43 protein-coding genes and 6 pseudogenes (1 of these 49 only partly in view) are annotated in these 57,233 nt (G+C 71.3%); 19 read left to right on the plus strand and 30 right to left on the minus strand.

Features of this window, described 5'->3' with window-relative positions; genetic code table 11:
- Window positions 1-306: 306 nt before the first annotated feature.
- Window positions 307-518 (plus strand): annotated as a pseudogene (locus tag ACWD5D_RS16785) (IS982 family transposase); the annotation flags it as partial.
- 70 nt (window positions 519-588) lie between these two features.
- Complete coding sequence (locus ACWD5D_RS16790) at window positions 589-1,143, plus strand: hypothetical protein (RefSeq protein ID WP_451373566.1); 555 nt, start codon at window positions 589-591, stop codon at window positions 1,141-1,143.
- Window positions 1,144-1,147: 4 nt separating this feature from the next.
- Here the strand turns inward: ACWD5D_RS16790 and ACWD5D_RS16795 are convergent.
- Window positions 1,148-1,344, minus strand: a pseudogene (locus tag ACWD5D_RS16795) (IS3 family transposase); the annotation flags it as partial.
- A gap of 530 nt (window positions 1,345-1,874) precedes the next feature.
- Here ACWD5D_RS16795 and ACWD5D_RS16800 point away from each other — a divergent pair.
- Window positions 1,875-2,129 carry a hypothetical protein gene (locus tag ACWD5D_RS16800; RefSeq protein ID WP_451373444.1) on the plus strand — a complete coding sequence of 85 codons (255 nt, stop codon included), beginning with the start codon at window positions 1,875-1,877 and terminating at the stop codon, window positions 2,127-2,129.
- A gap of 52 nt (window positions 2,130-2,181) precedes the next feature.
- On the opposite strand, the gene ACWD5D_RS16805 is transcribed toward ACWD5D_RS16800, so the two are convergent.
- Window positions 2,182-2,436, minus strand: a complete 255-nt coding sequence (locus tag ACWD5D_RS16805) for a response regulator transcription factor (protein WP_451373445.1) — start codon at window positions 2,434-2,436, stop codon at window positions 2,182-2,184.
- Between the two features lie 373 nt (window positions 2,437-2,809).
- On the opposite strand from ACWD5D_RS16805, the gene ACWD5D_RS16810 reads away from it, so the two are divergent.
- Window positions 2,810-5,353, plus strand: a complete 2,544-nt coding sequence (locus ACWD5D_RS16810) for a SpoIIE family protein phosphatase (protein WP_451373446.1) — start codon at window positions 2,810-2,812, stop codon at window positions 5,351-5,353.
- Between the two features lie 223 nt (window positions 5,354-5,576).
- On the opposite strand, the gene ACWD5D_RS16815 is transcribed toward ACWD5D_RS16810, so the two are convergent.
- The 3 genes and pseudogenes from ACWD5D_RS16815 to ACWD5D_RS16825 form a co-directional block, all read right to left on the minus strand.
- Window positions 5,577-5,741: a hypothetical protein gene (locus ACWD5D_RS16815; RefSeq protein WP_451373567.1), complete on the minus strand. Its 165-nt coding sequence runs from the start codon at window positions 5,739-5,741 to the stop codon at window positions 5,577-5,579.
- A gap of 107 nt (window positions 5,742-5,848) precedes the next feature.
- A pseudogene (locus ACWD5D_RS16820) lies at window positions 5,849-6,049 on the minus strand (BTAD domain-containing putative transcriptional regulator); the annotation flags it as partial.
- 306 nt (window positions 6,050-6,355) lie between these two features.
- The gene (locus ACWD5D_RS16825) at window positions 6,356-6,622 is read right to left on the minus strand and encodes a sulfurtransferase TusA family protein (protein ID WP_451373447.1); all 267 of its coding nucleotides are present in this window, start codon (window positions 6,620-6,622) and stop codon (window positions 6,356-6,358) included.
- A gap of 195 nt (window positions 6,623-6,817) precedes the next feature.
- Here ACWD5D_RS16825 and ACWD5D_RS16830 point away from each other — a divergent pair, with 195 nt between their 5' ends.
- The 6 genes from ACWD5D_RS16830 (at window position 6,818) to ACWD5D_RS16855 (ending at window position 20,831) form a co-directional block, all read left to right on the plus strand.
- Window positions 6,818-9,397, plus strand: a complete 2,580-nt coding sequence (locus tag ACWD5D_RS16830) for a S8 family serine peptidase (RefSeq protein WP_451373448.1) — start codon at window positions 6,818-6,820, stop codon at window positions 9,395-9,397.
- The gene (locus tag ACWD5D_RS16835) at window positions 9,397-12,318 is read left to right on the plus strand and encodes an FG-GAP repeat domain-containing protein (protein WP_451373449.1); all 2,922 of its coding nucleotides are present in this window, start codon (window positions 9,397-9,399) and stop codon (window positions 12,316-12,318) included. Before ACWD5D_RS16830 ends, ACWD5D_RS16835 begins: the two co-directional genes overlap by 1 nt.
- Window positions 12,319-12,408: 90 nt before the next feature.
- Complete coding sequence (locus ACWD5D_RS16840; protein WP_451373450.1) at window positions 12,409-15,834, plus strand: ATP-binding protein; 3,426 nt, start codon at window positions 12,409-12,411, stop codon at window positions 15,832-15,834.
- A 467-nt stretch (window positions 15,835-16,301) separates the two neighbouring features.
- Window positions 16,302-16,811, plus strand: coding sequence for a nuclear transport factor 2 family protein (locus ACWD5D_RS16845; protein ID WP_451373451.1), 510 nt, complete (start codon window positions 16,302-16,304; stop codon window positions 16,809-16,811).
- Window positions 16,812-17,094: 283 nt separating this feature from the next.
- Window positions 17,095-19,140 carry a hydantoinase/oxoprolinase family protein gene (locus tag ACWD5D_RS16850; protein WP_451373452.1) on the plus strand — a complete coding sequence of 682 codons (2,046 nt, stop codon included), beginning with the start codon at window positions 17,095-17,097 and terminating at the stop codon, window positions 19,138-19,140.
- The gene (locus ACWD5D_RS16855; RefSeq protein WP_451373453.1) at window positions 19,137-20,831 is read left to right on the plus strand and encodes a hydantoinase B/oxoprolinase family protein; all 1,695 of its coding nucleotides are present in this window, start codon (window positions 19,137-19,139) and stop codon (window positions 20,829-20,831) included. Before ACWD5D_RS16850 ends, ACWD5D_RS16855 begins: the two co-directional genes overlap by 4 nt.
- Window positions 20,832-20,907: 76 nt before the next feature.
- On the opposite strand, the gene ACWD5D_RS16860 is transcribed toward ACWD5D_RS16855, so the two are convergent.
- The 4 genes from ACWD5D_RS16860 to ACWD5D_RS16875 are packed head-to-tail and all read right to left on the minus strand — an operon-like array spanning window position 20,908 to window position 26,101.
- On the minus strand, window positions 20,908-22,410 hold the full coding sequence (locus tag ACWD5D_RS16860) for a PucR family transcriptional regulator (protein ID WP_451373454.1): 1,503 nt from the start codon (window positions 22,408-22,410) through the stop codon (window positions 20,908-20,910).
- Window positions 22,407-23,468: a DUF917 domain-containing protein gene (locus tag ACWD5D_RS16865; protein WP_451373455.1), complete on the minus strand. Its 1,062-nt coding sequence runs from the start codon at window positions 23,466-23,468 to the stop codon at window positions 22,407-22,409. The genes ACWD5D_RS16860 and ACWD5D_RS16865 overlap by 4 nt, the downstream gene beginning before the upstream one ends.
- Window positions 23,465-24,784, minus strand: coding sequence for a hydantoinase/oxoprolinase family protein (locus ACWD5D_RS16870; RefSeq protein ID WP_451373456.1), 1,320 nt, complete (start codon window positions 24,782-24,784; stop codon window positions 23,465-23,467). Before ACWD5D_RS16870 ends, ACWD5D_RS16865 begins: the two co-directional genes overlap by 4 nt.
- Window positions 24,785-24,832: 48 nt before the next feature.
- Window positions 24,833-26,101, minus strand: a complete 1,269-nt coding sequence (locus ACWD5D_RS16875; protein WP_451373457.1) for an MFS transporter — start codon at window positions 26,099-26,101, stop codon at window positions 24,833-24,835.
- A 209-nt stretch (window positions 26,102-26,310) separates the two neighbouring features.
- On the opposite strand from ACWD5D_RS16875, the gene ACWD5D_RS16880 reads away from it, so the two are divergent.
- The gene (locus tag ACWD5D_RS16880; protein ID WP_451373458.1) at window positions 26,311-26,724 is read left to right on the plus strand and encodes a transposase; all 414 of its coding nucleotides are present in this window, start codon (window positions 26,311-26,313) and stop codon (window positions 26,722-26,724) included.
- A 128-nt stretch (window positions 26,725-26,852) separates the two neighbouring features.
- Here ACWD5D_RS16880 and ACWD5D_RS16885 read toward each other — a convergent pair whose 3' ends face one another.
- The 4 genes and pseudogenes from ACWD5D_RS16885 to ACWD5D_RS16900 all read right to left on the minus strand — a co-directional run bounded on the left by ACWD5D_RS16885 (window position 26,853) and on the right by ACWD5D_RS16900 (window position 30,457).
- Window positions 26,853-27,617 carry a GNAT family N-acetyltransferase gene (locus tag ACWD5D_RS16885; protein ID WP_451373561.1) on the minus strand — a complete coding sequence of 255 codons (765 nt, stop codon included), beginning with the start codon at window positions 27,615-27,617 and terminating at the stop codon, window positions 26,853-26,855.
- A 135-nt stretch (window positions 27,618-27,752) separates the two neighbouring features.
- A pseudogene (locus ACWD5D_RS16890) lies at window positions 27,753-28,019 on the minus strand (NF041680 family putative transposase); the annotation flags it as partial.
- A gap of 103 nt (window positions 28,020-28,122) precedes the next feature.
- Window positions 28,123-29,481 carry an APC family permease gene (locus ACWD5D_RS16895; protein ID WP_451373459.1) on the minus strand — a complete coding sequence of 453 codons (1,359 nt, stop codon included), beginning with the start codon at window positions 29,479-29,481 and terminating at the stop codon, window positions 28,123-28,125.
- Between the two features lie 94 nt (window positions 29,482-29,575).
- A complete protein-coding gene (locus ACWD5D_RS16900) occupies window positions 29,576-30,457 on the minus strand; it encodes a carbon-nitrogen hydrolase family protein (protein WP_451373460.1) in 882 nt (293 codons plus the stop codon).
- Window positions 30,458-30,540: 83 nt separating this feature from the next.
- Between ACWD5D_RS16900 and ACWD5D_RS16905 the strand changes: the two genes are divergently transcribed.
- Window positions 30,541-31,335 (plus strand): FadR/GntR family transcriptional regulator, encoded by a 795-nt coding sequence (locus ACWD5D_RS16905; RefSeq protein ID WP_451373461.1) that lies wholly within the window; start codon window positions 30,541-30,543, stop codon window positions 31,333-31,335.
- Between the two features lie 221 nt (window positions 31,336-31,556).
- Window positions 31,557-32,909 (plus strand): glutamine synthetase, encoded by a 1,353-nt coding sequence (locus tag ACWD5D_RS16910; RefSeq protein WP_451373462.1) that lies wholly within the window; start codon window positions 31,557-31,559, stop codon window positions 32,907-32,909.
- 788 nt (window positions 32,910-33,697) lie between these two features.
- On the opposite strand, the gene ACWD5D_RS16915 is transcribed toward ACWD5D_RS16910, so the two are convergent.
- On the minus strand, window positions 33,698-34,237 hold the full coding sequence (locus ACWD5D_RS16915) for a hypothetical protein (RefSeq protein ID WP_451373463.1): 540 nt from the start codon (window positions 34,235-34,237) through the stop codon (window positions 33,698-33,700).
- 48 nt (window positions 34,238-34,285) lie between these two features.
- Here ACWD5D_RS16915 and ACWD5D_RS16920 point away from each other — a divergent pair.
- Window positions 34,286-34,441 (plus strand): annotated as a pseudogene (locus ACWD5D_RS16920) (SDR family oxidoreductase); the annotation flags it as partial.
- An 80-nt stretch (window positions 34,442-34,521) separates the two neighbouring features.
- On the opposite strand, the pseudogene ACWD5D_RS16925 reads toward ACWD5D_RS16920, so the two are convergent.
- A pseudogene (locus tag ACWD5D_RS16925) lies at window positions 34,522-34,799 on the minus strand (helix-turn-helix domain-containing protein); the annotation flags it as partial.
- Window positions 34,800-35,172: 373 nt separating this feature from the next.
- On the opposite strand from ACWD5D_RS16925, the gene ACWD5D_RS16930 reads away from it, so the two are divergent.
- Complete coding sequence (locus tag ACWD5D_RS16930; protein ID WP_451373464.1) at window positions 35,173-35,805, plus strand: hypothetical protein; 633 nt, start codon at window positions 35,173-35,175, stop codon at window positions 35,803-35,805.
- A gap of 40 nt (window positions 35,806-35,845) precedes the next feature.
- On the opposite strand, the gene ACWD5D_RS16935 is transcribed toward ACWD5D_RS16930, so the two are convergent.
- The 8 genes from ACWD5D_RS16935 to ACWD5D_RS16970 form a co-directional block, all read right to left on the minus strand.
- A complete protein-coding gene (locus ACWD5D_RS16935; RefSeq protein WP_451373465.1) occupies window positions 35,846-36,847 on the minus strand; it encodes a proline racemase family protein in 1,002 nt (333 codons plus the stop codon).
- Window positions 36,844-37,779: a dihydrodipicolinate synthase family protein gene (locus ACWD5D_RS16940; protein ID WP_451373466.1), complete on the minus strand. Its 936-nt coding sequence runs from the start codon at window positions 37,777-37,779 to the stop codon at window positions 36,844-36,846. The genes ACWD5D_RS16935 and ACWD5D_RS16940 overlap by 4 nt, the downstream gene beginning before the upstream one ends.
- 49 nt (window positions 37,780-37,828) lie before the next feature.
- A complete protein-coding gene (locus tag ACWD5D_RS16945; RefSeq protein WP_451373467.1) occupies window positions 37,829-39,310 on the minus strand; it encodes an FAD-dependent oxidoreductase in 1,482 nt (493 codons plus the stop codon).
- Window positions 39,307-39,684 (minus strand): (2Fe-2S)-binding protein, encoded by a 378-nt coding sequence (locus tag ACWD5D_RS16950; RefSeq protein ID WP_451373468.1) that lies wholly within the window; start codon window positions 39,682-39,684, stop codon window positions 39,307-39,309. The genes ACWD5D_RS16945 and ACWD5D_RS16950 overlap by 4 nt, the downstream gene beginning before the upstream one ends.
- The gene (locus ACWD5D_RS16955) at window positions 39,681-40,898 is read right to left on the minus strand and encodes an NAD(P)/FAD-dependent oxidoreductase (RefSeq protein ID WP_451373469.1); all 1,218 of its coding nucleotides are present in this window, start codon (window positions 40,896-40,898) and stop codon (window positions 39,681-39,683) included. The genes ACWD5D_RS16950 and ACWD5D_RS16955 overlap by 4 nt, the downstream gene beginning before the upstream one ends.
- A gap of 107 nt (window positions 40,899-41,005) precedes the next feature.
- Entirely contained in the window at window positions 41,006-41,644 is a 639-nt protein-coding gene (locus ACWD5D_RS16960; RefSeq protein ID WP_451373470.1) for a helix-turn-helix domain-containing protein, read from the minus strand.
- Window positions 41,645-41,772: 128 nt separating this feature from the next.
- Window positions 41,773-41,916 (minus strand): hypothetical protein, encoded by a 144-nt coding sequence (locus tag ACWD5D_RS16965; RefSeq protein WP_451373471.1) that lies wholly within the window; start codon window positions 41,914-41,916, stop codon window positions 41,773-41,775.
- A 450-nt stretch (window positions 41,917-42,366) separates the two neighbouring features.
- A complete protein-coding gene (locus ACWD5D_RS16970; RefSeq protein ID WP_451373472.1) occupies window positions 42,367-43,383 on the minus strand; it encodes an Lrp/AsnC family transcriptional regulator in 1,017 nt (338 codons plus the stop codon).
- Between the two features lie 125 nt (window positions 43,384-43,508).
- Here ACWD5D_RS16970 and ACWD5D_RS16975 point away from each other — a divergent pair, with 125 nt between their 5' ends.
- Window positions 43,509-44,825, plus strand: a complete 1,317-nt coding sequence (locus ACWD5D_RS16975) for an MFS transporter (RefSeq protein WP_451373473.1) — start codon at window positions 43,509-43,511, stop codon at window positions 44,823-44,825.
- A gap of 44 nt (window positions 44,826-44,869) precedes the next feature.
- Window positions 44,870-46,069 carry a M20 metallopeptidase family protein gene (locus tag ACWD5D_RS16980; RefSeq protein ID WP_451373474.1) on the plus strand — a complete coding sequence of 400 codons (1,200 nt, stop codon included), beginning with the start codon at window positions 44,870-44,872 and terminating at the stop codon, window positions 46,067-46,069.
- A 265-nt stretch (window positions 46,070-46,334) separates the two neighbouring features.
- Here the strand turns inward: ACWD5D_RS16980 and ACWD5D_RS16985 are convergent, their stop codons facing one another.
- Together ACWD5D_RS16985 and ACWD5D_RS16990 are read right to left on the minus strand one after the other, a co-directional pair.
- Window positions 46,335-47,561, minus strand: coding sequence for a PP2C family protein-serine/threonine phosphatase (locus ACWD5D_RS16985; RefSeq protein WP_451373562.1), 1,227 nt, complete (start codon window positions 47,559-47,561; stop codon window positions 46,335-46,337).
- A 475-nt stretch (window positions 47,562-48,036) separates the two neighbouring features.
- The gene (locus ACWD5D_RS16990; protein ID WP_451373475.1) at window positions 48,037-50,829 is read right to left on the minus strand and encodes an outer membrane protein assembly factor BamB family protein; all 2,793 of its coding nucleotides are present in this window, start codon (window positions 50,827-50,829) and stop codon (window positions 48,037-48,039) included.
- 561 nt (window positions 50,830-51,390) lie between these two features.
- On the opposite strand from ACWD5D_RS16990, the gene argG reads away from it, so the two are divergent.
- Window positions 51,391-52,833, plus strand: coding sequence for an argininosuccinate synthase (gene argG, locus ACWD5D_RS16995; RefSeq protein WP_451373476.1), 1,443 nt, complete (start codon window positions 51,391-51,393; stop codon window positions 52,831-52,833).
- 622 nt (window positions 52,834-53,455) lie between these two features.
- Here the strand turns inward: argG and ACWD5D_RS17000 are convergent.
- Entirely contained in the window at window positions 53,456-54,100 is a 645-nt protein-coding gene (locus ACWD5D_RS17000) for a hypothetical protein (protein WP_451373477.1), read from the minus strand.
- A gap of 284 nt (window positions 54,101-54,384) precedes the next feature.
- On the opposite strand from ACWD5D_RS17000, the gene ACWD5D_RS17005 reads away from it, so the two are divergent.
- Window positions 54,385-55,608 carry a PP2C family protein-serine/threonine phosphatase gene (locus ACWD5D_RS17005; RefSeq protein WP_451373478.1) on the plus strand — a complete coding sequence of 408 codons (1,224 nt, stop codon included), beginning with the start codon at window positions 54,385-54,387 and terminating at the stop codon, window positions 55,606-55,608.
- A gap of 258 nt (window positions 55,609-55,866) precedes the next feature.
- Here the strand turns inward: ACWD5D_RS17005 and ACWD5D_RS17010 are convergent, their stop codons facing one another.
- The 4 genes from ACWD5D_RS17010 to ACWD5D_RS17025 all read right to left on the minus strand — a co-directional run.
- The gene (locus ACWD5D_RS17010) at window positions 55,867-56,040 is read right to left on the minus strand and encodes a CsbD family protein (protein ID WP_451373479.1); all 174 of its coding nucleotides are present in this window, start codon (window positions 56,038-56,040) and stop codon (window positions 55,867-55,869) included.
- A 138-nt stretch (window positions 56,041-56,178) separates the two neighbouring features.
- A complete protein-coding gene (locus tag ACWD5D_RS17015) occupies window positions 56,179-56,595 on the minus strand; it encodes a gas vesicle protein K (RefSeq protein WP_451373480.1) in 417 nt (138 codons plus the stop codon).
- On the minus strand, window positions 56,592-56,825 hold the full coding sequence (locus ACWD5D_RS17020; RefSeq protein WP_451373481.1) for a gas vesicle protein: 234 nt from the start codon (window positions 56,823-56,825) through the stop codon (window positions 56,592-56,594). The genes ACWD5D_RS17015 and ACWD5D_RS17020 overlap by 4 nt, the downstream gene beginning before the upstream one ends.
- Window positions 56,822-57,233, minus strand: partial view of a GvpL/GvpF family gas vesicle protein gene (locus tag ACWD5D_RS17025; protein ID WP_451373482.1) — the 3' end only. 413 nt of this gene lie beyond the right edge of the window; 412 of the gene's 825 nt are visible here — the last part of the coding sequence; its start codon lies off the right edge, out of view — the gene reads right to left on this strand; it ends in the stop codon at window positions 56,822-56,824. The genes ACWD5D_RS17020 and ACWD5D_RS17025 overlap by 4 nt, the downstream gene beginning before the upstream one ends.

Genomic DNA, 57,233 nt, shown 5'->3' on the forward strand with positions numbered 1-57,233 from the left:
GTTTCGACACATTCCTTTCCCATCATTTTTTACCAAGGAGATTGATCATGGCCCGCACACCTCGTACACAGCGTCTGCCGATCCTCACCGCTTCTGCTGTCCTCGCCGTGGGAGGGCGCGCTGATCCCCACCGCCGCGTTCGCCGCTCCGGCCCCGGCCCCGACCAGTGCCGTGGCCACGCAAGCGCCCCAGGCCAAGACCGTCAGCGGTTACGCCAAAGATATTGAGTACTGATCGGACTCGTCGGGCTCGGTTACTCCGAACTCCAGCTACTACTCGTCCTCGTCGGGTGTTCAGGATCGGTTTGTGACAACTGACCTGAACACCATCGTGACCGCCCTGCACACGAAGATCGACGATGAGTGGGCGGGGATCGCGCGTCTGCCTGGCGGCCCCTGAAGCTCAGTCACTCGGAGTTGCTGTGCCTGGCGGTGATGCAGGCGATGCTCGGTTGCCACTGCGAGGCCCGCTGGATGCGGCACGGGCGCAAGCACGACCGGGACATGTTCCCGTATGTATGCCGTCTCATCCCGTCTCCTTCCTCACGTTTCTCACGTTCCTCACGCCACCACATGGGGGTACCCGCGCATGTCCACGCCTTCTCGGGGCCAGCAGCCCGGCCAGCCGCAGCAGCCGTTCCAGCCGCAGGCCCCGGAACCTCACAAGAAGAAGGGCAAGGGAAAGACCTGTGCCGGAGTCGGCTGCCTGGGTGTCGTCGGCATCCTGGTCATCGCCGGCGCGATCTACGCTGCTACCGGCGGCAAGTCCAGCAGCGGTACTGACAAGAGCCCGGCCGCCGAACTCTCGGACGCCGGCAACGGCTCCAAGGCCTCCGCCTCGCAGTCTGCCACCCAGAAGGAGGTGCCGCAGACCGTCACTTACGTCGTCACCGGCACCAGCGGCGCCGACGTGCAGTACGGCCCGGTCGGGTCCGCCGCCCAGGGCAAGGTGCCGATGAGCGTGACCAGGCCGCTTAAGAACGGGCAGCATTACGCGATCACCGCGCAGCTTCAGGGGGGCGGCCATGTCACCTGCCAGTTGAAGGTCAACGGCAGGGTCATCTCGCAGTCCACCGCGTCGGGCGACTACAACATCGCCTCCTGCGAGACCAGCAAGGACACCTTCAGCGAGAAGTGGCCCTGATGTTGAAGTGGCTCTCGTTGTAGGGATTGTCGTGGCTGGCTTGGGTCGTGAGTGGCTCCTGGTCATGCCGAGGTCGATCAGAAACTGGGAGACCTACTTGCCCGTCATCGATGTGCCGCGGTCGGCGTGCACGGCCTCGGGCACGATGCCGTTGCGGTCGATGGTCTCGCGGATCAACTCCTCGGTGCGGTCGGCTGATTCGACCAGTTCCACCGTGTGGCTGACCTCAACTGAAGGATCTCGGCGCGTTCTTCGGGGGAAAGCTCCGAGGCCGGTCTTGGGCGCGGCTTGCGCTCCTTCGGCGGCTTGGGGTGCAGGTGACGGTAGTGAGTGGCCCGCGAGCGCCCGGTCAGCCGGCAGGCTGTGACGATGCCGAGGGGTACTGCCAACTCATCAACTACGGTGGGCAGATGCTCATCGAGCACATGCTTCAGTCCGCGCTCGCTCTCGGAGACCGATTCCAAGAGTGCGACAGTCGAGACGTGAATCCGGAATCCTGAGGCATCGCCGCCGGTGGCGGGTGCGCCCGGGGTTATCGGGGGACGGGGTTCAGGTCGTCGCTGGGTCCTGTTCGAGGGTGACCCGGTAGCCGAGGGCTTTCAGCCGGGCGGTAAGCCGCTTGGCCCGGTGCTCGGGGCTGAAGCGGCGTGCTGCTCAGTCCTCGCTCAGGTACCGGCAGGAAGGACAAGGACCTCCCGCCGGGCCGAGACCGGCGGATCAACCCCCACGGCGTGGAAGCCCGCTGCGGCGGCAAACGCGGCATGGTCTTGGACGGCTACAAGGTCTACTCCAGCGAGACCTGCGAGGACGACCTGCCCCACCTGGTGGTGAACGTGGCCACCACTTACGCCGCGGTGGATGACTCCTGCCCGATCGACAGCGTCCGCGAGGACCTGGAGCGGTGCGGGACGAAGCCCGGCGAGCATCTGGCCGGCGCAGGCTGTATGTCCGCCGCGATCATCCTCACCGCTCGTGCCAACTCGTGAAGCGCGTGTAGAACGAGCAGTTCACGACCCCCGCCCGGTCCGAAACGCGGCGTCACAGGCCAAGGGAGACGGCCAGGCGCGTGAGCTCGGCGGTGCTGCTGATGCCGAGCTTGGCCCGGACCCGGCGCAGATACGCATCGACGGTGTGTCTTGAGAGCCCCATGCGCCGGGCCGTCTGCACGTAGGTGTGCCCGGCGGCGATGTGCTGCAGCGCCTCCCGCTCACGCGGGGCCAGCGCAGCCGGGCCGCACGCGAAGGCAGAGGCGGGGGTGGGGGCTTTGGCATACAGGGCGGGTGCAAGGCTCATGGCGGCTTTCCTTCGGCGCATCGGTCCGGTCGTCTCGGCTCACATCGTCGGAGCAGTACACGAATGCTGAAATATATGCATTTGTCCCTAAATGACACGGGTAGGTTCAAGTCGGTTCCACGCCGTCGTATATTTCTTGAAATTTTCGTTATCTGCCCATGTCGGTGCCGTGCAGAACCACCCTCGGAACCCGGCCCCGCACACAGCGCACCGCCCACCGCGGGCGGTCCGCGCCCCGCCTGGCCCGGGCACCTCACCGAGCACTGTGTTGGTGCTTCCTGCCCAGCAGGATCATGCTTGTCGGTAGGGCCCTGGCCGCGGAGGTTCCCCTGGGAACAGTGGTCGAGGAACGAGCGAGGCGAGATGAGCGCCGATGGAGCACCTTCCCACTCCTCCTGGTGAACGGCCGGGCGAGGCAAACGATCCGCTCGAGCCGCCCCGCACCGCCACCGTCACGGCCACGGCCACCGTCGACGAACGCGGCATCGTGACGGGGTGGAGCGAGGGCGCCCGGCGCCTGCTCGGCTACGAGCCCTCACAGATCATCGGCCGCCCTGCTGCCCGCCTGCTCGCTGATGACACCGGCGAGGCCGCCCGCCGGGCGGCCGGGCACCAGGCGGCCGGCGAAGACCGGTGGAACGGCACCGTGGTGCTGCGCCACCAGGACGGCCGCCGCCTCGAAAAGCACCTGCTTGCCCACTGCCGCACCCCCACCGGCGGTGCGGCCACCGAGTGGCTCCTTCTCTGCGCCGTGACCAGCCCGCCGCAGCACCCCGAAAACCGCCCGCAAGGCACACCGGGCGTACCGGGCGAGCGGGGGAAGGAGGAGGGGCCGGGCGGGCTGAGGGAGCTGAAGGAGTGGGCGTTCGCCCAGTCCCCCTGCATCCTGGCCGTCTTCGGCACGGATCTCCGGCTCATCGTGGCGAACACGGGCATGGAGCGCGCCCTCTCGCTCACCGAGGCCGAGATGCGCGGGCTGCGCCTGGTGGACATCGCGCCGCATCCCGTGGGCGAGGAGATCCAGGAACGGATGCGCCGGGTGCTTCAGGACGGCGAGCCGCAGTGGACCGCGGCCTTCCTCCCCGCCGCCCCCGCCGGATGCGCTGACGGCCCAGAAAGTGGCCGGCCGGTGTCGCTCACGGCGCTGCGCGACGGAGCGGACCGGCTGCTGGGCGTGTGCCTGACCGCGTACCAGGGGCACGAGGAGCACACGGAGAGGGAGCGGATGCTGCTGAGCGAGGCCGGCGCTCGTATCGGCACCACCCTGGACATCGCCCGTACAGCCCAGGAACTCACCGACGTCGCCGTCCCCCGCCTCGCGGACTTCGCCGCCGTCGACCTGCTCCCGGCGCGCGGTGAGGAGGCGGGCGCCACCGCTTTGGCCGGGCCGGTCACCATGCGCCGTGCCGCCGTGCGCTCGGTCCTGGAAGGAAGCCCCGAGTCCCCGGTCGCCGTCGGCGAGGCCAGCACCTACCCGGCGCTGTCCCCGGTGGCCGAATGCCTGGCAAAGGACCGCGGGGGGCTCTACGAGATGACCGGCGCCACCCTTGCCCGGTGGGCCGGCGAGGACCCAGGAGCGGCCTGGATCCGCGAATGGGGCACACACTCGCTCATGGTGGTGCCGCTGCGCGCCCGAGGCGCCACCCTGGGCGCCGCCCTCTTCAGCCGCCACCACAACCCCGCCCCCTTCACCCCCCAGGACCTGCAGCTGGCCGAGGAGCTCACCGCCCGGGCCGCCCTCAGCATCCACAACGCCCGGCGCCACACCCGCGAACGCACCACCGCCATGACCCTGCAGCGCAGCCTGCTCCCGCGGACCCTGCCCGAGCAGGCCGCCCTCGAGATCGCCTCCCGCTACCTGCCCGCCGACCCCCTGGCCGGCGTCGGCGGCGACTGGTTCGACGTGATCCCGCTGTCAGGCGCACGCGTCGCCCTCGTCGTCGGGGACGTCGTCGGCCACGGCATCCGCGCCTCGGCCACCATGGGCCGGCTGCGCACCGCGGTAAGCACCCTGGCCGACGTCGACCTGCCGCCCGACGAACTGCTCACCCACCTCGACGACCTCGTCATCCGCCTCTCCGCCGACGAAGCCACCCCCGAAGGCGCCCCCGAGGGCGCCGGTGGCATCGGCGTCACTTGCCTCTACGCCGTCTACGACCCCGTCACCCGCCGCTGCACCCTCGCCCGGGCCGGCCACCCCCCGCCCGCCGTCGTCACTCCCGACGCCGCCGCCTACCTCCTCGACGTCCCCGCCGGCCCCCCGCTCGGCCTGGGCGGCCTGCCGTTCGAGGCCACCGAGACCGAACTACCCGAAGGCAGCCTGCTCGCTCTCTACACCGACGGCCTCCTCGAACCCCGAGATCACGACATCGACGAATCCCTCGACAAAATGTTCGCCGCCCTCGTCCGCCCAGCCCACACCCTTGACACCGTCTGCGACCACGTCCTCACCGCCACCCTCACCCACCGCCCCGACGACGACATCGTCCTGCTCATCGCCCGCACCCACGCCCTCAGCACCGACCGCGTCGCCGCCTGGGACCTGCAACCCCACGCCGCCGTCGTCGCCCACGCCCGCCAAAATGCCACCGCCCAGCTCACCACGTGGGGACTGACCCAGGCCTCCTTCATCACCGAACTCATCGTCAGCGAACTCGTCACCAACGCCATCCGCTACGGCAAACCCCCCGTCCAGCTCCGCATGATCCACCACAACACCACCCTCATCTGCGAAGTCTCCGACACCAGCAGCACCACCCCCCACATGCGCCGCGCCCGCATCTACGACGAAGGCGGACGCGGCCTCCTCCTCGTCGCCCAACTCGCCGACCACTGGGGCACCCGCCATACCCCCACCGGCAAGACCATCTGGGCCGAACAAACCGTCACACCTGACAGTGAGGATGTGACGCGGTGACGCGGTGACGCTGCGGGCGGGTCTGACCCACCACCTGGGGGTCTGTCCAGAGCGCCACCGTACAGACCCCTCTGGGGCTGGGGTCCGGCTAAAAAGTCCAGACGTGCTGGCGGCGGCTGGAACGGTGGCCGCCGCGGCCGTGCGAGCCGCCATCGGGCCCTCGGTCACGGCACTTGCGTGATCGCAACCGGCCCTCCTTCGACGACGCCGATCTCCTGCTGGTTCAGGAGATCGGCGCCCGCGCGGCGGTGTACCTCGACACCCGCCGGCACACCCAGGAGCGCACCGCAGCGCTCACCTTCCAGCGCAGTCTGTTGCCGCAGCGTTCCGTGGAGCAGTCCGCCGACGAGACGGCCTCTGACCACAGCAGCTTGACTCCGTACGCCACCGGGTGCCTTCACCTTGCAGTCGCCGTGCTGCCCCGGAGAACGCGGCTGCGGCCACGGAATTCGGCGCGGCCACCAGGGGTGAGCCGGTCCCCAGCAGAGCGGTCGTCGCCGGGGAAGGGATGACGCCGAGTTCGCGCTCGAAGATCTCCTCGCAGGCCCGGTAAGCCCGCCTGGCCTCGGCGAGGTTGCCCTCTGCGAGATGGGCCCGCAAAAGCGCCCGATGCGCGCTCTCACGCAGCACATCAGAGTCCCTACCGAACCCGGAACGGTTCACGTCCCAGCTGCCCGGCTGTGTGCTGTGGCTCATCGGGCGAGTGTGCCGGGCCGATTGCGGCGCCTCAACCGCATTCCGCTGACACGCTTTCGGCCATGAGCGGCGATCTTGTGCCAGACCTGTGGGCACGTGCGGCTCCCTTGCCGCCACGGCACGCCGAGCGGCGGCACCGGTACGAAGGACGCCATCGGATACCCGGCCGTACCGTGCTGGCGGGCGTCCTCTACGCGCTGCGCACCGGAGTGGCCCGGCGTGACGTGCCGCGTCAAGTGACCGGGTCGCCTGCTGACGAATCGTCACCGTCCGGGCCGCAGCGCCGATGCCGCGGCCGGACGAGTGTCAGGTGTGTTCCCCGGGCCGCCCGCCGACGAGGCGGACGAGGTAGCCGACGGTTCCGTCGCGCTGCGACGTCGTCTCCAGGGTGGCGCCGCGGCGGGCGCACCATCCGGGCAGGGCGGCGCGGACGCCCGGGTCGGCGGTCAGGATCTCGATGGCGCCGCCGGCGGCGATCTCCGACGTGCGGCGGTCGAGCAGGGGCCCGACGCGGGACCAGGGCTCTCCTCCCGCCTCGACCACCACGGCCGGTCCGGGGCGGATGTCTGACATGGGGGGCTCCTCGCCGGTGGTCGCTGGTGCGGTCGGACGGTACGAGAACGCCGTTACCGGGGGATTACCGAGGCCTCGTCGCAGCCCGGCCCGGTCCCGTAACGGGCTCAGTAATTCCTCAGTAACGGCCCGTTCCTAGCCTCCCGGATCAGCTTGGCACCCCCGGCCAGCACCGCCTACGGAGGAGCACATTTCATGCACCTGCCCCGATCGTCCCACCGCAGACGCGCGGCGTGGCTGGCGGCCGTCACCACCGCGGTCGCCGTACTCATGGGATCCGCCCCGGCACTCGCGCAGGCCTCGCACGACGACGCGCCGGCCGCGGCGGCCGCGAAGGTCGACTCCGGTCTGCGTGACGCCGTCGGGCACGGCGCGGACGCCACCTTCTTCGTCGTCATGAAGCAGCAGGCCGACCTGGCGCCGGCCCGGGGGGCGCGCGGCCACGCCGCGAAGGCGTCGTCCGCCTTCGGCGCGCTGCGGGCCGAGGCGAAGGCGACCCAGGCGCCCCTGCGGGCCTTCCTGGACCGGCGCCACGTCGGCTACCAGTCGTTCTGGATCGCCAACACGCTTAAGGTGACGGGTGACCAGGCGCTGGTGGACACGCTGGCGGGGCGCTCCGACGTGGCGCGCATCGTCCCCGAACGGCATTACCACCTGGACAAGGTCGAGGCGGCCTCGATCGCGGCGTCCACGGCGACCGCGTCGGTCGCCGACGACACCACCGTCACGCCCGAGTGGGGCGTAAAGGACATCGGCGCCGACCAGGTCTGGTCGCAGTACGACGACCGGGGCGAGGGCGTCGTCATCGCCAACGTCGACTCGGGCGTGCAGTACAACCACCCGGCGCTGGTCGGCAACTACCGGGGCAACCTCGGAGGCGGCGTCTTCAGCAACGACTACAACTGGTACGACCCGACCGGTCAGTGCGCCTCCGCCGGCGGCTTCCCGTGTGACAACAACGGCCATGGCACCCACACCATGGGCACCATGGTCGGCGCGGGCGGCGTCGGTGTCGCACCGGGCGCGAAGTGGATCGCCGCCAAGGGCTGCGAGTCCAGCAGCTGTTCGGACTCCTCACTGCTCGCCGCCGGGCAGTGGATCCTCGCACCGACCGATCACAACGGGCAGAACCCGCGTCCCGACCTGGCCCCGGACATCGTCAACAACTCCTGGGGCGGCGGCGACACGACCTTCTACCAGAACATCGTCGAGGCGTGGAACGCCGCCGGCATCTTCGAGGCGTTCGCGGCCGGCAACGACGGCAACGGCACGACCTGTTCGACCACCCACGCCCCCGGCTCGCAGGCCCCGGCGTACGGCGTCGGCGCATACGACGCCACCGGCACGATCGCGTCCTTCTCCGGCTTCGGCCCGTCCCTGGTGGACGGATCGGAGAAGCCGAACATCTCGGCTCCCGGTGTGAACGTCAGGTCCACCTGGCCGGGCAGCACCTACCGGGCGATATCCGGCACCTCGATGGCCACCCCGCACGTGGCCGGTGCGGTCGGGCTGCTGTGGTCCGCCGCCCCCTCTCTGATCGGGAACATCGACGCCACTCGCACGCTGTTGAACGAGTCCGCGCGGAATGTGGACGACACGCACTGCGGCGGCACCGCCGACCGCAACAACGTCTGGGGCGAGGGCAAGCTCGACATCTTCGCGGCCGTGGACCGTGCTCCGCACACCGCGGCCATCGTGACCGGCACGGTCACCGACCGCGCCACCGGCGCACCGCTGTCCGGTCACACCGTCAAGGCGGCCGGCGACATCACCACCCGCTCCGTGACCACCGGCACCGACGGCTCGTACCGCCTGACGCTGCCCGCCGGCACCTACACCCTCACCGTGTCCGGCTACGGGTACGCCACCTCGTCCGAGACCGGCTACCAGGTGCGGGCCGGCAGCAATGTCACCAAGTCCTTCACGCTGACCGCCGTGCCGACCCACACGGTCTCCGGCACGGTGCTCGACGTCACCGGCAAGCCGCTGCCCGGCGCCACCGTCCGCGTCACCAACACCCCGGTGGCCGCGGTCACCAGCGACGCCTCCGGCCACTTCAGCTTCCCGAAGGTCGCCGAGGGCTCCTACACGCTGTCCGCCACCCCGGCCGCGCCGATCCTGTGCAACGGCACCTGGAACGGCCCGCTGACGGTCGACGGCGACAAGTCCGTCACCGCCGCGCTGCCGGCCCGCACCGACGGCTCCGGCAGCAGCTGCACCCCGGCGGCGTACTCCTGGATCGCCGGCAGCACCAAGGTCGCGCTGTCCGGTGACGAGAACGTCGCGTCCGTCGCGCTGCCCTTCCCGGTCACCTTCTACGGCGTCCCGTACACGACCGCCCATGTGACCACCAACGGCATGGTCAACTTCCTGGAGCCGCGGCTCGGCGACTACGCCAACACCGCGCTTCCGACGACCGCAGAGCCCAACGGCACCCTCGCCGCTTTCTGGGACGACCTGACGCTCGACAAGAAGTCGAGCGTGCTGACCGCGACGACCGGCACGAGCGGCCACCGGAAGTTCGCGATCGTCTGGCAGAACGCCGCCTTCGCGTCCGACACCTCGGTCCGGGTCACCTTCGAGGCCGTCTTCGACGAGGCCACCGGCGCGATCACGCTGCAGTACCAGGGCATCGGCGCAGGCGCCCTGCAGGCCGGGTCGAGCGCCACCGTCGGCATCGAGAACCAGGCCGGCACCGACGCACTGCAGTACTCGTTCAACGAGGCCGTGCTGACCGACAAGTCCGCCATCCGTTTCGCGCAGGGGACCAAGTGATGAGACGCACCTCCCAGCGGGCCCTCCGGCTCGCCTCCGCCCTGGTGGCCGCCGGCCTGGCGCTCACCGCCGTGCCGACCGCGCACGCCGACGACTCCGACGGCCTGCTGACGCTGACCGACAGCCAGGTGCAGGACCTGGAGCAGCGCGCACAGCTCAACCCGTACGCGGCTGCCGACGGCGCCGGCAACACCGAGCAGACCACCCCGGCCGCCGGCACCGGTTCCGGCACGGACACCGGGACCACCTCCGGGACCACCTCCGGCACCGGCTCGCAGCTCGACGACGCGGGCACCGCCGCCAAACTGTCGGTCAACCCCAAGTCGACCCTCGAAGGCGTGCGCGGCCTGGTCGACACCACCGCGCTGGCCGGCGCCGGAAGCGACTACCTCGCCATCGGCAGCCTCGGCAACGTCCAGCGGCTCACCAAGGACGGCAAGGCGGTCTGGAGCCGCGACAACGCCTCCTTCTACAAGGACTGGAAGGTCACCAACATCCGCCCCTGGGAGACCGAGCCGTACCCGGCCCGGATCATCATGGGCTACAACGCGGTCAGCCCCTTCACCGCCACGTCCCCCCTGGGCTGGACCACCGGCGACCTGACCGGCGACGGCGTCGCCGACCTGGTCTTCTCCGCCAGTGTCGGCATCAACCCGTACCGTCCGTTCACCAGTCCGGGCTCCACGTTGCCCAACGGCACCTTCGTGACGGTCGTGGACGGCAGCACCGGCCGGACGCTGTGGAGCAAGCTCTACGCGTATGCCGCCTGGGTGAAGCTGGTCGGCCCCACCCTGGTGGTCGGCGACGCGCCGTACTACAACCTCAACTCCGCCAAGGACGCCAACGCGACCCTGACCGGCATCCGCTTCGGCCACGCCGACGGCAAGCTGACGCCTGCTCAGACCTGGACCTACTCCACCGGCGACCGCACCGCCGTCATCTGGGGCGGTATGGAGGACCTCGGAAGCGGCCTGCTCGCGGTCTCCTGGAACAAGCGGAAGCTGGCGGCGACCCCGGCGCAGAGCCACACGCTGGTCCTTGACACCGCCGACGGCAGCGTGAAGTGGAAGACCGACGGCACGCTCTACTCCCGGCAGCTGCGGCTGGACACCGAGCGCGGGCGGATCGTCGCCCTGGAGCAGTCGGACCTCACCGACGGCGTGAAGTACGCGCTGGCCGCCTACGACCCGGCGACCGGCGCGCGCACCACCCTGGACACCCGGGTCAACGCGCTGCCGCTCGGCATGACGATCGGCGACCTCAAGGGCGACAGCAAGGCCGAGTACGCGGTCAGCGAGTCCACCCTCGACTCCGACCTGTTCATCAACTCCAGCAGCGTGCGCGCCCTGGACGGCGCCGACGGCAGCACCCAGCTGTGGTCGTACACCATCAAGCGCGACCCGGCCAACGGCAGGGACGGATCCGGCATCTGGGGCCTGAACATCGCCGACGGCCGGCTGCTCGCCTCGATGCAGAACGACCAGTACAAGGACACCGCCCTCAACGAGGGCGGTGTCCGGCTGGCCTCGCTGGTCGCGCTCGCCGGCGAGAGCGGCGTCGTGCGCTGGACGCGGCGCGGGGCGGTCGCCTCGCCGATGTTCGCGCAGCCCTACCAGGACGCCGACGGCTGGCACGTCCGGACCACTGACACCGACGAGAACATCCGCACCTACGGCGTGGGCAGCGGCCACCAGGAGGACCTCCTGCCACTGCAGGGCGACCTCGCCTACGCCCAGTCCACCGACATCAACGGCGACGGCAAGAAGGACCTGGTCGTCGGCGGCCAGTCCCGGGGCCTGTGGGCCTACGACGGCCCGTCGCTGGCGGCGGGCATGCCCAAGCTGCTGTGGAAGACCACTCTTCCGGGCTCGGTGCACCGCATCGCGCTGGCGGACACCAACGGCGACGGCAAGGACGAGATCCTGGTCGCCGCCGACACCGACGCCGTGGTGGTCAACGCCGCGACCGGCAGGATCACGGCGGACATCGACGGCAACGGCCGGTTCGTCCGCTCGGTCACCGGCGCCGACGTCGACGGCGACGGCAAGGCCGAGGTCGTCGTCCCCACCGACAAGGTGCGCGTGTACCGCGGAAGCGGCAAGCCGCTGTGGGAGTACGGCGCCCCGGCCGCCGCGGGCGACGTGGTCTTCTCGGACGTCTCGGTCGCCGACGGCAGGCTCTACACCCAGTACAACTCCGTGCACTCCCTCGACCTGACCGCCCCGGCGGTGAACGGCGTGGCACTGAACGCCAAGGACGGCTCCCTGCGGTGGACCGCCGACCCCAAGGCCCCGGCCGGCGACACCGACGGCAGGATCTACGCGACCGTGCTGCGCAACGGCACCTTCGCCTCGCCGGAGATCCCGTACGCCCACGGCCACGCGGTCGTCTACACCTGGATCTCCAAGGACTCCGGCTGGTGGACGACCGTCGTCGAGATCCGCGACGGCCGCACCGGTGAGGTGCTGCACACCGGCACCGCCGGCGGCCTGGGCACCACCGGCAACTGGTTCACCGGCCCCGAGGGCCTGGTGCTGGCCGGTACCGCCTCGTTCCGCACCTGGACGGCCGACGGCGACTACGGCATCTTCACCCTCCCGACGAACGAGACCGGCGGCTTCGTCACCGGCCCCGACGGGCAGCGGCTGCTCATCGGCGGCGTCCAGTCCGGCGTGTACCTCTGGGACCCGGCGGTGCTCACCGCGGGCCACAACTACCCGGACCACCTGGCCAAGCTGACCGTTCTGGGGGCGCGGAACTACTTCTCCGGCGACCTGAACGGTGACGGCGTGGACGAGGTGGTCTGCCTCAACTTCGACGACGTCGGCTACGACCGGACGATGGACCTGTCGGGCGGCGGCTACTACCTCTCCAACAGCGGCATCCATCAGCTGACGGTGGCGACACTGAACGTCTCCTGACCCGTCCCCGAACCCCGCAGGCCCTCGTGCGTTCCCTTTCGCACGAGGGCCTGCGGCACAGGTGGCCCCACCAGCTACAGTGACGCCACTGTGCAGCACTTCCCCGGCGGGCCCCAGCCCGCCGCTCGGCACGAGGACCGGGCCGCGGCCGCCGCGGACGGCCCTCCACTGCTGCGTCTGCACCTGCTCGGCGGTTTCCGGGTCACCCGCGACGGCGGTGCCCCGCCGGCCGAGCGGTGGACCCGGCCGAGCGCCCAGGCCCTGGTCAAGCTGCTCGCGGTGAGCCCTGGTCACAGCATGCACCGCGAACAGGCGATGGCCGCCTGCTGGCCGGAAGCGGAGCCGGCCGGTGCCCTGGGCAGCCTGCGGGTGGCTCTGTACGCCGCCCGGCGGGCCATACAGCCGGATCTGGCGCCGCGCGCCCCGTCGGCCTACCTCACCGGTGAGGGCACGCTCCTGCGGCTGGACCCGCAGACGGTGTGGATCGACGCGGACCACGCGGAGCAGCTCGCGGAGGCGGCCCTGGCAGACGGCGGGTCCGCCGAACTGGCCCCCGCCCTGGCGGCGTTCACCGGCGAACTGCTGCCCGAGGACCGGTACGCGGAGTGGGCCGCGCCGCGGCGCGAGCGGCTGGCGGCGCTGCGGGAGGCGGTGGAGCTCGCGCTGGCCGAGGCGCACCTCGCCGAGGGCACCCTGGCGGAGGCCGTCGCCGTCGCGGAGCGGGCGCTTGCGGCCGTACCGGCCGAGGAACGCGCGCACCGCGTGCTGATGGCCGCGCATCTGAGGCTGGGCCGGCGGCGTCAGGCCGTACGCCAGTACCACCTGTGCCGGGAGGCGCTGGACGAGGAGCTGGGCGTCCGTCCCGGTGCCGAGACCGAACGGCTGCACCGCCTGGCCCTGGACGACGCCCCGGCCGTACCCGCCGCCCGGGCCGCCGCGCCCGAACTGCCCGCCGCCATCCGCACCTTGCCGGTGACCCCGCTGCGCGGGCGGCGGCGCACGCTTGAACTGATGCTCGCGGGCGGACCGCCGGTGGTGCTCGTCGGCGGGGAGGCCGGGGTCGGCAAGACGCGGCTCGCGGGCGAGACGGCCCGGCGTGCCGCCGCCGACGGGGCCGTGGTGCTGTGGGGCGCCGGGCACGAGGCCGAGGGCCACACGCCGTACGGGGCGTTCGCCGAGGCCCTGGACGGCTGGCTGGCCGACCGACCACCCGCCGAACGGGCCCGCGCGGGCGCGGAGTACCCCGAACTCGCCGCGCTGCTGCCCTCCCTGGGGCGGGCCGGCGACCGGGCCGCCGACCGCAGCCCCGAGAAGGAACGCGACCGGCTGTTCCGGGCCGCCGCCGCGCTGCTCGGAGACCTGGCGGGCACCGGCCCCGTCCTCGTCGTGCTGGACGACCTGCACGCCGCCGACACGGGGTCGTTCCAGCTGCTGAGCCATCTGGCCCGACGGACCTCGGCGGGCCGGCACCCCTGGCGGTTCGCCGTCACCTACCGCGAGGAGGAGCTGGGGTCCGGCGATCCGCGCCGCACCGGCCTGGACTCCCTCGTCCGGCAGGGCCTGGCCCGGCGCGTCGAGCTCATGCGGCTCGGCCGGGAGGAGTGCCTCGCCGTCGCGGCCGACGCTCTGGGTGCCGCCCCCGGCGACGCCGCCGGCGCGGGCCCGTCCGCCGCGCTCGACCGCGTGTGGGAACTCTCGCTCGGCAACCCGCTGTTCGCGGTGGAGCTGGCGCGGGCCGTGCGCGACGGGACGGCCGCGCAGGAGCTGAGCGCGCCGGAGGGGGTGCGGCAGCTCGTCGCCGAACGCCTGGGGCGGCTGGGGGCGACGGCCAGGCGGCTCGTGGAGGTGCTGGCGGTCGCCGGCGGCGACGCGTCGCTGGCCGAGGTGCTGGACGTGGCCGAACACGGCCTGCACCCGCCGGTGACCGGGCCCGAGGCGGCGGAGGCGCTCGACGCCGCGCTGGCGGCGTCACTGGTCGCGGAACGCGATGTCGTGGTCGCGGGCCGGCCCACTCCCGGGCTGGCGTTCCGTCACCCCCTGGTCCGGCTGACCTGCTATGACGGTCTGACGACGGTGCGCCGCCGCCACCTGCACGCGGCCTTCGCGGACGCGGTGCTGCGGCACCGGCCGGACGCCGTGGACGCCCTCGCGTCGCACCTGGTGCGGGCCGACGACCCGCGCGCGGCGGAGTACCTGCGGCAGGCCGCCCGGCGGGCCGCCGCCCTGTGCGCGAACGACAGTGCCGACGGCTACTACCGCGACCTGCTCGCCCGGCTGGACCCGGCGGGTGGCCCGGCCGCGGCCCGGGTCCGCCTCGAATGGGCCGCCGTGCTGCGGCGGATGGCCCGCTACCCGCAGGCCGCCGAGGTGCTGCGGGCCGCGCTGCGGGACTTCGGCACGGCCGGCGAACGGGACACCGAGGCGCTGGCCGCGGCCCGGCTCGCCGAGGTGCTGGTGCGCTCGGGGACGCCGGGGGCCGGCCACGAGGTGCTCGAGCGCTATCCGGCCGCCCGCGACTGCGCCCCGGAAGCGGCCTCTGCGCACAACGTCGCCCGGTCGGTGGTGTGTTTCGTGATGGGCCGTTACGAGGACGGGCACGCGGCCGCCCGCGCCGCTGAGGAGGCGGCCCGCCGGATGGCCGGACCGGGCGGTCAGGTGGCACTGGCGCGGGCGCTCGCCCAGCAGGCGACCTGTCTGGGGTTGGGCGGGCGGTTCGACCTGGCGGGCCCGCCGGCCGAGGAGGCGCTCGCCGTCGCCGAGGCGGCCGGCGACCCGGCCGTACTGGGCACCGTGCTGTCGGTGGCCCGGGAGAACGCCCGGCGCGGCGGGCGGCTGCGGGAGGCCCGCGCCATCGGGAAGCGGGCCCTGGAACTGGCCGAGCACGCGGGCGATCCGACGGCGATGGCGTTCGAACGGACCAACCTCGCCGAACTCCACCTGCTGCTGGACGAGTCCGGGCAGGCCGAGCGGCTGGCACTGTCGGCCGTGTCACTGGCCGAGCCGTTCGGGGAGTGGTGTCTGGCGTTCGCGCTGGCGGCGCTGGCCCGGGTCCGGCTGCCGCACGATCTGCCGGGCGCGGCCGGCCTGCTGGTCCGCGCCGAGGCGGCCGCGATGGACAGTGGCGACCGGCAGGCGTTGGAGGAGGTGCGTACGGCGCAGGCCGAGCTGGCGGTCCGGGCGGGGCACCCCGAGGAGGCGCTGCGGCTCCTGGGCACGCCGGCGCCGGGTACGGGGAAGTCCGCGGCCGCCGCGGTACTCACCGCGTGGGCACACCTCGTGGCGGGCCGCGCGCAGCACGCGGCGGAGCTGGCCGCTGCCGAGGCGGAGCGTGCCACCCGGTCCGGGGAACGGCTGGCCGAGGTGGACGCCCGGACCGCCCACGGCGCCGCCCTGGCCCGTCTCGGCCACCCGGGCCCCGCCGCCGAGGCCTTCACCCGGGCGTCCGCTCTGGCGACCGCTCTTCCCTACCCCGTCGGTGTCTCCCGCATCGCCCTGGCCCGCGGCGAGCAGACCTGAGGGCCATGAGCCCCGAGGCATCGAGCGCGGCACCTACGGCGCTCATCCCGCCCGTCCCGAGACGCCCGACGACGATCGTGGCGTCACGAGCCCGTCCTGGACAGGCCCGTTCACCGGGCTGAGCCCGCGCTGCTTCGGCAAGCTGGTGACCGCCTGGCGCCGCGAGGAAGGCGGTGTGGCGGACGCCCGGACCGCTGGGACGTCCAGCCCTCTCGAAGGCGTACGACTCTCCGGGCTGGGTTGACCGTGGCGACGGTGTCGGCTTCACTGACGCCTCGCCGCACGACTGCCACCTCGTTGTTCCCGAGATCTGCCGGATCCGGCCCCGGAGCGCTGCGCGTGAGCGGACACGAGGGTCGATCTGAGCGGTGCAATGACCGTTGCGATCGGCACGGCCCAGCCGCCCGCCAAGGCGGGAGCGTCCGCCCGACCGCTCGATCCACAGCGACCACCATGGAGTTTCTGCCTTGCCGACGAATCCGTTGACGAACCCTCCCACCGACTCCTTCCCCGCCGGTACTGATGCCGCCGACTCCGCGCGGCCGGGTGCCTCAGAACCCCAGGCAAAGGCTGTCTGGTCGGTGATCACCGGTATGTACGCGGCTTACACCCGCCAGGACCGGGCGGCGATCGACGCGTGTCTGGACCCGGACGCCACGATCTGGGACTCCGCCGCCGCCCCGCTGTTGTGCGGCAAGGCGGATCTGGACCGTGTCCGTGACGGACGTCCCGCGGCGGGTGACGGCCCCGAGGAGTCCGGGCTCGACGCCTACGACCCGGTGATCGACGTCTTCGGTGACCTCGCGCTGCTGCGTTACTGGCTGCGCGTCGACTTCGCACCGGATGCGTCAGGTGCGCCGCTGCGGCCGGAACTCGTACGGAACACCGCTGTGCTGCGCCGCTACCCGGACCAGGACTGGCGCATCGTCCATCTCCACGAGGACGTGCAGCAGGCCGGCGGCACCCCGGTGCGCTAGGGGGTGGCGATGGGGTCATCTCGGTGTCGCGAGCTCTGGCGCGCACGTCTGCGGCGTGGGTCGTCACTCGCCTTGCAGTTGCACGCATCAGACCCCGCATGGGCCGGCCGGTGCGCACGGTTCGTCACGGCCGACCTCGTCCAAACGACACCTTCGAGGGGCCCGGTCTCGCCCGGTGTGCGTCGCGCATGGTCCAACCCGCTGGATCGTGCGCGGCGCACAGATCGTGTCCCGTCCCGTCCGGTTAGCGTCCGTGCATTCCCCGAGACAGCCGGGAGGCGGCATGACATACCGGGTGGCCATGGACATCGGTGGCACCTTCACCGACGTCGTCGCGTACGACGAGACACGCGGCACCTACTTCGCGGCGAAGGCCCCGACGACACCGGGCGATCTGGCGGAGGGAGTCTTCGCCGCGCTGGGCCGTGCCGTGTCCGATCCCGCTGCCATCTCCTTCTTCGTGCACGGCACCACGCAAGGGCTCAACGCGCTCCTGGAGCGCAAGGGCGCCAAGGTGCTGCTGCTGATGTCCGAGGGAATGCGGGACGTTTACCACATCGCCCGCGGCAATCGCGACCGGATGTTCGACCTGCACTACCGCAAGCCGGTGCCGCTGGTGGACCGGTACTCCACCGCGCAGGTAGGTGGCCGGCTCGACTGGCAGGGCACCGAGCTGCGTCCACTGGACGAGGACGCGGTGCGGGCGGCCGCCCGACGGGCACGCGCTGAGGGGTACACGGCCGTGGCCGTGTCGTTCCTGTTCAGCTACGTCGACCCCCGGCACGAGCTGTGGGCCGGCGAGATCCTGCGCGAGGAACTGGGCGACGACGTGATGGTGGTGCTCTCGCACGCTGTTGCGGGCGAGTGGCGCGAGTACGAGCGGACCTCGTCGGCCGTGCTCGACGCGTACACCGGCCCGGTGGTGCGCCGCTACCTCGGCCACATCGAAGAGCGGTTCGCCGAGCGTGGTCTCGGCGTCCCGGTGCAGGTCATGCAGTCGTCAGGCGGCGTCGTCAACGCCTCGTTCGCCCGCACACACCCCCTGCAGACGCTGCTGTCAGGGCCGGTCGGTGGCACCATGGGCGGTGTCGCGGCCGCGGGCCTGCTGGGCCGCGAGAACGCGATATGCGTCGACATGGGCGGCACCTCCTTCGACGTGTCACTGGTCCTCGACGGCCGGCCCGACATCTCCAACGAGGGCACGGCCGACGGCTTCCCGGTACTGATCCCGCTGGTGAACCTGCACACGATCGGCGCGGGCGGCGGCTCCCTCGCCTATGCGGAGGCGGGCGGCCTGCGGGTGGGCCCCGAGTCGGCGGGCGCCCTGCCCGGTCCCGCCTGCTACGGGCGCGGCGGCACCCGGCCCACCGTGACCGACGCCAACGCCGTGCTCGGCCGCGTCGACCCGGAGTGGTTCGCGGGCGGCCACATGACGCTGGACGTCGAGGCCGCCCGGACCGCGATGGGCTCCCTGGCCGACGAACTCGGCCTCGACCCGCTCACCCTGGCGGGCGGCATCTGTGACGTCGCCAACGCGAAGATGGCGCAGGCCATCCGCACGCTGACCGTCGAACACGGCCGCGAGCCACGGGAGTTCACACTCCTCGCGTTCGGCGGTGCGGGTCCCATGCACGCCGTGGAGATCGCTCGGGAGCTGGGCGTCGAGGAAGTCGTCGTGCCGCTGTTCCCCGGAGCTTTCTCCGCGTGGGGCATGCTCGGCACCGCCGTACGCCGCGATGTGACCCGGCAGTTCTTCGCCCCCGGCGACACGCTCGACCGCACCGCCCTGGCCGCGGCCCTCACCGATCTGGAGGCCCAGGGCCTCGCCGCGCTCGGCGAGCAAGGCGTCCCCGACGGGCGCCGCTCCGTCGAACATGCCGTGGACATGCGCTACGAGGGCCAGGACTACACACTGACCGTGCCGCTGACCGGCGCCGACGAGCCACTCGCGGACGGCTTCCTCGCCACGGTCGCCGCCCGATTCGCCGCGCAGCACGAGCAGCGCTACGGACATGCCACCCCCGAGGCGCCGGTCGAGTTCGTGACCCTGCGCACCACAGCGTTCGGTGCGCCGCCCACCCAGGAGACCCGGCCGTACACGCCGGACACGGGCGACAAGGCGTGGGCCGGCCGCACCAAACCCGTCGTCTTCGGCGCGGCGGCGCACGACACCCCCGTGCTCCGGCGCGAACACCTCACCGTGGGTGAGCAGTTCAACGGTCCGGCGATCGTCGTCGAGGCCACCTCCACCACCGTCGTCCCGCCGGACGCGCTCGTCACCGTCGACGCGAACGGCTTCCTCGTCATCAAGCTCGGAGGCGCCGCATGAGCTCCCCTGCCGAGGTCGTCACCGACCCGACCCGCACCATCGACCCCATCACCACGGAGATCATCCGCTGCGCCCTCCTCCAGGCCGCCGAGGACATGAACACCACCCTGATCCGCTCGGCGTACACGCCGACGATCTACGAGGCCAAGGACTGCGCCGTCGCGCTGCTCGACCGCGACCACCACGTCCTCGGCCAGTCGTCCGGGCTGCCGATCTTCCTGGGCAACCTGGAGGAGTGCACCCGCGCCACCGAGCGCATGTACGGCCGCGACGTGTGGCGCGAGGGCGACGTCTGGGTACTCAACGACTCCTACATCGGTGGCACGCACCTCAACGACGTAACGGTCTACGCGCCGATCCACGTCAGCGGCGAACTCGTCGGCTTCGCCGCGTCCCGGGCGCACTGGATCGACATGGGATCCAAGGACCCCGGCGGCTCCATGGACTCCACCACGATCTATCAAGAGGGCCTGCGCATGGGCCCGTTGAAGATCTACGAGGGCGGTGAGCCGTGTGTGCTGACGCAGGATCTGATCGCCCGCCAGGTGCGGTTCCCGCAGCCCACCCTCGGTGATATGCGCGCACAGGTGGCCTGTGCGCTCACCGGCGCCCGGCGGCTCGCCGAGATCGTCGAGCGCTGGGGCACCGACACGCTCGCCGCCGCCCGGGACGCCGTCTTCGAGCAGACCCGCCGGCTGGAGCGCGCGCAGATCGCCGCCATCCCCGACGGGGTGTACGAGGCCACGGGCCGGCTCGACAACGACGGCATCGACCTCGACACCCCGTTGCACGTCACCGTGCGCGTCACCGTCGACGGCGACCGCATGGTCATGGACGTCACCGACTGCGCCGACCAGGCGACCGGGCCGGTCAACTGCGGTGCGGCGCAGACCGTCGCCGCCTGCCGGGTCGGCTACAAGCTGCTGGTCAGCGGTGAAGTGCCGCTCAACGGCGGCTCGTTCGACCCACTGGAGGTGGTGACCCGGCCCGGGTCCATGCTGGCCGCGATCGAACCGGCCGCCTGCCAGTACTACTACTCCCACCTCGGCCTCGTCATCGACCTGGTCGTCAAGGCCCTGGCGCCCGCAATGCCGGAGCGCGCCGCCGCGGCCTCGTACGGGGACTCCATGATCGTGCAGTTCACCGGCCTCGACCCGCGCGGCGGCAAACTGTTCGTGTCACAGGAGGCGACGGTCGGCGGCTGGGGCGCCTGGGAGGCCGGCGACGGCGAGACCTGCCTGATCAACAACGTCAACGGCTCCCTGCGGGACATGCCCGTCGAAGTCCTGGAGACGCTGTTCCCGGTGCGGGTCGAGCGGTACGCCGTACGTCCCGACTCCGCGGGCCCAGGCCGGACGCGGGGTGGCAACGGGGTCGTACGCGAGTATCGCTTCACCGCCGACCAGAACCTGTCCCTGTGGTGGGAGCGGTCGGTCACGCCGGCCTGGGGACTGTTCGGCGGCGCGGACGGCGCCGCGCCCCGGGTGACCCTCAACCCGGGTCGCCCCGACGCCCGTTCACTACTGAAGGCGAACGCGCTCCCGGTGCGCGAGGGCGACGTGCTGCGCTGTGAGAGCGGTGGAGGCGGCGGCTACGGTCCGGCGTCCGAGCGCCCCGCCGAGGCGGTGGCCGAGGACGTCCGGCAGGGAGTGCTCACCGCGGAGCACGTCCGGGAACGGTACGGCCGCTGACAGCGGCGCCGGCCGGGGGCCAACGGTGGTGCCGGGCAAGGGAGGCGGACATCACGCGCCCGGCGCCGTCGTCGGCTCACCGGCCCTCGTCGAGCAGCACCTGGCACGCCACATGCAGCGGAAGCCGCAGCTCCGGGTCGTCCGGATCACAGCCCAGCATGCGCAGCCGCTCCAGTCGTGCCGTCACCGTGTTGCGGTGCACCCCGAGGCGGGCGGCCGCGGCCGAGGGGGCGCCGCCGACGTCGAGCAGGACGGCCAGGGTCCGCAGCAGCGCGCCGTCGCGGTCGGCGGCGAGCAGCGGGGCCAGCAGCGCAGCGGCCGGCCGGCGCAGCGCGTCGCGGGGCAGCGCCGCGAGCAGTTGGGCGGATCCCGCCCGGTCCGCGCGCACGACCGTGCCCGGCCGGGCGACCCCGACGGCGGCGACGGCGTCGTCGAGTGCGGACCCCAGCGCGGTGAGGCTCTCGAGCGGGCCCCCGACAGCACCGGCCACCGGCCAGGGCAGCGCGGCCCCGGCGACCGCCGCGGCCAGGCGCCGTTCGGCGCGCACGAAGGCTTCGGCCGGCGGTTCGTCGCCGCCCAGCGTGCGCCAGCAGACCCAGACGTCCCGGTACGCGACGAGCGGGCCGCCGATCCCGGCACGGTTCCACCACGCCATGAGCAGCGGTCCCGCCTGCGTCGCCGGGGCGCCGTCCGACCGCAGCGCGTAGGCGATGAGCGGCCCGTCGGTCGCCCAGCCGAGCGCGACCGCCGAGCCGAGGACCGGGTCGGGTTCGCTGTCCGCCGCAGCGGCGCCCATGTCGGGCGCGTACCGGTCGAGCACTGTCCGCAGCAGGGCCGAGGCCGCTCGCTCGGACCGCTCGATGCCGAGCCGTTCACCGGCGGCCCAGGCGGTCAGCGGAGCCACGGCCAGGTCCAGGACCTCCGCCATCGTCGTGTCCCAGTCCGGGGCGCGGGACTGCGACCGCGCCGTCAGTGTGGCCAGCCGCCCGCCGTCGGGATCGCGCACGGGTACCTGCACGCTCACGGAATCGGGTGCGGCGTGCACGGCCGACGCGCGCCCGGCGAGGAGGGCGCCGGACGGGTCGGTGAGCGCCACCGAGGTGCGGGGCAGCACGTCGTGCAGGGCCGCGAGCACGGGTGCCGGCCGGTGCCCGGCCCGCGCGATCCGCTGGGCGGCCCGGGCGATCAGCGCGGCACGGCCCGCCTCGGGCTGGGCCACCGCGGAGGCCAGCAGTACGGCGGTGTCCAGCGGTTCGCCCTCGACGAGGAGGAGGGTGACGCCGAGGCGGTCGGCCAGGTCACCCACCGAGCCGGCCCGCACCGCCGTAGGTGCGGCCACGACGCAGGCCGCCGCGTGCTCCCACGCCTTGCGCAGCGCCATCTCGACGGTCCACGCGGCCGATGCGACGTGCCCCACCAGCACCACGGCGGTCCCGGGCTGCAGTGTGTCGAGTGACTCGACACGGTCCGCGATCCGGACGGACAGGATCTCGGTGGGCGGATCGGCGGGGCCGTGCACGGTCGTCTCGGGCAGCGGGCCGTGCCGCAGCAGCTCAGCAAGCGTCAGCGGGCGGGTCATGGCAGTGCTCCGACCGCTCCGGCCAGCGCGCGCCCTTCGGGGGTGTGCCAGGCGGGCGCCGCCTCGATCACGACCACGTCGACGGTCAGGCCCGGCAGAGCGCGTTCGACGTCGAGCACGCGCCCGTCGGCGCCGGTGACCAGCAGGATGTGATCGGGTGCGGACGCGACGACCGCGCCGTCGGCCAAGGCGAGCAGCACTTCGTTGTGGGCCTCCAGACGGAACCGGCGCCGCAGCCCGTCCTCCTCGTCGACCAGGACGCTGGTGGGCCGCGACGGCAGGGTGACGGACGCGGCGGAGCTGTCCGGTCCGTACAGTCCGGGGGACGGTTCCAGGGCGACGATCCTGCCCCGGCACAGGCGGCGCGGCCGCCAGGCGGCGAAGCGGGCCGGCCCCTCCAGGGAACCGACCTCGATCGTCCGGCTGACCGTCCCGTGCACGAGGGCTCCCGCCAGCACCGCGCCGTCCACCGGATATCCGGCGGCGACCGCCCAGCCGCCCGCGGCCAGCACCAGGGGACGCACCAGCTCCTCCACGCTGCTGCGCGCGCACTCCAGGGTGATGACGTCGCCGCCGGGCGTGGCCAGGGCGAGCGGCGCCGCGTGGGCGCCGGCCAGGGTGAACAGCGTCTGTTCGAGCAGCGGGAGCACGCGTCCGCAGCCGTCGCCGTCGACGAGCGGCAGGCCGCAGCGGGCGGCCGTGGCGAGGCCGATCAGGGCGTTCTCCGCAGCGGTGTTGAGGGGCACGATGGCGTGGGCCCGGCGCCCGGTGATCCGCTCGACGGCCCGCACAGCCCGCACCGGCTCGTCGCCGGTGGGCAGTGATTCGGCGAGCGCGGCGGACGCCCCGGCCAGGGTGACGGCGACGCAGAGCCCGTCGGGTGCGATCCGGTGGGCAGGCAGCAGCCGCACCGGGCCGTGGGCGGCGAGTTCGGCGCCTGCCCAGTCGAGAGCCACCTGGTACGCGGACTCCTCCGTCCCCGCGGCGAGGACGCGCGCACCAACGGCCAGGCGGGCCAGTTCGGCCGGTCCGATGAGCCGGTCCTCGGCGTCCGTCATGCGGCAGCGTCCATGAGAGGTTCGCCCGCGGCCTGCACCGTCACGCGATGCACTCCGGCCGGCAGGTAGGCGACCGGGGCATGGGTGAGGGACCGCACCCGTACGGTGGCGGGGGCGGCGCCCGCCGCGATGGCCCGGGACAGCGCCTGGTCCCGGGCGGCGTCCAGCAAGTGGTCCAGCTCCGCCCGGCCGGCGGCCGAGACGATGTGCTCGATCTCGGCGCGACAGTCGGCGCGGGCGGCGTGGCGGGCCGCGTCGAACCGCCCCTCGGCCACGGGTGCGCCCGCGAAGACCGCGGCGCGGCCACCGGTGTGGATCACAGGCGCTCCCGGCACCCGTTCCGCCAGCCGTGCGGCGAGGGCGCGGATCTCCTCGGCGCCCGTCCCTTGGGCCCACTCGGTCACGTCCGGGGCACCCAGCTGTACGCGGACGCCCAGAGCCCCCGGGTAGGGGCGCTCGTGCCGCACGGGCTCACCGTCGACCACGGTGAGGCAGCGCACGGAGCGGGCACCCGCGTCCACCACGACCGCCTGCCCGCTGCCGGTGCGCGCCACCGCGCCGCGTGCGGCGCACGAGGTGGCGGGCGAGGTCGCGATGACGGGATGGCGGCGGAAGTAGTCGGCGGACACCAGTCCTCCGCTGTCCCGGGCGAACAGCAGCGGGGCGTCGATCCGGGCGGAGCGCAGAGCGCGGCGGCAGTCCTGTACGAGTTCATCGGCCCAGCCGCCGAGCGCCGCGTTGAGGATCGTCGCGTTCTCGCGTTCTCGCAGGCCCGGCGAGCCGATCTCGTACGAGAGGCTGAGGACCGCGTCCGGGACTGCCTCGGCGATGATCTCGGCGGCCTCGAGTTCCGGTCCGGGTACGGTCGGGGCGCCCGCCGCGCTCAGGGCGAAGGCGGTGACCCCGGCCGCGCGGGCACGGAGCGCGAATCCTGTGACGGCCCGCCGGTCGAGCGCGGCCAGCGGTCGTCCCGTCACGGAACTGCCGCCGGCCACGACCTCGTACGGCCCGGCCACCTCCGCGTGTACCGGCTGCGGCCAGCCGACGAGCGGGCCGAGCGCCGCATGGGAGTTCGGGGAGATCCGCAGCACCGCGACGCGACGCGGCGTGGGCGGCCTGCGGGCCAGGTCGGTGACCACGGAGACGGCCCGCACCCGGCCGGGCAGGGGGCCGAGCCGCGCGAGGACACGGCGCAGGCTCACCGTCGTCGTGGGCGCGCTCGCCACCACCGCCTCGGCCACCGCCCGGTCGGCGGGACCTGGGCCGGTGAGTACGGCCGCGGTCGTCGCGCGCCCCACATCGATTCCGAGTCTCACCTGGTCATCCTCCCATCACGCCCGACCTGGGGGAGCCGAGCCGCCCGGCTACGCCAGGTCCTTGCCCTCGGTCTCCGGCAGCGGGGCCGCGCAGATCAGGGCGAGGGCGAGGAAGGCCATGATGAACAGGATCGTGGACGAGTAGCCCGTCGCACGGGCCAGCAGGAAGCCGACCACGGACGGTGCCAGCGAGGTGGCGCCGAGCTGGGCGGCGGTCGCCCACGAGTACCCGGTGGCCCGCAGCGCGGTCGGGTAGAACTCGCCGTTCCAGGTGTTCCACACGCCCCAGGCACCCAGGCAGAAGAACGACAGGGCGAAGTTCGCCACGTACATGGTGGTGAGGGTGTCGGCGTAGGCGAAGGCCACACCGGAGACCGCGGCGAGGGCGACGTACGGAAGGAAGACCTTCTTGCGGCCGTAGCGGCCCGTCAGCCAGGACGCCGAGACGTATCCCGGAATCATGAACACGGCGCTCAGCGCGACGAAGCCGAGGCTCGCGGACATGCTGAGCCCCTTGTCCTGGAGCAGGGTCGGCAGCCACGTCTGCAGCCCCCAGTAGCCCCAGTTGAAGGCGAAGTTGACGACGAGCATGAGCACGCTGACGCGCAACAGCGACCCTCGGAACAGGTCGACCGGACGGCCGGCCCGGGCCTCGGACGCCGCGGGGACGGCGAACACCGTGCCGTCGGGGACGTCGGCACCGAGCCGTCGCAGCACGTCCCCCGCCTCCTGGTGCCGCCCCTGTTCCGCGAGCCAGTACGGGGACTCCGGGACCCAGGCCCGGATGGCGAACACCCACAGTCCGGCGAGCGCGCTGGCGATGGCGACGACGTGCCAGCCGAGATCGCCCAGGACCTGGGTCACGCCGACGGCGAGGAGGACGCCGATCGGCCAGCCGATGGACAGATAGACCGCCGCGCGACCGCGTAGCGGAGACGGCAGCAGTTCCAGGAAGTAGGGGAAGGTCACCGTGTAGATGCCGGCGAGTGCGAGTCCGGACAGGAACCGCGTCACCATGAGCGTCGTGAAGTTCGGCGAGAAGGCGCTGGCCAGAGCGATGACGCCGTACGAGGCCAGGGACCACAGACACACCGACCGCCGTCCGATCCGGTCGGACACCGGCCCCCACACGAGGCTGCCCGGGATCATGCCGAGCGCGACCGCAGACAGGGCCCAGCCGATCGCGGACTCCCCGATCCCGAAAGCGTCGCCGAGGTCCCCCGACACATACACCAGCGCGAGCTGTTCCCACGATTCGATCACGAACGCCATGAACAAGGCGGTGGCGGCAAGGAGATGCACGCGCCCGAAAGGCATGCTCTCGAACCACGCGCCGACAGGGCGCTGTGTTGTGCCTGCCCCGGCCGCGACGGGGCCGGGGCCCCGGCCCGTATCTCTCATGGTGCTCATCCGTCGTCCTTCCGGCCTGCTCAGGCTACGGCCCCCGGGATCAGGGGTGGCGGCACCATAAACATCGGTGGTCTTCCATCCTCGTGCACGGCGCACACTCGCTCCGTGGGCAGGGCGTGCGTCGTGCACAAGTCGATCGGATCAGGGCCGGGCTTCGGCGAGCGGGCCGTGAGGCGGTTGCGAACTGGCCGCATGGGTGTGAGGGGGCCGTCAGCCGCCTGCGCAGGAAGCCGGGTCGTCCGCCGACATGGACCAGGCGGCAGCTGATCGACGGCATACGGTTTCGTATCCGCACCGGCGTCCCGCGGCGGGATGTGCCGGAGCGGTACGGGCCCTGGGCCCGGGTGTACGACCTCTTCCGCCTCTGGCAGCGGGACGGCACCTGGCAGCGGATCTTCGCCGGGTTGCAGGTGCAGGCCGACGCCAAGAAGCTCATCACCTCGGATCTCAACATCGACTCCACCGTGTGCCGGGCCCACCGGCACGCCGCCGGGGCGAGGGAAAGGGGACCTTTCGAAGGAGCGGTCTAGCCGGTATCGCCGTCGAGCCCGACGACCACGGCCTCGGTCGCTCGCGCGGCGGCCTGACGACCAAGCTGGCACTTGGCCGTCGAGCAGGTCGGGAAAGGCGGGCGGAGGGTCAGCGAAGCTCAGGTGGTTCAGGGGGTGATGGTGTGTTCGGTGAACTGGCCACAGGAGCGGAACCCCAGGCGGCGGTAGACGGGCTCGCCGTCGGCGGACGCCTGCAAGACCGCGATGCGGTGATCTCGGTCGCGGGCCGTGCGGAGTGCCGCGAGCGTGATAGCACCGCCGTAGCCACGTCGGCGGTGGGTGGCCAGGGTGGAGATGTTGTAGATCCCGGCGACCCCCGCGTGATGAAACACTTCGGCCGAACAGACCGGGCGGCTCTCCGCATAGCCGACCAGGTACCGGGCCGGGCAGTGCGCGGCCAGTGCTTGCGGGGCGGCCTGGGCGAAGAAGCGGCGGACGGTGTCAGCAGGCGGGTCCCAGTTCGCGGCAAGAACCGTGGCGTAGTCGGCGAGCTGTTCGTGCGTGGCCACCGTCCGGATGTCCAGTCCTTGAGCGGCGGGCAGTGGCAGGGCGTCGTTCAGCTCGGCCCACATGGCCGTCTCGCGTTCGGACGCCGGCAGACCGGCGGCCGTCAGGCGGGCGGTGAGGTCCTGTGGTGTCGAGGCAGGCCCCACCCGCCAGGAGAAGCGGCGGCCGGTGCGGGCCAGCGTCTGAGCGGTCTCGGTGATACGCGCGGGTGCGGTGGCGGCGGCGAAGCGGGCTGCGGCAACGATATTGAAAGTGTCGTCGTCCAGGCCGCTGTCGGCGACCACGAGGTCACCAGTCTCTGTGACGGCGGCACCGGTCATGCTCCGATGCAGGTGACAGGCATGCTCCGCCAGGTTCCGTTCCATCCTGTCCATCAAGTCGGCTTCATCGAGGAAATGAGCATTCATAGCGGATAACCCCAGCATGACCAGGCGAAGGTCGCACGTGATTTTGGATCGTCCGCCGACGGTGTCGCGCTGGCGACCAGCACATTCGATACACGCCCTGGCCGGGCAGGTGGTGTTGGGGCGGATGTGCCGAAAGTCCCGGCGGACCGGGCGGGGGTGAGCCTGTCCGGTGGGACGGGGTCTTTCGCAGGGACGGTGTAGGTCGGCTGCCGGCGGGCGGGTGAGTCGCAGTTGGGTGTCGGGGGCGAGGATCAGCCAGGTCCAGCGGTCCTCCGCTTCTGGGGTGCGGAACTTCGGGCGTGTCCAGCCGAGGGTCTGCTTGAACAGGTGGAAGGTGTGTTCGATGTCAAAGCGCCGCAGGCCCGGCAATCGGCGGAGAGAATGCTGGGACAGCAATCGCGCTGAAAGCCGGCAAGGGGCCGCCGGCTACGCGGCTGCCCCTTGTCAGGTTCCGGGGTCCAGGTCAGACCGTTTCGGGGGTCCTGGTCTCCTCGGCGAAGTGGATCTCCGGCGGCGGGGTCCGGAACAGGCGGGTGAAGTAGGCAAGGTAGACCACGCCCACGGCAAGCCAGATCAGGCCCAGGGTGATGGCCTTGCCGTCGAGGCGGGTCAGCAGCCAGATGTCGACCGCCGCGCCGACCACGGGGAAGGCGACGTGGGTGAGGGGATTGAGTCTGCGCCCCGCGCGGCGCTCGCGTACGAAGGTGGCGATCACGCTCAGGTTCACCGAGGTGAAGGCGGTGAACGCGCCGAAGTTGATGAACGAGGTGGAGGTCGCCACGTTGAGTCGCAGCGCGATGAGCCCGATTACCCCCGTCAGCACGATGTTGACGGCGGGGGTGCGGAACCGGGGGTGGACGAACCCGAAGAAGCGGCGGGGCAGCACACCGTCGCGGCCCATCGCGAACAGCAGGCGGGAGGCGCTGGCCTGGGCGGCGATGCCCGAGGAGAACTGAGCGACCACCAGACCTGCCAGGAAGATCGAGGAGAACAGGCTCCCGGCGATCGTCCTGGCGATCTCGAAGGCGGCCGAGTCCGGGGCGGCGAAGGTGCTCCCGGGGTGGACGAGCTGGGTCGTGTACGCGAGGAGGACGAAGATGCCACCGCCGATCAGGGCGATGAGGATGATCGCGCGGGGGATGGTGCGCCGCGGCTCGACGGTCTCCTCGGTGAGGGTGGTGACGGCGTCGAAGCCGAGGAAGGAGTACGCGGCGATGGCCGCTCCGGCCGAGATGCCGGCCAGGGTGCTGTGGTCGTTGAGGAACGGCGTGGTGCTGAACAGCCCTCCGGCGCCCGAGTGGCGGAAGACGTGGAGCAGCGAGAAGAGCGCGAAGAAGCCGATGACGAGCACCTGGAAGATCATGAGCAGGTCGTTGGTCTTCTCTGCGGTGCGGATGCCGCGCACGTTCAGCGCGGTGGTGATCGCGATGAAGCCGACGATCCAGACCCAGAAGGGCACGCTGGGGAACTGGGCGTGCAGATAGGCGCCGCCGATCAGCCAGATGACCATGGGCAGGAAGAAGTAGTCGAGGAGCGTCGCCCACCCGACGAGGAAGCCCGCCCTGGAGTCGATGGCCCGCCGCACGTAGGTGTAGGCCGAGCCCGCCACCGGATGAGCCGCGGCCATCTTGCCGTAGCTGTGTGCCGTGAAGATCATCGCGACCATGGCCAGCAGGTAGGCGGTCGGGACGGTGCCGTTGGTCGTCTGCGCGACGACCCCGTACGTGCCGAGCACGATCAGGGGGGTCATGTAGGCGAGGCCGAAGGCGACGACCGATCTGAGGGTCAGGGTCCGGTTCAGCGTCGGGGTGGGCTGTTCCATGGCAGGGCTCCAGGGGGCGCGTAGGGGCCGGGCGGGCTTCCGGGGGTGTGTCGGCGGGCGCGGGGGACGGGACGGAGGGGGGTATGCCGGGAGGTCAGCCGCCGGCGCGGCGGTCCGGATTCCAGCGGCGGGGGTCGATCCGCCCCTGGTACAGCGGCAGTTCGATCGGGGCGTCGCCGTCCTGGAACTGGTCCCATACGCGGTTGAGGCCCGCCGTGCCGTGGGTCCGGACCCGGGTGACGTCGTCGAGGTCGAGGACATCGGTGAGGACGGTGGGCAGGGCGTCGGGGGCCTCGACCCGTACCCGGCCCTCCGGGTCCACCACGAGGCTGCGGCCGGTGCCGACCGGGCCCGCGGTGTTGACGCTGATCACGTAGACCTGGTTCGCGATGGCGTTCGCCCGGGCCAGGACCAGTTCCTGGGCACGGTCGGCGGTCGTCGTCATGACGGGATTGACGATCACTTCCGCGCCCATCCAGGCCAGATGCCGGGAGACCTCGGGGAACCACGCGTCGTAGCAGATCGCGAAGCCGATCCGGCCCGCTTCCGCCAGGTCGGCCACGACGAAACGGTCGCCGGGGTCGTACGGCTCGTAGGGGCGCCAGGGGAAGACCTTGCGGTACGAGGCCGCGAGCCGGCCCTCGGGCGAGAAGGCGAGAGCGGTGTTGAACAGTTCGCCCCCCGCACCGCGCTCGCACACGCTGCCGGGCAGCAGCCAGATGCCCAGGTCACCCGCGAGCTCGGCGAGCATCTTGGTCCGGGGGCCGTCCAACGGCTCCGCGGACTCCCTCAGCTGGGCCTCCCTCTCCTCCCGGGACCCCTCCACGCCGCACAGGTGCAGCTCGGGATGAACCACCAGACGGGTCCCGGGGAACCTCGTGAGGAGGTCCTGGACCTCATCGGCGAAGCCGGCCAGCGGCAGGCGGGAGGAGCGCGGAGGGGCCTGCGCGAGGGCGATGGGCAGGGGGCGGGACACGGGAGTCACCACTTTCGGACAGCGGGTGGCCTGATGGCGAAAAAAAATAGAGCACGATGAGCACTTAAGCAAGAGTGTTCAAGATGAGCACTTTTGAGTACGGTGTCGCCATGCCCGGCTCCTCCGTGAACTCCCGCCCGGCGCGCCCGGAGCAGGCCACGCACGGCCTGAACGCGCCGCCGCTCACCGCCATCCGGCGGCTGTCCGCCCTGGACGCCGTACGGGCCCGTATCGCGCTCGCCGTCGATCTCGGCCTGCTGGCGCCCGGTGAGCGGCTGCCCGGCAGTGACCGGATCGCCGAGGCCCTGGGCGTTTCCGAGATCACGGTCCGCCGGGCCCTGGTGGCCCTGTGCAAGGAAGGCGTGCTGGAGCGCAGACGCGGCCGCACCGGGGGGACGCTGGTAGCCGAGCAGCCCGCGCACTCGACGGTCAGCGCCATCGAGACGTACCGGGCGGCATCGGCCGACGTGCACCAGCTGATCGACCACCGGCTCGTCCTGGAGTGCGGGGTCGCCCATCTGGCCGCGGTCCGCGGCCTCGACACGGCGTCCGCGCAGGACCTGGACCGGCTGATCGAGGCGATGGACCGGGCCCCGAGCTGGGCGGAGTTCCACAGCTGCGACGAGCGGTTCCACATGGCGGTTGCCGCCGCGACCGGGCTCGACTCCGTCGCCGAGCCCTACGGGGCCGTGCTCCGGGAGCTCTACCGTTACTACCTGCCCTACCCGCTGGACTTCCTACGCCACTCCAATGACGAGCACCGCGCCCTGGTGGAGGCGATCCGGCGCGGGGACGCGACGGAGGCGGCCGAGGTGGCGCGCCGACATGTCGAGGAACTCCACAAGAGCATGTTCATGGACCTCCTCGACCGACGCTGACCGGCACCGGCGGCCCATGCCCGCGCCCAGCGCACACTCTGCGCGGGCCGACGCGGCGCACCCGCGGCCGGTCCGCGCACTCGCACCCGGCCGCCGCTGCGTTCGCCCACGTCCCCGAAGGAACAGGGCGGAGGTCCCAGCCGTCGGCGCCCCGGCGGCGATCACACCCAAGAGCACGACCGCGGAGCCGATCACAGACGCACGCGGCGAAGGAGGATGCCATGTCCACCGCGCGTGAGGAGCAGACCCGGGCCGCCGAGGAGGCCGACCGGCTGACGGCGCAGGGAGTGAGCGGAGTGGTCCTCACCATGGTGGACACCGCGGGTATCACCCGGGTCAAGACCGTGCCGGTCTCGGCGCTGCCCGACGCCGTGCGGTGGGGTGTCGCCATGCCGCCGGTCTTCGACCTGTTCCTGGCCGACGACTCCGTCACCAACGGCGGGCACACCAACGCCCCCGAGGGCGACCTCCGGCTCCTGCCCGACCTCGACCGGCTGACCCCGCTGGCCGCGCAGCCCGGCTGGGCCTGGGCGCCGGCCGACCGCCACGACCAGCGGGGCACTCCGTACCCCGGCTGCCAACGCCTGTTCGCCCGCCGGATGACCGAGCGCGCCGCCGAACGCGGACTCGCCCTGCGGATGGGCTTCGAGACGGAGTGGGTGGTCGGCCGAGACTCGGACCCGTCCTCGTCGCCGTCCCGCCCGGCCGCGGGCCCCGCGTACGGCATGGCACGCTTCGTCGAACTGTCCGACTACCTGCGCGACGTGCTGGACGCCCTCGTCGCGCAGGGTGTCGCCGTGCAGCAGCTGCACCCGGAGTACGCGCCCGGCCAGTTCGAGGTGTCCGTTGCACCCGCGGACCCGGTGGGGGCGGCCGATTTGGCGGTGCTCGTGCAAGAGACGGTCAGGGCTGTCTCCGCGCGGCACGGGCTGACGGCTTCGTTCGCCCCGGTCGTCGAGGCGGGAGCGGTCGGCAACGGCCGCCACCTGCACCTGAGTCTCTGGCAGGACGGCCGGAACCTGTGCCGGGACGGGGACGGCCCGCACGGCATGACCGCGGTCTGCGAGGCGTTCCTCGCGGGCGTCCTCCGGGAACTCCCGGCGCTGCTCGCCCTCGGCGCGCCCTCGGCCGCCAGCTATCTGAGGCTCGAACCCTCGCGCTGGGCCGGTGCGTTCCAGTGCTGGGGTCCGGAGAACCGGGAGGCCGCGGTCCGCTTCGTCGCGGGCGCACCGGACGCCGGTTGGGCGGCGAACGCCGAGATCAAGAGCTTCGACGCGGCGGCCAACCCCTACCTGGCGGTAGGCGCGGTCATCGCCGCCGGCCTCGCCGGAATCGACGCCGCCGCGACCCTCCCGCCGCCAGTGGTGGGTGACCCCGCCGAGGTGGGAGGGCACAAGCGGCTGCCCACCTCGCTTGTCGAGGCGCTGGCGCACTTCGAGCGGTCGGCGGTGCTGCGCGAGGCGCTCGGAGAGCCGCTGTTCGGCACGGTCGTCGCCGTACGGGGTGCGGAGGCCGCCCGGTTCGAAGGGGCGACGCCGCAGAGCATCGTGGCGGCAACCCGCCTGCGGTACTGACGGCCGGCGACCGGCCGCCGAGGGACGACGGGTCGTCGTGGCGGACCTGACCGCACTGCTCGTGGGCGGGGTGGCCGGAGGTGTTGTGGCCCCGACTCGAACTGCCCGGAGGCAAGGGGCTGTTTCGCTGTGTTGCGCCAGTGTGTGGCTATGTGCCGCGTGAGGGGACCCGGAGACCCGGGCTGTGTCAATCCCCTGGTCGCGTAGAGACGTTGGCCATGCTGCTCTTCGAAGGTGTGCTCCCGGTCCGGGACGAGGACCGCACTGGCTGTGAGAGGCCGAAGTCCAAGCACTGGATCGGCGCCGACCACGACGGCTGCAACACCTTGCCTGGAGGTTCTGAAGGCCGAGGCGGTCGTCGCGCCGGTGCAGGGGGCGAAGTGCACGCTGACTGGCGGGCAGTGGTACTCGCCCTACGACGACCGCACCATCGACGGCCCGCGGGGCCCGGACATCGACCACCTGGTCCCGCCGGCGGAGGCCTGGGACTCGGGTGCGTCCGCGTGGACGGCGGTGGAGCGGGAGGCCCACCCCGCGACCTGCGGACGGGGGAGCGTGGGCAGCAGCCGTCGCCGGCGCTGGGATCGCCGCAGCCCCCGGTGCCCGGGACGGGGCAGTACGGCGACTCGAACAGCACCAACCAGCAGTGGCGGATCACGGCGGCCGGGTGACCGCCTGAGGGCCGGCCGCGCCGCAGCAGGGCGGATGGCTCGGACCGTTTCCGGTCCGAGCCATCCGGTCTCACCGTTTCGCGTAAGCCGCCGGATCGGACGGTTCGCCGCGGTGTGTCAGCGCTTCGTCCAGGCGGCATCCCCTCGCCCGAAGAGGTCGACGTCCTCCAGCGGGCTCTTGGGGAACTCGCCCCGCAGAAGCCGGGTGAGGAACTCCACCATCCCGCAGTCGTAGCGGCTGAAGAGGTCGTCTCCGCGGTTGAACACGAGCACCGGCCAGGCGGCCGGGTCCTCCCCGGAGGCATCCCAGCACATCATGTCGGCGGCGGAGTCGACCCCCCAGTTGATCAGGCGGGGGGAAGTCCCTTCCAATACCGGTGACTTGTCCGCGAGCTCCCATGCGCCCTCGACGGTCAGGGTCTCCTGGACCATTCCGTCCAGGCCGGCCTCCTCCAGCGGCACCTTGGCCTGCGGCGCGTCGACGACCAGGAAACCCTGGACGGTTCCGGCGCCGTACTCCTCGATGAACCGCTGGTAGTCGGGCGGGAACGGCCGGCCCCACGACAGGGCCATCCCTTCCCAGTCGACGGACGTGCCGTCGTCCCTCGGCGGCGGCATCAGCCGCAGCAGGGCGTCCACATCGGCTCTCGCGCTCATCGTCGGCTCCTCTCGTTCGTCCCGGCCGTCATGGTGTCGAACCCGCGCGAACTCGACCGCGCCGAGGCCGAAGCGAACCAGCCGATCCACCGTCGCGGCACCGCCGACGAGATCGCGCAAGCCGTCCTGTGATTGTGCAGCCCGGGCGTCGGCATCGTCGTCGGCGTCGCGCTGCCCGTCGACGGCGGCTACGTCGCCCAGTGACCACCGAGCCGGCGAGCGGCTCCCCCGGTGGGGCCGACCCGATACGCAGAACAGCTGCCCTAACACCTGGGCTTGGCGCTGGCGAGGTCGGCGAGGAGTTGGACAGCCTCGGTGACATAGCGGTAGGCCGTCGTGGTTCCGACGCCGAACCCGGCCGCGAGCTGGGTATAGGTGTGTCCCGCCCGCAGATGAGCGAGTGTGAGCAGGGCCTGGCGGTAGGGCCTGGCGGCAGGGCCTGGCGGCCGGCACTCAGACGCCGCCGACGGGAGCCGTTCGCACGGCGGTGCCGCCGCAACTGCTGCGTGAGGAGGCGAAGGGCAGAGCTGGACGCGTCGACGCCCGACGGGTAAACAAGCACGTGAAGCCTCTGGTGGCGACGGTTCTCTTGGTCGAAAACCCATTTATCAGGGGCTTCACCACGTTGTCAGCCCAACTACCAATCTCACACGCCAGGTTGGAAAGGGCTCAGTGGCTCACAATTCAGCCGTCGCCGACAGGGCAGAGCGGTGAATTCTGCGTTGCCGCCTCTCTGAGCCGTCCGTCGTGCCCATCTCGCGGGCTGTACGGCGTGCGGAACCGGAAACGAGCAGGCAGATGGGGCGTCGCTGTCGTTCGGGACACGTCGACCGTGATGCTGCTGATGCTGGAGATGACAGGAGGGACGAGCTGCGGTCCACTGGAATGTGGGCCTCACTCTCCTCAATGGGGAGCTCAAGCCACCGGGAGGACCCATGAGAACCACACGCCGCTTTGTTCGCACCGCCACCACCGCCGGTTTGACCGCCGTTCTGACCGGCGCGGCGATAGGCGGGGCCACCGCCGTCAGCACCCCCCAAGACTTCGCGCGCACCGGCAGCCTGCGCCTCGCCGCCACCGCTGGGGGCCTGGCCACCAGCCCGCCTCGCGGCGTCGCCGCACAGTGGGTCAACACCACCGACGCACCGAGCGGCATCACCGTCAAGCTGCCCGGCAGTACCAAAGTCGAGCACGACTCGATCACCATGAGTGGCAAGACCTTCCAGCTGCGGATGTACAAGGCCAGTGCCGGGAAGAACAAGGTTGCCTTCCAGGTCACGGACATGCACGGAGCGGATACCAAGGCCGCCCTGGACCCGGCCGTCCGCGGCGTTGCCGCCTCGATCAGCGGGACCGTCAGCAGGAACCAGCCCCTTGAAGTCGCCGGCCATCCCGCCCGCGAGGGCCGGATCACGTTCGACGACAACGGCACCCCGAGCGTGGTCCTCGTCCGATACGTCGCCGCCGCCGACCACCTCGTCGGACTCGTGGCCAGTGGCCCTGCCGCGGACGAGAAGGGCGTGAAGCAGCTCTATCAGCAGCTCACAGGCTCCCTGCACATCCCCTGACTTCCACGAGGGGTTTGCCCACGAGCCCAACTGCCAATCTTTAGAGCACGAATCCGTGCGGGAAGGGATCGCTCGGGTCGAGCAGATAGTTCGCGGTGGCGGTGATCCAGGCCCGGCCGGAGAACTCGGGTACGACGGCGGGGAGTCCGCCGACCTCAGAGGCCTGCAGGAGTCGGCCGTAGAACCGTGTGCCGATGAACGACTCGTTGATGAACCCGGTGTTCAGGGGCAGCCGGCCGCGCGCGTGCAGCTGGGCCATGCGCGCGGAGGTGCCGGTGCCGCACGGGGAGCGGTCGAACCAGCCGGGGTGGATGGCCATGGCGTTGCGGGAGTGCCGTGCGTCCGAGCCGGGGGCGATGAACTGTACGTGCTTGCAGCCGCCGATGAGCGGGTCGGCGGGGTGCACCGGCCGGTTCCGCTCGTTGATCGTCTGCATGATCGACAGTCCGGCGGCGAGGATCTCGTTCTTGCGGGCGCGGTCGAACGGCAGCCCCAGTTGGTCGAGTTCGGCGATGGCGTAGAAGTTTCCGCCGTACGCCATGTCGTAGCGGATGTCGCCGAGGCCGGGGACCTTGACCGTGGCGTCGAGTTCGAGCGCGAAGGAGTCCACGTTGCGCAGGGTGACCTTCACGGCGCGGCCGTCAGCCACCGTCACCCGGGCCTCGACGAGCCCGGCGGGCGTGTCGAGGCGGACCCTGGTCTCCGGCTCGGTGACCTCGACCATCCCCGTCTCCACGAGGACGGTGGCCACGCCGATGGTGCCGTGGCCGCACATCGGCAGGAAGCCGCTGACCTCGATGTAGAGCACGCCCCAGTCGGCGTCCGGACGGGTGGGCGGCTGGAGGATCGCCCCGCTCATCGCGGAGTGCCCGCGTGGCTCGTCGACCAGGAACCGGCGCAGCCCGTCCAGGCTCTCCACGGCGTACCGGCGGCGCTCGGCCATGGTGTCGCCGGGGATGGGGCCCACCCCGCCGGTGACGACGCGGGTGGGCATGCCCTCGGTGTGCGAGTCGACCGCGCTGATCGTACGGGTCGACCTCATCGTGCGGACTGCTTCTCGAGCGCGGAGATGGCGCGGGCCATGTCGGCCTCGACCTGCTCGCGCATCCGCCCGGTGAGCGGGCCGCGCGGCGGGCGGCAGGGGCCACCGAACCGGCCGACCTGCTCCATACCGAGCTTGATGGCCTGCACGAACTCGGTACGCGAGTCCCAGCGGAACGCGGCGACCAGCGGCTCGTACAGGGCCCGGGCCTCCTCCAGCTTGCCGCTCGTGGCCAGCTCGTACAGCCGGGCCGACTCGGCGGGGAAGACGTTCGGGAAGCCGGCGAACCAGCCGGTGGCGCCCATCAGCAGGCTCTCCAGGACGACGTCGTCGGCGCCGCTGATGACCTCGAGGCCGGGGGCCTGCTCCTTGATTTCCAGGACGCGGCGGACGTCGCCGGAGAACTCCTTGATGGCGACGACGTTGTCGATCCGGGCGATCTCCGCGACCAGGTCCGGGGTCAGGTCGACCTTGGTGTCGACCGGGTTGTTGTAGACCATGACCGGCAGGCCGACGGAGGCCACGGCCTCGAAGTGGGCGAGGACCTCGCCGCGGTTGGCGCGGTACATGGTCGGCGGCAGGCACAGCAGCCCGTCCGCGCCGTCCTCGGCGGCGACCTCGGCCCAGTGCCTGGCCTGGTGCGAGCCGGCGCCGTGCACGCCGACGACCACGACGCCCGAGTCACCGACCGCCTCGACCGCCGTTTGCGCGACCTTGCGGCGCTCGTCGTCGGTCAGAGAGGAGTACTCGCCGAGCGAGCCGTTCGGGCCGACGCCCCGGCAGCCGTTCTCCACCAGCCAGCGGCAGTGCTCGGCGTAACGGTCGTAGTCCACGGCCAGACCGGCCGGGGCGGACGCGTCCTCGTAGTAGGGAAGGGCGGTGGCCACGACCACGCCGCCGAGAGACAGGGTCTGCTTCTGGTTGTCGCTCATGAACTCCGCTCCTGTGAAAGGGAATTGACAGGTCAGGGGGATCGAACGGTCAGAGGTGGTGAGGGGGTGGCCCTTCGGGCAGCGGCTCGGGGGCGGCGGCAAGTTCGCCGAGCCGGATGGGCTGGGCGATCGGGCGCCGGTGCGGTGCGGGCGCCGGCAGGCCCTCGACCGGCCGTTCCGCGGGCCCGCTGGAGAGCCGGGCGTTCAGTTCGGCGACCGTGGGGCCGCAGACCCGGGCCTGGCAGGGGCCGAGGCCGGCGCGGGTCTCCAGTTTGGCGACCCGCGCCGAGGCGCTCTCCCGGGTCGTGGCCGCCCGGCAGAGGGAGACGTAATCGGCCTCCTCGCAGCGGCAGATGACCGTCTCGGGACGCAGCCACTGCGACCAGGCCGTGCCGATCGGGTGCGCTCGGGCCAGCCGTTCGGCGAACGCACGCCCCTGGTCCCGGCTGCGCCGCAGCGGTCGCAGCGCGGACGCCTCCGGGTCGCCACCGGCGGCGAGCCACCCGGCGAGCGCACCCTCGGCCCGCGCCGCCGGGGCGCCCGCGATGCCGGTGATCTCACCGGCCGCGTAGACGCCGGGGCAGCTGGTGGCCTGGTCGGCGTCGACCTCCACGAACTCGCCGCCCGGAGCGCCGCGCAGGGCGCATCCTGCGGCCACCGGCAGCTCCAGCTGCGGACTGAAGCCATGCGTGACGCACGCCGCGTCGACCGCGACCGTGCGCTCGCTGCCCGGCACCACCGACCAGTCCGCGCGCAGCCGTGCCGTGACGACCTCCTCGACCCGTCCGTCTCCGTGCGCCTCGATCACGGCGCGGCCGGTGCGGTAGGGCACCCGGTGACGGATCAACGAAACGGCGTATTCGGCGAGTTCACCGCTCTTTCCGGCCTGTGCGGCGAGCTGCCAGGGGCGCTGTGACCAGCCGCGGGCGACGGTGCCCGGCGTATTGGCCTCCAGAACTTCCAGGACGCGGGAGCCCGCTTCAAGCAGCGAGGAAGCAACGGGCAGGAGGAACGGCCCGGTGCCCGCGACCACCACACGGTCACCGACCACGACCCGCTCACCCTTCGCGAGCGCCTGCGCGGCGCCGGCGGTGAAGACACCGGGCAACTCCCAGCCGGGGAAAGGCAGTACGCGGTCGTGGGCGCCGACGGCGAGCACCAGTGCGTCGGGGTCGAGGGTGAGACGGCGCCGTCCGCCGCCGTCCACGGAACCGTGCAGGACGTGGACTCGAGGAGGGCCCGGCTGCTCGGGATCCGGGCGCTCGAGCGCCCATACCGAGGTGTCGGGCCACCAGGCGCACCGCGGGTGGGCGAGCACCCGGCGACGGCGCCGGTCGAAGGCCCGCCAGCCGTGGTGCAGCACCTGCGGACGGGCAGCGTCGTACGCCTCGGGCAGCATCCGGTGGTACTGGCCGCCGGGCTGGTCCGACGCGTCGATCAGCGTCACCCGGGCACCGGCGCTCAGGGCGGCCTCCGCTGCGGCGAGACCTGCGGGGCCCGCGCCGACGACCGTGACATGACGGTGCGTCATCGCTCCTCCGTTCCGGGTGCGTCGGACTTCTCAAGGCCGGCCGGGGCGAGTGGTGGGCCGGGGGAGGGCTCGGCGTCCTGCCTGCTCTGGGTTGTCACGACGTCGCCGTCACGGGCGCGGCGACGGCAAGCGCGCACATCGCGCTCCTCGCCGACCGTCACGAGACAGTCGAAGCAGATGCCGATCCCGCAGAACACCCCGCGGGGCGCGCCGGAGCGTCCCCGGCGCCAGGCGAGCCGGTCGGCGGCGAGCATGACTCCCGCGATGGTCTGGCCCGCGATCCCGTCGACAGGGTCGCCGTCGACGGTGATCCGCAGGGGCCGGTCCTGCCGCCCGACGGCGTCGGACCCGGCGCGGACACGCCTGGGGCTCATGCCGTCTCCTCCTTCTCGGGGTGTGCGACTTTCTCGGGGTGTGCGCTTTGGCCCAGTACGGCCGGACGGTCCACGCGGAACGGGGTGGCGTCCATGTCCGTCGGCTCGCCGAGCATCAGATTCCGCAGCAGCCGTCCGGTGCCCACGGACAGACCGATCCCGGCGCCCTCGTGACCGCCCGCGTGCCACAGGCCGTCAAGGCGAGGGTCGGCGCCGATGACCGGGAGATGGTCGGGGACGTACGGCCGGAAGCCGCCGTACGCACGCATCACCCCGACCCCGACCAGCGTCGGGAACAGACGCAGTGCCTTCGCGGCGACAGCTGAGAGGACCTCGGGGCGCAGCCGGTCGTCGAAACCGACCCGGCGGCGCGAAGAGCCGATGAGCACGCTGCCGCCACGCGTGGACTCCACGACCGCGGAGGTCTGCAGATCCTCGGCACTGCTGCCGACCGCGCCCACGTAGTCGGCGTCGTAGACCTTGTGGAAGACCATCGGCGGCAGCGGGGTCGTCACGAGGACGTCGCCGCGGCGGGGCCGCACGTCCACCGGTGCGCCGAGACGGGTCGACAGCTCACCGGACCAGGGGCCCGCGGCGTTGACGAACCAGTCGGCCTCCAGCAGGCCGGCCGAGGTGCGGACGCCGGTGATCCGGCCGCCGCGGCCGACCGCGCCGAGCACCTCGCAGCCCGTGCGCAGCGTCGCGCCCGCGGCCAACGCGTCGCCGAGCAGAGCGGCGGCGGCTCCGGCAGGCTGCACCTGCGCGTCCTCGGGGTAGTGCAGGGCCGCTGTGTGCTCGCGGGTGACGTACGGCTCGGCCTGTGCGAGCGCGTCGGCATCGAGAACGTCGGCGCGTACGCCCACCGCGCGCTGGTCGGCGGCGAACCGGGTCAACCCGTCGGCGCCGGCGTCGGTGGTCGCGACGACGATGCCGCCCTTGGGCTCCCACGCCACCGCGTGCGCCGCGGGTACGGAGCGTTCGGCGACGGCGGCGAGCACCTGCGGCCACAAATTCCGTGAGAGCTGGGCCAGTTCGAGCTCCGGCCCCGGTCCTTTGTCGGAGACCAGCACGTTGCCCTCGCCGTGCGAGGTGGTCGCCGACGCCGCGCCCCCGCGGTCGACCACGGTGACGTCGAGTCCGGCCAGAGCCAGCTCGCGAGCGCAGGCGGCGCCGACTATCCCGGCGCCCAGCACCGCCACTCGTGTTCTGTTCATCGAACCCCCCGTGTTCGGTATAGCGAACATTTGGAACGTACGGCGGGGTTCAGAACGTGTCAACGGTCACGTCGGATCGAATTCGGCGGGCCGCCTCGCCCGTGTGGTCATTCCTCCGCGGAAAGGGAAGCGGCGGCGGAGGCGGAGGCGGGGGTGTCCAGGGTCGGATCCGACAGGTGCAGCCGCTGGTCCGCCCGGTACTGCAGCAGGAGGACCGAGCGCACGTCACCGTCGAGTGCCGTATAGCTGTGCGGGGCCGCGGCGTCGAAGCCGACGTAGTCGCCCGGGCCCAGTTCCACCTCGTGCCCCTCGACCTGCACTCCGAGTCGACCGGCCTGCACGATGGTGTGCTCGGTCCCGACATGGCCGAGCGAATCCTGTCGACACTTGGCCCGTACTCGCTGGTCAAAGACTTCCAAGACGGCATCGCTGGCCTCGATCCGCCGCAGTGGACGCAAGTCGACGCCTTCACCGCTGAGCACCTCCACCTCCTCGGCGCGGACCACGGTCAGGCCGCCGGGAGGGCGGGCGTCCAGGAGGTCGGAGATCGCCACCTCCAGGACGCGCGACAGGCTGAACACCGTCTCGATGGTGGGGTTCCCCGTGCCGGACTCCAGCTGCGACAGTGTCGCCTTGCCGATCTTCGAACGCCGGGACAGCTCGGAGATCGACAGCCCTCGCTCGGTCCTGGCCCGTCTCAGATTGGTGGCCAGCATGCCCCGGATCGAGTTCGCGGAGTCGCTCACACCTCTCCCCCTTCTCTTCGCTCGGCGTTCGATATAGCGTACGAGATGTCATGGGTCGTTCGTTATCCAGATCAGCATCGGTCTTCCCGCGCGGTACCGCAAGGAAGGCGACTCGTGCCGGCAGACCCTCAGCCCTCTGCGGTGTCCGGAGCGACGAAGTCCATTTCCTGCCGGAGTTCGTCGACGTGGGAGATCGCCGACCGGCTCTTCGTCGGGTCGGCAGCGCACAATGTGGCGGCACGCCCGTACGACAGGCTCATCGCGGCCGCCATGGGCGGGAGATGGGAACCCGTCGGCCGGGGCGACCAGGATGTGATCGGCCGGCTTCGCCGCGGGGGAGTGCCGAGTGTCAGTGATGGGACGGGTCGTCGCACCCATCCGGCGGCCGTACCGCAAGCCGGCCACGGTCTGCTTGTAGCGCTGCCAGAAGCTGAACGCCGACGACGCAGTCGTCGGACGTCAACCGGATGAGTGTGCCGGCGAGATGGGCACCGCCGCGATCCGCGACATCGATATCGTATCCGCGACTCGCCGCGATGATCGCGAGGGCCTCTCCCCGCACAGCCGCCAACCGCTGCAGATCGGATCACGGCCCGGTCGGCGCCGGACTGGCCGCCTCTGCCACGCTTCCCACCCCCGATCAGGGCGAGTACGGGCGCTTGACGCCCTGAGCCGGTTTCTTCTCGTCCACGGGTGCCGACCGGGCGGAAGGACCGGAACGGTCAGAACGACAGGGGCACGTGTCGCTGGGCACACCCCTGCTCGTCCAGCAGCCACCCCATGCGTTTGACGTGACGCAGGGAGAGCGCGCGGTCCACCACCTCGAGCTCCGGGACCTGCTCGCCGAGCACGGTCTCCAGGCGTTGCATGTCTCCCACCCCGCGCAGCCACACCGCCAGCAGCAGGTTGGGCCGGGATCCGGTGACGGCGGTGCACAGCCTTGTCTCCGGCATGGCCGCCAACTTCCGGGCGGCGTGGCCGAGTCGAGCGGGCGGTACACGTCCCCACAGGGACGCGGAGACCGGCCATCCCGACAGCGGTTGCGCAACTTCGCAGCGCACCACCACCGACCCGTCGGCGAGCAGGGCGTCGACTCGGCGCCGTACGGTGCTGACGCCCAGCCCCAACCGTGCTGCGAGATCGCTGTACGAGGCCCTGCCGTCGGGGGCGAGCTCTTCGGCCAGCTCCAGGTCCCGGCGTGACAGACGTGCCCGAGGTCGCTGCGGCGCCGGGATCCGGACGGCCTGCTCCAGCCGCCGCTTCTGGGCGGCGTCGAGCGTCCGCAGTCGCCAGCTGCTGCCCTCGACGAGCACGGTGGTGGCCAGGTGCGCCCGGGTGGAGCGGACCCCCGCGATCACGCCGACCCCGGTCAGCAGGAATTCGGAGAGCGCGGCGAGGCTCGGCATGTGGACGGTGAGCAGCAGGTCGTGGTCGCCGGTGGTGTGCTCGACGGTGGAGACCCGCCGCTCCGCGGCGAGTTCGGCCGCCACCCGGAGCGCGGCCCCGGCCTCGCACGCCACCTCGATGAACGCGATGTTGATCTGCGTGAGGTCCCGGACACCCGGATAGACCGACATCCACGCCCGCCCGGAGCGGGAGAGCTTCGCCCAGCGCCGGGAGGCCGTGGCCGCGTCGACCTCCAACGCCTCGCCGATGAGCGACCACGGGACGCGCGGAGCCACCTGCAAGGCGTTCAGCAGGCTGAGGTCCAGCTCGTCGAGGTCGGCGAATCCATGCATGGGACGACCCTAAACGGCAAATCCATGCAGTCGACCCGGTGGGTCGTGAGAGCGGTCACATCATCGTCCCCACTTCCCGGATCGCATGTCCGGTTGATGAGACGCCCATGACATGAGGAGGCCCGATGCCCGGACCAGCAATGAGGGCGACGACACCGCCATCCGCCCCGCCCGGAGCGCGCCGGGACAGCCGGCGCAGGGAACTCGCCGCGGCCACCGTGGGTTCGGTCGTCGAGTCCTTCGACTGGAACATCTACGCCGTCCTGGCGCCCTTCTTCGCCGCGCAGATGTTCGGCAGTGGCGGCGCCGGCGGGCTGCTCGCCGCCTACGCGGGGTTCGCGGTGGGCTTCGTGGCCCGTCCGCTGGGCAGCGCGCTGATCGGCCGGCTCTCCGACACCCGGGGGCGCCGGTTCGGCCTGACCGTGGCCATGGCCGGGATCGCCGCCGCGAGTCTGGTCGTGGCGGTCATCCCCGGCTCCGCGACCCTCGGCGTCTGGGCGGGCGTCCTGGTCGTCGCGGCCCGGCTGGCGCAGGGTCTCGCCTATGGCGGCGAGACCCCGACCGTCGCCGCGTACGTCACGGAGACCGCGCCGCCCCGCCGCCGCTTCCTGTTCAGCTCCATCTCCTATGGCGGGATCATCGTCGGCACGCTTCTGTCGTACGCCACGATGGCCGTGATGTACGCGGTGCTGGGCAAGGACGGCCTGGCCGACGGAGGCTGGCGCTGGGGCTTCGTGGCGGCGGCCGTCATCGGGCTGGCCGCGCTGTGGGTGCGCCGGGCCGCGCCGGAGAGCGAGGAGTTCGAACGCGCGGCGGAAGAGCGCGGCGCCGAGCGCTCGCCGCTCGCTACCGTGTTCCGCGACCACCGCACGTCCGTGGCCTCGCTCTTCCTCTTCGTCATCGGCGGCACGGTGGCCTTCTACTTCGCTCTGGTGTACCTGCCGGTGTACGCCGGCACCCTGAAGGTGACGACCAACGAGCACGCCTCGTCGTTCATGACGGTCGTGCTGCTGATCACCCTGGCCTCGATGCTGGTGTCGGGCTGGGCCGCGGACCGGTGGGGAGTACTGCGCGTGTTGCGCGCCGGATACGGCGGCCTCTTCGTCCTGACGGTCCCCCTCGCCGTGGCCATGCGTGATCACGTCCTCCCGTTCGAGGTGGTCGCCGTGGTCTTCGGCATCCTGACCGCCCCGGGGCTCGCCGCCACCAACGTACTGTCCGGGCTGCTCTTCCCCACCTCGGTGCGGGCCGTCGGCACCGGTGTCGTCGGCGCCGTCACCATCGCCGCCTTCGGCGGGACGTTCCCGATGCTCGCCGAGGCGCTGACCGGTGCCGACCTGATCAACACCATCCCCTGGTACGTCGCCGCCTGTATGGCCTGTGCCATGGCGTCGACCTTCGTCGCCGCCCGCGTGCCCGGCCTCAAAGCCCAAACGCACTGAACCGCGCCGGACTCATTTGAAGCTTTTCGCAAAGGAGATTGACCATGCCGCTGCGTGACGACGCCCGCGCGATGCAGGACGACCTCGTCCGGCTCCGCCGCGACCTGCACCGCGAACCGGAGATCGGCCTGGAGCTGCCGCGTACCCAGGAGAGGGTCCTGCAGGCGCTGGACGGCCTGCCGTTGGAGATATCCACCGGCGGTTCGCTGGACTCGGTCACCGCGGTGCTCCGTGGCTCGCGCCCCGGACCCAGCGTATTGCTGCGCGGCGACATGGACGCCCTGCCGGTGAGCGAGCGCACAGGCCTGGACTATGCCGCCGCGGCGGACCGCATGCACGCCTGCGGGCACGACCTGCACACCACCATGCTCGCCGGCGCCGCCCACCTGCTCAGCTCGCAGCGGGACAAGCTCGCCGGTGACGTGGTGCTGATGTTCCAACCCGGTGAGGAGGGTCACGACGGGGCGCGGTACATGGTGGACGAGGGCATCCTCGACGCCTCGGGCTCTCGGGCCGTCGCCGCGTACGCGCTGCACGTGATGAGCTCGCAGATTCCGCACGGGGTGTTCACCACGCGGCGCGGGCCGTTCCTCGCCGCCTCGGACACGGTCCGCGTGACGGTGCGCGGCGCCGGCGGGCACGGCAGCGCCCCGCACCGTGCCAAGGACCCCATCCCGGCCGCGTGCGAAATGGTCACCGCGCTGCAGACGCTGGTGACCCGCCGCTTCGACCCGCACGACCCGGTGGTCATCACCGTGGGCGCGTTTCACGCGGGCACGCAGCACAACATCATCCCGGGCGAGGCGTTCTTCGAGGCGACCGTTCGCTCGTTCTCCAAGGAAGCGCACGCGCGCGTCAAGGACGGCTTCATCCGCACCGTGCGCGGCCTCGCCTCGGCCCACGACCTCGAGGTCGACATCGACTACGCGGACCTGTACCCGGTGACGGTCAACGACGCGGCGGAGGCGGAGTTCGCCGCGCACACCATCGCCGAGGTCCACGGCGAGGAGCGCTACGGCTGGGCCCGGGACCCGTACACCGGTTCCGAGGACTTCTCCCGTGTCCTCGACGAAGTGCCGGGGGCCTTCATCGCGCTGGGCGCCTGCGGGGCGGCGGCCGACCCGGACAACGCCCCCAACAACCACTCCCCGCTGGCCGTCTTCGAGGACGACGTGCTCGGCGACGGTGCGGCGGTGCTCGCCGAACTGGCCATGCGCCGCCTGGACCGGGAGTCCGCGGCATGAGCCCGCCCGGACACGGGCACTCTCCAGCGGGTACTTCCTCGGGGCGGGCATCGTCTGGGTTCCTCTCATGAAACCCGACTGACCCTCTGTCAACACCTTCCGCATCTCGGAGGAAGCTCACACAAGTACCGTCACCAAGCTCCGAGCTACTCGCGCAAGGTGTGACGCCGCCGCAGGTCGCACGGCGATTACAGGTCTCCCGCAAGTCCGCGTATGCCTGTGGGCGGCGCTGGGCCGGTGAGGGTTCGGTTGGCGTCGAGGGCTTTCAGTCGAAGACCATGAGGTGGTCGGCGGCGCCTCCGTGCCACTCGATCATGAAGAGGGTGGCGTCGTCGCTGGTGTGTCCGCCTCTTTCCGCCTTCAGCGTGTGGGAGAGCTGGCGCAGATCCGCCCGCACCCCCACGGAGGGTTCCTCCGCCAGGCGGTTGATGCACTGGACGAGGCGTTCTTCTCCGAACGGCTCGCCGCCGGTGAGGTGTTCCTCGATGATGCCGTCGGTGTAGCACAGCACCCGGTCACCCGGCCGGAGCAGGTGCTGTCTGATCCGGGGCCGCTCACCGCCGACGCCGACGGGCAGCGTCGTCGCGCTCTCCAGCTGCTGCTCGACCCGGCCGTCGCGGATCAGCAGTGGCGCGGGGTGGCCGGCGTTGACCAGCTCCAGCTCACCGGTGGCGATGTTGAGGTGCATCAACTGGGCGGTGACGAAATGATCGGGACCGAACTGCCGGGAGATGGCGTCGTCCATGAACGCGTACTTCTCTTCCAGGCTGACGAACACGCGCCGGGCGTGCCGGTAGGCGCCGATGGCGATGGTCGCCATCGCGGCGGCATCCAGACCGTGGCCCATCGCGTCGATCACGGCCGCGTGCAGGATGCTGTCGTTGAGGGCGTAGTCGAAGCTGTCACCGGCGACGCGGTAGGCGGGTTCCAGGATGCCGGCCACCTCGACTTGGGGCACGGTCATCGTCAGCGGCGGCAGCAGGCTCCACTGGATCTCCGCGGACACGCTCATCGGTTCCCGTCGCCGGGCGAGGAAGAACTGGTCGGTGTAGGCGTTCTTGGTGACCAGCATGTCGGCGACCAGGCCGGCGAGCCGGCGCAGCAGACGCCGGTCGTCGTCGCCGACGGCGTCCAGGGTCAGGGCCATCACCCCCACCTGGTCGCTGCCGTCCAGCAGCGGCAGATACATCCGCACACCGCTGTGGTCCTGCGGCACCTCGACGACGTCCGCCCGCAGAAAGGCCCGGCCGGCGGGCGAGTCGGCCACTGGCTGGGGCTGGCTCACGTGCAGCTTTCTGCCCGGAAGCGGCACCAGCAACTCCTGCCCGTAGTCCTGGAGCAGGATGGAGACGTCACGACCGCCGATCCTGGCCACTTCCTCCGCGATCAGCGGGGCGATCAGCTGCGGCGGCATCAACCGCGCCCGGTCCAGCAGCAGACCGAGCAGCCGCTCGCCGAAACCCTCCGACCGGTCCACGCTCTCCTCGCCCATCACCTGCCTTGTCACCTACTTTCGCCACCCACGCCGGTCGGCGTCTGCGCACAACGTGCCCCGGGGAAGCCGCCGGAGCTGCTCATTACGCCGTGCGCGGCATGTCGGCCCGCGCCGTCCGCGCGGAGTGATCGGCCTTCCAGGCCGGCGAAGTCGTCGACACGGCTGCGGGCGCGGCCCGGCCGCGGGCCACGCGTCTGGGAGAGGGGCGCGACTGGCGAGGGCGGCCTCTCCAAGCGCTCCTGCAGTGGCGCCTGCCGGCCGTCCTGCGCCTCCAGGGGGCGAGCCGTCCTTCGGTTGCTGATTCTTACTGGAGTATGAGCGGGGTCGGGGACCGGCGCGGTGGCTGTCGCCCCGTCTCCGGTCCCCGACCCCGCTCACCCAACCCGGCTTCGCCCGTACCGCTGTGGGCGACCCGCACATCCGCGCGTTGCAGCAGGGCCGTCCGATGGCTCTCGCCGGTGAACGCCCCCCGTCAGTCGCGGGCGGTGAAGGCGTAGAGGTTGCCGTCCCAGGCGCCGATCAGCAGGGTGTTACCGCTGACGGTCGGGGTCGACAGGATGGGAGCGCCGAGGTCCAGGTCCTGGAGCTTGGCGCCGGTGGTCTTGTCCAGGCCGTACAGGTGGCCGTCGGTGCCGCCGATCCACAGCGTGCTACCGCTGATGGTCGGCGAGCCGACGAAGGCCCTGCCGCTCTGGAAGTCCCAGAGCTTGGTGCCGGTGGCAGCGTCGAAAGCGCCTACGCGGCCGTTGGTGAAGGCGGCGTAGACGGTGTTGCCGTCGACCGCCGCGGAGGCGCCCGGCTGGCCCGCGTCGTCCTTGGAGACTCCGGTGCTCCGGTAGCGCCACAGCTCCTTGCCGGTGGCGGCGTCGCGGGCCAGGAGGGTGTTGTTGCCGGCGTCTCCGATGAAGTCGGTGGTGAACACCCGCCCGCCGGCCACCACCGGAGTGGAGTGGTGAACGCCGCCGACGCCTCCGGCGGAGACGAGCCGCTGACCGGTGGCGGCATCGTAGATCCGCAGACCACCGCGACTGTCGTGGACGTAGACCTTGCCGTCGACCACGGTGGGGGTGCTGCTGTCCCACCAGCCGCTGTCCACCGGGGAGTTCCACAGCTGCTTACCGGTGGCGGTGTCCACGGCGACGAGGTGGCTGCCCGTGGTGGTGTAGCCGAAGTAGTAGACGGCGGAACCGGAGACGGTCGCGCCGCCGTAGGCGTAGCCGTTGTAGGGGCCGGTCTCCGAGGATCCGGGGAGGGTGTAGCTCCACTTCTTCGCGCCGGTCGCCGCGTCCAGCGCGGTCAGGGTGCCGCGCATCTCGGTGACGTAGAGGGTCCCGTCGTGCACCACGGGCGTGGACTGGACCAGGCTGTCGGTGGCGAAGTGCCACTTGGTCCGGCCGGTGGCGACGTCGACGGCGTCCACGCCGTTGCCCTGGGACCCGTCGGTGTCCCAGCTGCCGATGTACGCGGTTCCGTTCGCGACCACCGGGGAGGACATACCGATGGTGGCCCCGGTGCGGTGGGTCCACGCGCTGGTCAGGCCGCCGGAGCCCAGGCTCCCGGGCTGCAGTCCGGTGTGGAGGGCGTCGCCGTGGAACTCGGGCACGTCCGCATCCGGGCGCACCTGCTCGGCCTTCGGCACCACGGAGAAGCGGCTCGTCGTGGACCAGTTGCGGCCCGCGTCGTCGAACGCGGTGACCTTGGCGGTGTGGTCTCCGAGGTTCAGCTCGCGGGTGTCCCAGGGCGCCGACCACGAGAACTTGCCGGTGCGGCGCAACCCTTCTTCCTCACCGCCGTCGATGCGCACCTCGACCCGCACCACATGGCTGGAGGTGTTGTAGGCGTCCACCTGGAACTCGGTACGGCCCCGGCCGACCTGGGAGCCGGGGGCGGGCGAGGCCACCGCGACCGTGTGCTCCTGGTTGAACATCCGGAACTCGGCCTTCAGCGTGCCGTCACGCATGGTGACCTCGCGGAAGCCGGTGGGCGAGTGGTCGTCGTTGTAGGTCGCCGAGGCCGTGTTGTACTCCACCGCGCCGTCCAGCAGGTGGGGGTCGGTGAAGTTGGTGTGCATGTGACCGTTGAAGACGGCCTTGACGTCATAGCCCTTGAACAGTCCGAGCAGGGCGTTGATCTGCCCGGTGGAGCCGCCGGGGTCGGGCGTGTCCAGCGGCTCGTGGGTGCTGACCACGATGTGCTTGCTGGTGCCGTCGGCGTTCTTGCCGTTCAGTTCCAGGTCCTGCTTCAGCCAGGCCAGCTGCACCGGATCGCCGAGGCCGCCGTTGTTCTCGAGCTGGATGAAGTGGGTGTCGCCGTAGTCGAAGGAGTACCAGGAAGGCCCCAGCAGCGAACGGTAGTTGCCGACACCGTCGGTGTCCCCGCCGCCGTGGTCGTGGTTGCCCGTCAGGGGCCAGATCGGGAGCTTTGAGTTCGCGGTGCCCTTTTGCCATGCCTGCCAGTGGGAGGGCGCGCCGTCGCCGCTGAGGTCTCCGGTGGCCAGGACGAACGCCGGCTTGGTCGGCAGTGCGGCCATGTCGTCCAGTTGCTTCGCGAGCTTGCCCGGGGTGACGCCGTCACCGTCCGCGGGCGCCTCCGGACCGTCGGGGCTGGTGACGTGGGTGTCGGTGATCTGGGTGAAGGTGAAGTCGGGCCGCTCGCTGCCTTGGTCGCGCCGCAGATCGAAGTTCTGGGTGATGGTGGTGCCGGCCTCCGGTGAGCCGAGGTCGCGGTAGAAGCGCTGAACCCGGTTGCTGCCGAGGGTGGCCGAGTAGCCGCGCGGCATGGTGATGTCGACGAGGGTGCGGGTCCACTGGTTGAGGTCGGCGGAGAGCGCGTAGTGGCCTTCGCTGTCGGTGCGGACGATGGTCGCGCCGTCCGAGACGGACACACCGGCCAGCCCGCGCTCGCCCTTGTCCTGGACGGAGTCGCCGTTCTTGTCGTCGAAGACGGTGCCCTGGACGGTGGCATGGCGCGGGGGACGGGGGGCGATGTCGAAGTTCACCGGCGCGGCGAGTGCCTGGTACCCGTCATTGGCCAGCAAGTACGCGGAGTAGGAGCCGGCGGGCAGGCCGGAGGTGTCCAGGGTCGCGGTGCCACTGGCGTTCGGGACGTAGACCCAGGTGAGCGAGGCCCCGTCGCCGGGCTTGCGGCCTGCCGGGTATATGCCGATCCAGTTCGTGGCGCTGGGCGCGTCGGTGGTGTAACCGAAGCTGAGCTTCTGACCGACCTGAGGCTGCTGGGTGTTCAGGGTGAGGGTGGATGCGCTCACGGCCGCCTGCGGGCTGCCGGCCGGTGCGGCGGACGAGACCGGTGCGCCCACAACGGCGAGGACAACGGCGCAGGATCCAGCCACTACTGCGGATCGGATGCGGGAAGAGGGCACGCTGCGCTCCTTACGGTGCGGAGAGTTGTCCATACAACTCTGTCCAACACAGCACAGCGAGGGCAGGTGTCCGGCAGGTATTGCAGCAGCATACTGGGCATGTGGATCGCATGTCCCCTATTGGGCGACCCAGCGCTACTGTGCACAGCATGAGGGGACCGATCCCGTCCGGAACGTCCATGGTGGCCCGTCTGGAGGCCACCGAGGGCGTCCAGGGTGAGGTCCGGGGTCCTGCTGGGGGCGCGCTGCAGGAGGCTGCGAAGAGATCTGTGATCTTCGGTGCTGCTTCCTCCTGTCCCACCGCGGATACTGTTCCGAACTGCCGTCACGCTGAGGGCATTTGACCGCCATCAAGCTTGTGAGGGCCGCCCTCGCCGCTGTGCGGATCGGCGAAAATGGTCACCGAACGGTGTTGAATAATCATGTAGAGGTTTGCATACTCTTCCTATGTCCAAGGTTCTCACCTCTCTCCCCGTCGGCGAGCGCGTCGGCATCGCCTTCTCGGGCGGCCTCGACACCTCGGTCGCGGTCGCGTGGATGCGCGACAAGGGTGCCGTCCCGTGCACCTACACGGCCGACATCGGCCAGTACGACGAGCCCGACATCGCCTCGGTGCCCGGCCGGGCGAAGACCTACGGTGCCGAGGTCGCGCGCCTGGTCGACTGCCGCGCGGCGCTGGTCGAGGAGGGCCTGGCCGCGCTCACCTGCGGGGCGTTCCACATCCGCTCGGGCGGGCGTGCCTACTTCAACACCACCCCGCTCGGTCGCGCGGTCACGGGCACCCTGCTGGTCCGGGCGATGCTCGAGGACGACGTCCAGGTCTGGGGCGACGGCTCGACCTTCAAGGGCAACGACATCGAGCGGTTCTACCGGTACGGCCTGCTTGCCAACCCGCACCTGCGGATCTACAAGCCCTGGCTGGACGCCGACTTCGTGACCGAACTCGGCGGACGCAAGGAGATGTCGGAGTGGCTTGTCGCCCACGGGCTGCCCTACCGCGACAGCACGGAGAAGGCGTACTCCACCGACGCCAACATCTGGGGCGCCACCCACGAGGCCAAGACCCTGGAACATCTGGACAACGGCGTGGAGACCGTGCAGCCGATCATGGGCGTGCGGTTCTGGGACCCTGAGGTCGAGGTCCTTCCCGAGGACGTGACGATCGGTTTCGACCAGGGCCGCCCCGTGACGATCAACGGCAAGGAGTTCGACTCGGCCGTCGACCTGGTGATGGAGGCCAATGCCATCGGCGGCCGCCACGGCCTCGGCATGTCCGACCAGATCGAGAACCGGATCATCGAGGCCAAGAGCCGCGGTATCTACGAGGCGCCCGGCATGGCCCTGCTGCACACCGCGTACGAGCGCCTGGTCAACGCGATCCATAACGAGGACACCCTTGCCCAGTACCACACCGAGGGACGGCGCCTCGGCCGGCTGATGTACGAGGGTCGCTGGCTCGATCCGCAGGCGCTGATGATCCGGGAGTCGCTGCAGCGCTGGGTCGGCTCGGCCGTCACCGGCGAGGTCACCCTGCGGCTGCGGCGCGGTGAGGACTACTCGATCCTCGACACCACCGGCCCGGCGTTCAGCTACCACCCGGACAAGCTGTCCATGGAGCGCACCGAGGACTCGGCGTTCGGCCCGGTGGACCGGATCGGCCAGCTCACCATGCGCAACCTCGACATCGCCGACTCCCGCGCCAAGCTGGAGCGGTACGCCGCGCTCGGCCTGGTCGGCACCGCCAATGCCGCGGTCGGCGCCGCCCAGGTGCCCGCGAGCGGGCTGATCGGCACCATGCCCCAGGGTGGCGCCGAGGCCATCGCCTCTCGTGGCGAGGTCTCCGACGACGACCTGCTGGACCACGCGGCGATGGAGTCGGGCACGGACTGACGAGGCCGGTCGAGCGGAAGGCTCGGCACGCCTCGACGGGGGTGCACCACCGGAAAGGCCGGCTCAGCGCCGTTGGCGCCGAGCCGGCCTTTCCGGTCGGGCGATATGCGCAGTCAGTGACCAGCGGGAGGGACCTGAACGGTGTCTCCCACGCAGCGCAACATCGATACCTGGACCGACCGTCTGAAGTCCGTGCTCACCAGCGACTACCTCCGTCAACTCCCGTTGGTGGAAGAGGCGATAGGGTGTCAGACCGCTGCTCTCGTACGCTTGACGCGGCCTGCCAGGCTGCGTCGGGGCCGCTCCGATCACCGTCGCCAGCGGCAAGAGTCATGCCGTGCACCATTTCGACCCAGCCACGGCGTTCCCTGCCCTTGCGATGGCAGCCGGACCTGCTGCTACTTGACTTCCTACGAAGCTCGGATGTCTGTGGATCACTCCTGACAGAAGGGGGTGTACCTTCCCGATATCGATCGATGGGTGCGTTGGCCGTCCTCCACCTGCACGTCAGGATGCTGCTGGACCATGCTGATGCCGTTGCGGTCGTCATCGGCGGATGCCGCGCCGTATGCCAGGTGAGCTCAGAGCGCTCGGGCTATACGCGGTCGGAGTGACGGGCCCTTCATCTCTTCGCGGTTGTCGCCTCCTGTGGTGGTGTGGCGGACAGCAGCGCCGTCGTGGCCCTGGCGTGCAGCGAATCCAGCGTCCTGAGCTGTTGTTCCGCCCTGTGCAGCAGTTGTTCCAGCCAGTCTGGGTTCAGGCGCGGATCGTCCGCCGAGGCTGAGAGCAGGGCGCGCCACAGCAACACCTTGCCCTGCACCCCCAAACGCATGGCTTCGAGCTCGATGAGCATGGTCAGGCCGGAGCGGCGCAGCAGCCGGCCGTTGGGTTTCACCCGCCCGATCTTCTCGCCCAGCCACGCGCCGTACACTTTGTAGTGGCGCACAGTTATATCGAGATCCTCCAGGAGTCGCAGAAATCGCTTCCGGTCGTGGGAGATCTCGGCTGCCAGGGCTTTCAACTCGCTGCCGAAGGCCGAATCCCGGTGTTCTCCGACCATACGTCGGGCGAGCTCGGTACCGGCTGTCGCGCCGGCCAGGTGATCGTTGAGATAGACCTCCAGGATTCTTTGCCGCCCTGGTTCGTAGCCGGATCCGCGTGCTGTCAGTTTCATGGATTTCCCTCCGGGCGCCGAGACCTTGACGGTCGCCGAGTGCCCCGCCTGGGTCAGGCCATCGCCACCGCCGTGCAGATCGGCAATCTGCATATGATCCGCAGCGTGCCCGGGCGGCCGGACGGCGGAGGGGTGACGTGCTGGGGCGGCCGTCGTAGAACGCTGCGGAGTGGTGCTGGACGCCTCCGGAATCACCTTCGCGGACTCAACTCCGCTGACTCTGCTACTCGCATCCACCGGGCCACGACCTGGACACACCGGCGCCGGTGCATACTCCAGCTCATCTGACCTAAGCAAGACGGTCGAGGGTGCCGTCTCGGGCTGACAATCCCGGGTACCTGTTCGGTGACGGATGCGGTGTGACACCGGAGTGAACCATGTCGACACCCACAACCAGCGGCCGGATGCTGCGTGAGCTGACGCAGGCGGCTCACCTGGCCACGTTCGACGAGTTGCCCTGCCTCATCGCCTCGCACGCGGTGCGCGCCGGTCTGCAGGACGTCGCCGTTTTCGCTGCGGACATACGGGAGACGGTGCTGCGCCAGATCACGGGTCGTGGCGACGACGCGGGCGACGGCGGTGAACAGTTCAACATCGGCGGCACGGTGCCCGGACGCGCCTATCAACGGGTCGCAGTCATCGCCGAGACCGCTCACGAGGACGAGCGGCGGCGTTGGTGGGTCCCGGTGACCGACGGTGTCGCGCGGGTCGGGGTACTGCGAGCGGACACGGTAGGCAGCAACCGTGAAGACCAAGACCTCCGCCAGGATCTTCGCGATCTGGCCTCGCTGGTTGCGTTGCTGCTGCTGAGCAAGCGGTCCTTCAGCGATTCCTTCGCCCGACTGGTACGTACGGAACCCATGGACGTGGCGGCGGAGCTGCAGTGGAACCTGATGCCGCCGTCCGCCTACGCCGGGCGCGATGTGGTACTTGGCGCCATGATCGAGCCCGCCTACGAGGTGGGCGGTGACGCCTTCGACTACGCCGTCAGCGGCAGCACCCTGCATCTGTCCGTCTTCGACGCCATGGGGCACGACACCAGAGCCGGGCTGACCGCGAGTCTGGCCGTGGCGGCCAGTCGCAACGCCCGGCGTCAGGGCGCCTCGCTCGTCGAGACCAGCCAGGCCGTCGAGGACCTGCTCACCGCCAACTTCGGAACCAGCAGGTATGTCACCGGCATCCTCGCCGAGTTCGACCTCGATGCGGGATGGCTGACCTGGATCAATCGCGGGCACCACTTGCCGCTCGTGGTCCGCGACGGCCGCTGGACCATCGAGCTCACCTGCCCGCCCGCCGCCCCCATGGGCACCGGGCTGAACCTGCCCGTCGCCGTGCGTCACCACCAACTCCAGCCCGGCGACCGGCTCCTCCTGTACACCGACGGCATCGTCGAGGCCCGGGACGCGGAGGGCCGTGAGTTCGGCCGGGACCGCTTCGTCGACTTCATCGTCCGCCACCACTCCGGCCACCAGAGACTCCACGAGACCCTGCGCCGGCTTATGCACGCGGTCGTCGAACACCACGCGGGCCGCCTCGACGACGACGCGACCGTTCTCCTGGCAGAGTGGCGCGGGGGCCACCAGGGGAGGCTGACCACGTGAGAGAAGAAGAATGGGGCGCAGAAGACGACCACGACCTCAACAGGCCGGGCTCAGAGGGAAGAAGAGCCCGCCGTGATGGCGTAGGCCAGGAATGGGACCGTCGTCCCCGCCTCGCCCCGCCTGATGCCAGGACGCAGTGAAGCCGTCGGGACGGACGTCGAGCGTTGCCACGTCGACGCGACGTGCTCGACGCCCTATGCCTCGACGGCGAAGGTTCCTCCTCCAACATCAACCCAGCACTGGGCGGGCAGATATGCCTCAGTGCTTGAAAACGTCCTTCGTCTTCTCCTTGGCCTGACGGGCCGCACCCTTCGATTTCTTGGCCTGCCCTTCGGCCGTCATCCGTTCGTTGCCCACGGTCCGACCAACCGTCTCCTTGGCCTTTCCCGCGGCCTCTTCCATCTTGCCCTTGGCCTTTTGCTCTTTGGCCATTGTCGTTCACTCTCCTCGCCCCGTGGGAAATCGTGTACCTATCTCGAGTACCCCCTGTCGGGCAGTAAAACGGGATGGCGGTCGGTCTGCGATGAAACCGAGTCCGCGGTCATGACCGCATCCGCCGGGGTGCAGTCGTCAGTCGGCACGAGCAGGTGGGAGAAGTGTTCCGAGCGGGCCGAGGTCCAGGTTGAGGTCCTCCATGGTCAGGCCGTAGTCGGCACACAGGTCGGACATGCGGTCGTGGAGGATCATGAGGGTGGAGCCCAGCCGCTCTTCCTGCTCCTCGGTGAGGTCTCCCTGGTCGACGCGGTGCAGTGCCTGGCGCTCCATGAGCTGGCGCAGCAGTTCGACGAGTGTGAGGACAAGCCTGACGAGGTCGCGTTCGACGGTGTCGGGGTCGGTGCTGATGCGGCGGGCGGGGTGCGGCGGCCCGTGCTCCAGGGTGTCGTCCGGTACGGCGGGCAGCAGCCGGAAGGCTCGGGCGGCCGCGTCGGCGACCTCGGCCCGGCGGTCCGGTGGATCGGGATGCCTGTCGGCGGCCGCGCCCGTCATGGCGCCTCCTCTGGGCGTGCCGGTGTCGTCCACGGTGACGGATTCTGGGCGCTCACGGAGACGATCAGGGCCCGCAGCGAGATACGGACCAGGTCGATGTCGGCGATCGACAGGACCAGATCCCCTGTGACGACGACGCCACCACTGAGCAGGCGGTCGAGGAGGTCGATGAGGGCCACCTGGCGCTGCACCGGCGGCTCGGCCCCGGGCAGCCGCTCCACGGCGTTCATGTCGCCCGGTCCGTTGCCGGGGTCTGCGCACCGGGCGGGGCGGCGAAGGAGTACGGCGCCCAAGGCCCGGTGACGTCGATTCGTACGCCGGGCAGGTCCTGGACGGCGTCGAGGACCCGCGTACGGAAGTCCGCTGCCGCCTCGCGCGAGAGAAGGTAGGCGTCGTTGACGACGTTCTCTCCGGCGCCTGCGGCGAGTTCCCCCTGCTGGACCCGGTGCCGGGCGTGGCCGGCCGCCATGGCGCGGCCGATCGCCTCGACGCGCTCGGCGGCCTGTCGGGCGGCCCGGTAGGACTCGTCGCGCGAGTGCCGCTGAGAGCGGCGGGCGCGCAGATAGGCCCGGCCCGGACTGAGCCCGTCAGCCGCACCGGCCGCCACCGACGCATCGGTGACCTGTGTGTCCGGCTGC

It is taken from the genome of Streptomyces sp. NPDC002520, from assembly GCF_053595235.1.

What these genes read in the sequence shown, in the direction of transcription:
- ACWD5D_RS16790 (WP_451373566.1), top strand. Translation starts at nt 589, where the DNA reads ATGTCCACGCCTTCTCGGGGCCAGCAGCCCGGCCAGCCGCAGCAGCCG.
- ACWD5D_RS16805 (WP_451373445.1), bottom strand. Translation starts at nt 2,436, where the DNA reads ATGAGCCTTGCACCCGCCCTGTATGCCAAAGCCCCCACCCCCGCCTCT.
- ACWD5D_RS16810 (WP_451373446.1), top strand. Translation starts at nt 2,810, where the DNA reads ATGGAGCACCTTCCCACTCCTCCTGGTGAACGGCCGGGCGAGGCAAAC.
- ACWD5D_RS16825 (WP_451373447.1), bottom strand. Translation starts at nt 6,622, where the DNA reads ATGTCAGACATCCGCCCCGGACCGGCCGTGGTGGTCGAGGCGGGAGGA.
- ACWD5D_RS16830 (WP_451373448.1), top strand. Translation starts at nt 6,818, where the DNA reads ATGCACCTGCCCCGATCGTCCCACCGCAGACGCGCGGCGTGGCTGGCG.
- ACWD5D_RS16835 (WP_451373449.1), top strand. Translation starts at nt 9,397, where the DNA reads ATGAGACGCACCTCCCAGCGGGCCCTCCGGCTCGCCTCCGCCCTGGTG.
- ACWD5D_RS16850 (WP_451373452.1), top strand. Translation starts at nt 17,095, where the DNA reads ATGACATACCGGGTGGCCATGGACATCGGTGGCACCTTCACCGACGTC.
- ACWD5D_RS16855 (WP_451373453.1), top strand. Translation starts at nt 19,137, where the DNA reads ATGAGCTCCCCTGCCGAGGTCGTCACCGACCCGACCCGCACCATCGAC.
- ACWD5D_RS16860 (WP_451373454.1), bottom strand. Translation starts at nt 22,410, where the DNA reads ATGACCCGCCCGCTGACGCTTGCTGAGCTGCTGCGGCACGGCCCGCTG.
- ACWD5D_RS16865 (WP_451373455.1), bottom strand. Translation starts at nt 23,468, where the DNA reads ATGACGGACGCCGAGGACCGGCTCATCGGACCGGCCGAACTGGCCCGC.
- ACWD5D_RS16875 (WP_451373457.1), bottom strand. Translation starts at nt 26,101, where the DNA reads ATGCCTTTCGGGCGCGTGCATCTCCTTGCCGCCACCGCCTTGTTCATG.
- ACWD5D_RS16885 (WP_451373561.1), bottom strand. Translation starts at nt 27,617, where the DNA reads ATGGAACGGAACCTGGCGGAGCATGCCTGTCACCTGCATCGGAGCATG.
- ACWD5D_RS16895 (WP_451373459.1), bottom strand. Translation starts at nt 29,481, where the DNA reads ATGGAACAGCCCACCCCGACGCTGAACCGGACCCTGACCCTCAGATCG.
- ACWD5D_RS16905 (WP_451373461.1), top strand. Translation starts at nt 30,541, where the DNA reads ATGAGCACTTTTGAGTACGGTGTCGCCATGCCCGGCTCCTCCGTGAAC.
- ACWD5D_RS16910 (WP_451373462.1), top strand. Translation starts at nt 31,557, where the DNA reads ATGTCCACCGCGCGTGAGGAGCAGACCCGGGCCGCCGAGGAGGCCGAC.
- ACWD5D_RS16915 (WP_451373463.1), bottom strand. Translation starts at nt 34,237, where the DNA reads ATGAGCGCGAGAGCCGATGTGGACGCCCTGCTGCGGCTGATGCCGCCG.
- ACWD5D_RS16930 (WP_451373464.1), top strand. Translation starts at nt 35,173, where the DNA reads ATGAGAACCACACGCCGCTTTGTTCGCACCGCCACCACCGCCGGTTTG.
- ACWD5D_RS16935 (WP_451373465.1), bottom strand. Translation starts at nt 36,847, where the DNA reads ATGAGGTCGACCCGTACGATCAGCGCGGTCGACTCGCACACCGAGGGC.
- ACWD5D_RS16940 (WP_451373466.1), bottom strand. Translation starts at nt 37,779, where the DNA reads ATGAGCGACAACCAGAAGCAGACCCTGTCTCTCGGCGGCGTGGTCGTG.
- ACWD5D_RS16945 (WP_451373467.1), bottom strand. Translation starts at nt 39,310, where the DNA reads ATGACGCACCGTCATGTCACGGTCGTCGGCGCGGGCCCCGCAGGTCTC.
- ACWD5D_RS16950 (WP_451373468.1), bottom strand. Translation starts at nt 39,684, where the DNA reads ATGAGCCCCAGGCGTGTCCGCGCCGGGTCCGACGCCGTCGGGCGGCAG.
- ACWD5D_RS16955 (WP_451373469.1), bottom strand. Translation starts at nt 40,898, where the DNA reads ATGAACAGAACACGAGTGGCGGTGCTGGGCGCCGGGATAGTCGGCGCC.
- ACWD5D_RS16965 (WP_451373471.1), bottom strand. Translation starts at nt 41,916, where the DNA reads ATGGCGGCCGCGATGAGCCTGTCGTACGGGCGTGCCGCCACATTGTGC.
- ACWD5D_RS16970 (WP_451373472.1), bottom strand. Translation starts at nt 43,383, where the DNA reads ATGCATGGATTCGCCGACCTCGACGAGCTGGACCTCAGCCTGCTGAAC.
- ACWD5D_RS16975 (WP_451373473.1), top strand. Translation starts at nt 43,509, where the DNA reads ATGCCCGGACCAGCAATGAGGGCGACGACACCGCCATCCGCCCCGCCC.
- ACWD5D_RS16980 (WP_451373474.1), top strand. Translation starts at nt 44,870, where the DNA reads ATGCCGCTGCGTGACGACGCCCGCGCGATGCAGGACGACCTCGTCCGG.
- ACWD5D_RS16985 (WP_451373562.1), bottom strand. Translation starts at nt 47,561, where the DNA reads ATGGGCGAGGAGAGCGTGGACCGGTCGGAGGGTTTCGGCGAGCGGCTG.
- argG (WP_451373476.1), top strand. Translation starts at nt 51,391, where the DNA reads ATGTCCAAGGTTCTCACCTCTCTCCCCGTCGGCGAGCGCGTCGGCATC.
- ACWD5D_RS17000 (WP_451373477.1), bottom strand. Translation starts at nt 54,100, where the DNA reads ATGCAGATTGCCGATCTGCACGGCGGTGGCGATGGCCTGACCCAGGCG.
- ACWD5D_RS17005 (WP_451373478.1), top strand. Translation starts at nt 54,385, where the DNA reads ATGTCGACACCCACAACCAGCGGCCGGATGCTGCGTGAGCTGACGCAG.
- ACWD5D_RS17010 (WP_451373479.1), bottom strand. Translation starts at nt 56,040, where the DNA reads ATGGCCAAAGAGCAAAAGGCCAAGGGCAAGATGGAAGAGGCCGCGGGA.
- ACWD5D_RS17015 (WP_451373480.1), bottom strand. Translation starts at nt 56,595, where the DNA reads ATGACGGGCGCGGCCGCCGACAGGCATCCCGATCCACCGGACCGCCGG.
- ACWD5D_RS17020 (WP_451373481.1), bottom strand. Translation starts at nt 56,825, where the DNA reads ATGAACGCCGTGGAGCGGCTGCCCGGGGCCGAGCCGCCGGTGCAGCGC.